Source organism: Foetidibacter luteolus (genome assembly GCF_009650435.1).
Lineage (GTDB): Bacteria > Bacteroidota > Bacteroidia > Chitinophagales > Chitinophagaceae > Foetidibacter > Foetidibacter luteolus.
Genome location: NZ_VVIP01000022.1, coordinates 115,343 through 173,013 on the forward strand (window position 1 = coordinate 115,343; position 57,671 = coordinate 173,013).

General features: G+C 43.2%; 50 protein-coding genes and 1 tRNA gene (2 of these 51 running past the window's edge). 27 read left to right on the forward strand and 24 right to left on the reverse strand.

The genetic code is table 11. The features are described from left to right. A protein-coding gene (locus F0364_RS06630) for a CHAT domain-containing protein (protein ID WP_153796984.1) crosses the window boundary here: on the forward strand, positions 1-150 show its 3' portion. 3,129 nt of this gene lie to the left of the window's left edge; the window shows 150 of its 3,279 coding nt (coding positions 3,130-3,279); the start codon falls outside the window, past its left edge; it ends in the stop codon at positions 148-150. On the opposite strand, the gene F0364_RS06635 is transcribed toward F0364_RS06630, so the two are convergent. Together F0364_RS06635 and F0364_RS06640 are read right to left on the reverse strand one after the other, a co-directional pair. Next, positions 139-801: a hypothetical protein gene (locus F0364_RS06635; protein WP_153796985.1), complete on the reverse strand. Its 663-nt coding sequence runs from the start codon at positions 799-801 to the stop codon at positions 139-141. The genes F0364_RS06630 and F0364_RS06635 overlap by 12 nt on opposite strands. Positions 802-808: 7 nt before the next feature. After that, complete coding sequence (locus tag F0364_RS06640) at positions 809-1,336, reverse strand: hypothetical protein (RefSeq protein ID WP_153796986.1); 528 nt, start codon at positions 1,334-1,336, stop codon at positions 809-811. A gap of 405 nt (positions 1,337-1,741) precedes the next feature. Here F0364_RS06640 and F0364_RS06645 point away from each other — a divergent pair, with 405 nt between their 5' ends. After that, the gene (locus F0364_RS06645) at positions 1,742-2,506 is read left to right on the forward strand and encodes an SDR family oxidoreductase (protein WP_153796987.1); all 765 of its coding nucleotides are present in this window, start codon (positions 1,742-1,744) and stop codon (positions 2,504-2,506) included. A gap of 78 nt (positions 2,507-2,584) precedes the next feature. Here the strand turns inward: F0364_RS06645 and F0364_RS06650 are convergent. Then, positions 2,585-2,658, reverse strand: a tRNA-Ile gene (locus tag F0364_RS06650). A 172-nt stretch (positions 2,659-2,830) separates the two neighbouring features. On the opposite strand from F0364_RS06650, the gene F0364_RS06655 reads away from it, so the two are divergent. Then, complete coding sequence (locus F0364_RS06655; protein WP_153796988.1) at positions 2,831-3,625, forward strand: glycerophosphodiester phosphodiesterase; 795 nt, start codon at positions 2,831-2,833, stop codon at positions 3,623-3,625. Positions 3,626-4,033: 408 nt separating this feature from the next. On the opposite strand, the gene F0364_RS06660 is transcribed toward F0364_RS06655, so the two are convergent. From F0364_RS06660 to F0364_RS06690, 7 genes are all read right to left on the reverse strand, one after another. Further along, positions 4,034-4,840: a sensor histidine kinase gene (locus F0364_RS06660; RefSeq protein WP_153796989.1), complete on the reverse strand. Its 807-nt coding sequence runs from the start codon at positions 4,838-4,840 to the stop codon at positions 4,034-4,036. A 224-nt stretch (positions 4,841-5,064) separates the two neighbouring features. Continuing rightward, positions 5,065-5,361, reverse strand: coding sequence for a hypothetical protein (locus tag F0364_RS06665; protein ID WP_153796990.1), 297 nt, complete (start codon positions 5,359-5,361; stop codon positions 5,065-5,067). 66 nt (positions 5,362-5,427) lie between these two features. Next, complete coding sequence (locus F0364_RS06670; RefSeq protein WP_153796991.1) at positions 5,428-6,129, reverse strand: hypothetical protein; 702 nt, start codon at positions 6,127-6,129, stop codon at positions 5,428-5,430. A 34-nt stretch (positions 6,130-6,163) separates the two neighbouring features. Beyond that, positions 6,164-6,898 (reverse strand): hypothetical protein, encoded by a 735-nt coding sequence (locus F0364_RS06675; protein WP_153796992.1) that lies wholly within the window; start codon positions 6,896-6,898, stop codon positions 6,164-6,166. A gap of 83 nt (positions 6,899-6,981) precedes the next feature. Next, positions 6,982-7,326, reverse strand: coding sequence for a translation initiation factor (locus F0364_RS06680; protein ID WP_153796993.1), 345 nt, complete (start codon positions 7,324-7,326; stop codon positions 6,982-6,984). A 99-nt stretch (positions 7,327-7,425) separates the two neighbouring features. Beyond that, positions 7,426-8,286 carry a carboxylating nicotinate-nucleotide diphosphorylase gene (gene nadC, locus F0364_RS06685; protein WP_153796994.1) on the reverse strand — a complete coding sequence of 287 codons (861 nt, stop codon included), beginning with the start codon at positions 8,284-8,286 and terminating at the stop codon, positions 7,426-7,428. 453 nt (positions 8,287-8,739) lie between these two features. After that, positions 8,740-11,151 (reverse strand): TonB-dependent receptor, encoded by a 2,412-nt coding sequence (locus F0364_RS06690; protein ID WP_153796995.1) that lies wholly within the window; start codon positions 11,149-11,151, stop codon positions 8,740-8,742. A gap of 149 nt (positions 11,152-11,300) precedes the next feature. Between F0364_RS06690 and F0364_RS06695 the strand changes: the two genes are divergently transcribed. From F0364_RS06695 to F0364_RS06720, 6 genes are all read left to right on the forward strand, one after another. Then, complete coding sequence (locus tag F0364_RS06695; RefSeq protein ID WP_153796996.1) at positions 11,301-11,882, forward strand: RNA polymerase sigma factor; 582 nt, start codon at positions 11,301-11,303, stop codon at positions 11,880-11,882. 16 nt (positions 11,883-11,898) lie between these two features. Further along, positions 11,899-13,299 carry an outer membrane beta-barrel protein gene (locus tag F0364_RS06700; protein WP_153796997.1) on the forward strand — a complete coding sequence of 467 codons (1,401 nt, stop codon included), beginning with the start codon at positions 11,899-11,901 and terminating at the stop codon, positions 13,297-13,299. Between the two features lie 686 nt (positions 13,300-13,985). After that, on the forward strand, positions 13,986-14,564 hold the full coding sequence (locus F0364_RS06705; protein ID WP_153796998.1) for a hypothetical protein: 579 nt from the start codon (positions 13,986-13,988) through the stop codon (positions 14,562-14,564). Between the two features lie 9 nt (positions 14,565-14,573). After that, on the forward strand, positions 14,574-16,406 hold the full coding sequence (uvrC, locus tag F0364_RS06710) for an excinuclease ABC subunit UvrC (RefSeq protein ID WP_153796999.1): 1,833 nt from the start codon (positions 14,574-14,576) through the stop codon (positions 16,404-16,406). A gap of 438 nt (positions 16,407-16,844) precedes the next feature. Continuing rightward, positions 16,845-19,262, forward strand: coding sequence for an ABC transporter permease (locus tag F0364_RS06715; RefSeq protein WP_153797000.1), 2,418 nt, complete (start codon positions 16,845-16,847; stop codon positions 19,260-19,262). Positions 19,263-19,963: 701 nt separating this feature from the next. Further along, entirely contained in the window at positions 19,964-22,324 is a 2,361-nt protein-coding gene (locus F0364_RS06720; protein ID WP_153797001.1) for an ABC transporter permease, read from the forward strand. Positions 22,325-23,387: 1,063 nt separating this feature from the next. On the opposite strand, the gene F0364_RS06725 is transcribed toward F0364_RS06720, so the two are convergent. Further along, complete coding sequence (locus F0364_RS06725) at positions 23,388-23,882, reverse strand: hypothetical protein (RefSeq protein ID WP_153797002.1); 495 nt, start codon at positions 23,880-23,882, stop codon at positions 23,388-23,390. A gap of 411 nt (positions 23,883-24,293) precedes the next feature. On the opposite strand from F0364_RS06725, the gene F0364_RS06730 reads away from it, so the two are divergent. From F0364_RS06730 to F0364_RS06790, 14 genes are all read left to right on the forward strand, one after another. Further along, positions 24,294-24,866, forward strand: a complete 573-nt coding sequence (locus tag F0364_RS06730; RefSeq protein WP_153797003.1) for a hypothetical protein — start codon at positions 24,294-24,296, stop codon at positions 24,864-24,866. Further along, a complete protein-coding gene (locus F0364_RS06735) occupies positions 24,866-25,615 on the forward strand; it encodes a hypothetical protein (protein WP_153797004.1) in 750 nt (249 codons plus the stop codon). The genes F0364_RS06730 and F0364_RS06735 overlap by 1 nt, the downstream gene beginning before the upstream one ends. A 234-nt stretch (positions 25,616-25,849) precedes the next feature. Next, positions 25,850-27,556, forward strand: a complete 1,707-nt coding sequence (locus F0364_RS06740; protein ID WP_153797005.1) for a DUF262 domain-containing protein — start codon at positions 25,850-25,852, stop codon at positions 27,554-27,556. 352 nt (positions 27,557-27,908) lie between these two features. Continuing rightward, complete coding sequence (locus F0364_RS06745) at positions 27,909-28,889, forward strand: phospholipase D-like domain-containing protein (protein ID WP_153797006.1); 981 nt, start codon at positions 27,909-27,911, stop codon at positions 28,887-28,889. 509 nt (positions 28,890-29,398) lie between these two features. Next, positions 29,399-29,623, forward strand: coding sequence for a hypothetical protein (locus F0364_RS28865; protein ID WP_207632551.1), 225 nt, complete (start codon positions 29,399-29,401; stop codon positions 29,621-29,623). Positions 29,624-29,711: 88 nt separating this feature from the next. Then, positions 29,712-30,584, forward strand: a complete 873-nt coding sequence (locus F0364_RS06750) for an amidohydrolase family protein (RefSeq protein ID WP_235921021.1) — start codon at positions 29,712-29,714, stop codon at positions 30,582-30,584. 354 nt (positions 30,585-30,938) lie between these two features. Beyond that, complete coding sequence (locus tag F0364_RS06755) at positions 30,939-31,721, forward strand: PIG-L deacetylase family protein (protein WP_207632546.1); 783 nt, start codon at positions 30,939-30,941, stop codon at positions 31,719-31,721. 113 nt (positions 31,722-31,834) lie between these two features. After that, positions 31,835-32,200, forward strand: a complete 366-nt coding sequence (locus F0364_RS06760) for a nuclear transport factor 2 family protein (protein ID WP_153797009.1) — start codon at positions 31,835-31,837, stop codon at positions 32,198-32,200. Between the two features lie 409 nt (positions 32,201-32,609). After that, positions 32,610-33,326 carry a hypothetical protein gene (locus F0364_RS06765; protein WP_153797010.1) on the forward strand — a complete coding sequence of 239 codons (717 nt, stop codon included), beginning with the start codon at positions 32,610-32,612 and terminating at the stop codon, positions 33,324-33,326. 742 nt (positions 33,327-34,068) lie between these two features. Further along, entirely contained in the window at positions 34,069-34,692 is a 624-nt protein-coding gene (locus F0364_RS06770; protein WP_153797011.1) for a mycothiol transferase, read from the forward strand. 228 nt (positions 34,693-34,920) lie between these two features. Further along, positions 34,921-35,379, forward strand: coding sequence for an SRPBCC domain-containing protein (locus F0364_RS06775; RefSeq protein WP_153797012.1), 459 nt, complete (start codon positions 34,921-34,923; stop codon positions 35,377-35,379). 111 nt (positions 35,380-35,490) lie between these two features. After that, positions 35,491-35,928, forward strand: a complete 438-nt coding sequence (locus tag F0364_RS06780; RefSeq protein WP_153797013.1) for a VOC family protein — start codon at positions 35,491-35,493, stop codon at positions 35,926-35,928. A gap of 173 nt (positions 35,929-36,101) precedes the next feature. Continuing rightward, positions 36,102-36,560: a hypothetical protein gene (locus tag F0364_RS06785; RefSeq protein ID WP_153797014.1), complete on the forward strand. Its 459-nt coding sequence runs from the start codon at positions 36,102-36,104 to the stop codon at positions 36,558-36,560. 119 nt (positions 36,561-36,679) lie between these two features. Then, positions 36,680-37,165, forward strand: a complete 486-nt coding sequence (locus F0364_RS06790; RefSeq protein WP_153797015.1) for a hypothetical protein — start codon at positions 36,680-36,682, stop codon at positions 37,163-37,165. 394 nt (positions 37,166-37,559) lie between these two features. Here F0364_RS06790 and F0364_RS06795 read toward each other — a convergent pair whose 3' ends face one another. After that, positions 37,560-38,543, reverse strand: a complete 984-nt coding sequence (locus F0364_RS06795) for a phytanoyl-CoA dioxygenase family protein (protein ID WP_235921022.1) — start codon at positions 38,541-38,543, stop codon at positions 37,560-37,562. A gap of 333 nt (positions 38,544-38,876) precedes the next feature. Between F0364_RS06795 and F0364_RS06800 the strand changes: the two genes are divergently transcribed. The 3 genes from F0364_RS06800 (at position 38,877) to F0364_RS06810 (ending at position 41,795) form a co-directional block, all read left to right on the forward strand. Continuing rightward, the gene (locus tag F0364_RS06800) at positions 38,877-39,734 is read left to right on the forward strand and encodes an AraC family transcriptional regulator (RefSeq protein WP_153797016.1); all 858 of its coding nucleotides are present in this window, start codon (positions 38,877-38,879) and stop codon (positions 39,732-39,734) included. 320 nt (positions 39,735-40,054) lie between these two features. Further along, positions 40,055-40,912 carry a helix-turn-helix domain-containing protein gene (locus F0364_RS06805; protein ID WP_153797017.1) on the forward strand — a complete coding sequence of 286 codons (858 nt, stop codon included), beginning with the start codon at positions 40,055-40,057 and terminating at the stop codon, positions 40,910-40,912. Positions 40,913-41,006: 94 nt separating this feature from the next. Further along, entirely contained in the window at positions 41,007-41,795 is a 789-nt protein-coding gene (locus tag F0364_RS06810) for an alpha/beta hydrolase (protein ID WP_153797018.1), read from the forward strand. 95 nt (positions 41,796-41,890) lie between these two features. Here F0364_RS06810 and F0364_RS06815 read toward each other — a convergent pair whose 3' ends face one another. The 3 genes from F0364_RS06815 to F0364_RS06825 are packed head-to-tail and all read right to left on the reverse strand — an operon-like array spanning position 41,891 to position 43,175. Further along, positions 41,891-42,310 (reverse strand): DUF2892 domain-containing protein, encoded by a 420-nt coding sequence (locus tag F0364_RS06815; protein ID WP_207632547.1) that lies wholly within the window; start codon positions 42,308-42,310, stop codon positions 41,891-41,893. A gap of 26 nt (positions 42,311-42,336) precedes the next feature. Continuing rightward, positions 42,337-42,957 (reverse strand): hypothetical protein, encoded by a 621-nt coding sequence (locus F0364_RS06820; RefSeq protein WP_153797019.1) that lies wholly within the window; start codon positions 42,955-42,957, stop codon positions 42,337-42,339. Positions 42,958-42,977: 20 nt separating this feature from the next. Further along, positions 42,978-43,175, reverse strand: coding sequence for a hypothetical protein (locus tag F0364_RS06825; protein WP_153797020.1), 198 nt, complete (start codon positions 43,173-43,175; stop codon positions 42,978-42,980). A gap of 438 nt (positions 43,176-43,613) precedes the next feature. Between F0364_RS06825 and F0364_RS06830 the strand changes: the two genes are divergently transcribed. After that, positions 43,614-44,297 (forward strand): hypothetical protein, encoded by a 684-nt coding sequence (locus F0364_RS06830; RefSeq protein WP_153797021.1) that lies wholly within the window; start codon positions 43,614-43,616, stop codon positions 44,295-44,297. 692 nt (positions 44,298-44,989) lie between these two features. Here F0364_RS06830 and ftsZ read toward each other — a convergent pair. The 9 genes from ftsZ to F0364_RS06875 all read right to left on the reverse strand — a co-directional run. Further along, positions 44,990-46,810, reverse strand: coding sequence for a cell division protein FtsZ (gene ftsZ / locus F0364_RS06835; protein ID WP_153797022.1), 1,821 nt, complete (start codon positions 46,808-46,810; stop codon positions 44,990-44,992). Positions 46,811-46,940: 130 nt separating this feature from the next. After that, complete coding sequence (gene ftsA, locus F0364_RS06840; RefSeq protein ID WP_153797023.1) at positions 46,941-48,320, reverse strand: cell division protein FtsA; 1,380 nt, start codon at positions 48,318-48,320, stop codon at positions 46,941-46,943. A 47-nt stretch (positions 48,321-48,367) separates the two neighbouring features. Further along, a complete protein-coding gene (locus tag F0364_RS06845) occupies positions 48,368-49,420 on the reverse strand; it encodes a cell division protein FtsQ/DivIB (RefSeq protein WP_153797024.1) in 1,053 nt (350 codons plus the stop codon). 131 nt (positions 49,421-49,551) lie between these two features. Then, positions 49,552-50,952, reverse strand: a complete 1,401-nt coding sequence (gene murC, locus F0364_RS06850; RefSeq protein ID WP_153797025.1) for a UDP-N-acetylmuramate--L-alanine ligase — start codon at positions 50,950-50,952, stop codon at positions 49,552-49,554. Positions 50,953-50,964: 12 nt separating this feature from the next. Beyond that, complete coding sequence (gene murG, locus F0364_RS06855; RefSeq protein WP_153797026.1) at positions 50,965-52,113, reverse strand: undecaprenyldiphospho-muramoylpentapeptide beta-N-acetylglucosaminyltransferase; 1,149 nt, start codon at positions 52,111-52,113, stop codon at positions 50,965-50,967. A 258-nt stretch (positions 52,114-52,371) separates the two neighbouring features. After that, a complete protein-coding gene (locus F0364_RS06860; RefSeq protein WP_153797027.1) occupies positions 52,372-53,652 on the reverse strand; it encodes an FtsW/RodA/SpoVE family cell cycle protein in 1,281 nt (426 codons plus the stop codon). A gap of 59 nt (positions 53,653-53,711) precedes the next feature. Then, a complete protein-coding gene (gene murD, locus F0364_RS06865) occupies positions 53,712-55,085 on the reverse strand; it encodes a UDP-N-acetylmuramoyl-L-alanine--D-glutamate ligase (protein WP_153797028.1) in 1,374 nt (457 codons plus the stop codon). Positions 55,086-55,243: 158 nt separating this feature from the next. After that, a complete protein-coding gene (gene mraY / locus F0364_RS06870; RefSeq protein ID WP_153797029.1) occupies positions 55,244-56,563 on the reverse strand; it encodes a phospho-N-acetylmuramoyl-pentapeptide-transferase in 1,320 nt (439 codons plus the stop codon). 136 nt (positions 56,564-56,699) lie between these two features. After that, positions 56,700-57,671, reverse strand: the 3' portion of a protein-coding gene (locus F0364_RS06875; protein ID WP_153797030.1) for a UDP-N-acetylmuramoyl-L-alanyl-D-glutamate--2,6-diaminopimelate ligase. Its footprint extends 546 nt past the window's final position; 972 of the gene's 1,518 nt are visible here — the last part of the coding sequence; its start codon lies beyond the right edge, outside the window; the stop codon is at positions 56,700-56,702.

The following is a 57,671-nucleotide window of genomic DNA, read 5'->3' on the forward strand; positions in this document are numbered from 1 at the left end:
TGGGCCGGCCTGGTTGTTATGGGCGATACATCGCCGGTTGCGCTGGCCAAAAAAACAAACTGGTGGCTGGTGGCTGGCTGTATAGCGGCAGCGGTGGTTTTGGTGGGGGTGGGAAGAAAAATTCTCATTAAGCGCAAATCATCTGGTTAATAATTTCATAATGGCAAGAATTCTTTCAACGTACTCCGGGCTGTTTTCTCCAAATGGCAAAGTACAAAAAACAGCTTCCCGCAATTCAGTTTTCCCTAACAGTATTGAAAACCTTTCACGGATAAATTCCTTTACCCCTGTATTACTTTGGGCCACTATGTCTTTCAGTTTTAGGTTATAGTTTAAAACAAATACTATATCCTCCAGGTCTTTGCTAAGCCTAAGGTCCCTTAAGCCTCTGTCAAACAATGCTTCAAGTTTGCAGGAAATAAAATATGGTGCTGATAAAATCCTGATAGCTTGTCCATTTCCAATTGAATACAAAATTGAATTCATTATTCCTTCGCTAAACCAACGGTTGGAGAAGCCAAGGATCTCTTCGTTTGTGGGCATAATATCCACCGTTATGCCATGAAAATCCCAACGGCATATCATAGCCTGGTTGTTCGCAAATTCTTTTGCACGAAGCTGCTCTTCCAGTTCAGCATAATGTTTTCTTGTCGCTATCACAACAATGCAATCCACGTCATCAGTCTGTCTTATTTCCGGTGCAGCCAAAGTATCTTCTGCATACAATTCAGTAACGGCGCCACCAACAAAAACAAACTCATCCAGGAGTTCTTCTAAACCTTTTGCAACAGCAGTTATCATAGACAGATTAGTATCTTTCCGCATATTCTTGCAATCTTTCCTTTAAAAGCGATGAAGCAATTGTTTTTTCCCTTGCAGTCCCTGCCCTAACAGCATCAACCAACGCAAGTAACTCATAAAATTCCGGGTCAGCAAGTGCCGCTTCCGGCGCCTGTGGGTATAATGGCTCAATTGTCTGGCCGCGTATATCACCGTGTATGTATGGCCATACATAATGATCATTTTCAGTAACAATACGGCTGTTTAGTGGTGGTGCTGAATGAGCCGTAGCAATGCCTCTCACTATTTTGCCAGGCGCAACAGCAAAAACATATGGAACCCCATACAAAAGAAAATCTGTTACGTTGCTAATGTTGATGTAATCAAAAGGAGCAATGCTTATCAGCCTTGCTTTTGCGCAACGGCCAAGAGACCTGTGTACAGCAGAAAGGCTCATACACAACCCTTCTGAAAGGCTGGCAAATTTCCATTCCCGCCTTCCCATCTTTAGTGCCTTTAACAATACTGCAATATCCTGGGGTTTCATATGTTCCATTTGCAAATATAGAATTTTCCATTTTCTGGAAAATGGAAAATTCTATATTTTGGGGTGTCCCTCGTACCTGCGGGCCAGGCTTTCCGCTCATACTCCGGCACAAAGGCCCTGCTGCAATGGCCTCACCGGGGTAACCGCTGCAATCCCTCACCCGCAGGTGTAAGCTGTCGCTATTTATGGGAACAGGTTTTTTATAAATAACAAAAACCGCAACACCTCGCAAGAGGAACCACCTGCCGCTGGATCTCCATAAATAACACAGCCCCCTACCCAATCCCACAGTTTCAAAAAGAATTATTGAATTTATCGCCCTGCCTGTCACGAAACGGTTCGTGCTATTGTTTTTACTGCACAGTGCTTTACTAAAAGGCACCTGCAAAATCAAATCATAAAAAAACAAATAGTATGAAAATTGTAGTTATTGGCGGCACCGGCCTTATTGGTTCAAAACTCGTTAGCAAGCTTAACCAGGCAGGGCACCAGGTAATAGCCGCATCGCCTTCATCGGGTGTAAACACGCTTACAGGCGAGGGCCTGAAAGAGGCGCTGGATGGCGCTGATATAGTTGTAGATGTAGCCAACTCCCCTTCTTTTGAAGACAAAGCAGTGCTTGAGTTTTTCGAAACTTCCGGCCATAATTTGCTTAGCGCGGCAAAAGAGGCCGGGGTAAAGCACCACATAGCCCTTTCGGTAGTAGGTACAGCCCTGCTGCAGCAAAGCGGTTATTTTCGTGCCAAGCAGGCGCAGGAAGATATCATCAAAAAATCAGGCCTGCCGTTTACCATTGTACAGGCAACCCAGTTTTTTGAATTCCTGGGCGCTATTGCCGCTTCGGGTGGCAGTGAAAAAACCATATACATGACACCCGCCTTTATACAGCCCATCGCCTCTGATGACGTGGTTGCGGCCCTGGCGGATGCAGTTGCCGGCCAGCCTGTAAATGGTACTATTGAAATAGCCGGACCGCAAAAATTCAGGATAGCGGATTTAATACAGCAATACCTGCTGAAAAACAACGACAACCGCAACGTAGTGGCTGATGACAGCGCCACCTATTTTGGTGCAGCGTTAAATGAAGACACGCTTGTTCCGGCAGGCAAAGCACATACCGGCAGCATCAATTTTGAAACCTGGTTGGCTGCCAGCAGCAAAAAGTATAATGCTTATTAAACGAACTGACTTGTTAAACCTTACCTGAAATATCCCAATAAAAAAGCACCTATATGTTATATAAGTGCTTTTTATTTGTGGGCCCACCAGGGCATGATCCTGGGACCCCCTGATTATGAGTCAGGTGCTCTAACCAACTGAGCTATAGGCCCTCTCTTTGCAGAGTAAAAATTTTCAAATTAACTGGTTATTAATTTGCTGTATAAAGAAAAAGCTTACCGCTTTTTCTGTTTCAGGGAGCGCAAAAATAGAAAAAATGAAACACAATCCAATACTTAATATTCAAATCATTTTACCCAGCTATTTTTAACGCAAATTATTGCCATGAAAAACACGGTTTTTATTCCCCTCTTTCTTATAGCTATTATGAAAAACGTTATGGCTCAACAACAAGTACACCAGTTTGCCCGCAACAAAGTAGTGGCCCACCGTGGCGCCTGGAAGCTGAACAACCTGCCCGAGAATTCCATCGCCTCCCTGCAGGAAGCTGTTAAGCTGGGTTGTACAGGCTCCGAATTTGATGTACACATTACTTCCGACGATTCCCTGGTGGTAAACCACGATGCGGAATATGCAGGCATGCCCATTGGCATAAGCACTTACAGCCAACTGGCCGCGGTAAAACTACCCAACGGAGAAACGATATCCACGCTGCAGCAATACCTGGCTGCCGGCCTTAAACAGGGCATTACCAAACTGGTACTGGAAATAAAACCTTCCAAGGTTAGCGGTGAACGTGCCCTTCTGTCTGCCGAAAAATCTGTGGCGCTGGTAAAAGCAATGAATGCTGATGCCTGGATGATTTACATAAGTTTTGATTATGAAGTACTAAAGAAAATACACCAGCTTCACCCGCAGGCTGAAACGCAATACCTTAACGGTGATAAAGCGCCTGAACTATTGAAAGCCGATGGCATCAGTGGCGCTGATTACCATTATTCCGTTTTTCAAAAGCACCCGGAATGGATTGACGAAGCCAAAAAACTGGGGCTGGTCTTAAATGCGTGGACAGTAAATGACGCACCTACCATGGCCTGGCTGCTGGATAAAAATTTTGATGCTATTACAACTAATGAACCAGAACTGTTGCTGCAACTGGTAAAAAAGCACGTAAAATAAACAAAAAATTTTGAGGGGGGGGTGCCCCCAAGCTATCGCAAGGGGTCGGGCTTTCCGCTCATACTCCGGCACAAAAGCTCTGCTGCTATGTCCTCACCGGGGTATCCGCTTCAATCCCTCACCCGAAAGGCAGTTGCTGGTTGCAGCATGCTGGCCTGTTATGGCAAAAAGATTGATGAGATTTTTGTGGAGGTGAACAGCTTTGCGGCTTGTTACGCAAACTTTAATGATGAAGATACCCGAACGCCGGTTGCCGGTTTGAAGTTGGATGATGCCATTTTGAATATTTATCTCCCCTATGAACAGGATTGTAAGCTTATGACTGCAATAAGTGGGGTACCAGGCAAGTTAACGTTAACATTGATTAGCACTCAACATTCCTTGTTCCTTGTTCATTATTCAAACTCCTTATTCAACATTCTTCACCGGTACCCTTATTTCGGTGGTATTTACTTCCGGATCGGCAGTAAACCTTATTTCCCCACCGGTAAGCAGTATGCGGTTGTGAATATTTTTAAGGCCAAGTCCGTTGGCGCTGTAGCGCAAAGCTTCAAACTGCTGTTGGGATAACCCTCTTCCGTTATACTGTAGTTGAAAATGCACCCGGGTACTTTCCAGCCATGACGAAAGGTTAATGTAGGTGGGCTTACTATGCTTAAGTATATTGTTACAAAGCTCCTGTATAACCCGGTAAACATGAATATCCGCATCATTACCCAGGCTGTCATAACTTTCTTCCAGTTCTACATTTGTGGCCAGTGTGGAGCCTTGTGAGATCTTCTTTATAAAACTGCGGATGGCCTCGTTAAGGCCAAGGTCGTGCAGCATGCCACCGTGCAGGTTATGGGAAATGGTACGCACTTTACTGATGGACTCTGTGAGCAGGTCAATACATTTTTCATGAGAAACCCGGCCGGCATCATCCAGCGGCTCTGTATTGATATTAAACATAAAGAGTTTGGTGGCAGATAATACGGCGCCTACATCGTCGTGCAGTTCTTCGGCCACACGTTTACGCTCGGCTTCCTCGCCGCGTATGGCAGCTTCAATCAACTGGTTCTGCTGCTGCTCCCGCAGTTGCATCATCTCCTGCCGGTAGCGGAATTTGCGCCGCTGGCTAAGGTTAAAGGAGAGCAGGAAACCTATCAGCAGAATCAACATCGCACCAATACCCACCACCACCAGGTAAATAATGTCCGGGTTTTGATCTTCCATAAAAGCTATATGCTGTTGATACAAACCGTGGAAATGCTTGTTTTCCCGGTTATGGCGAAGTTCTGCTGTTTGAGGATTGGAAGATTAAAAAGGTGAAGAAAAATTGTGGCTTGGGGGCTAACAAAACAGCAGGCTAGTCTACTCGGATAATTTAGCATTACTGAAAGCTTCCTGAAACAATTGTGGCGTTCATGTCGATTACTCAATAAAAAAGGGCTCAAGGATTATGACCATCCCATTCTTTTTTCGAACTCCTCAGAACTAACTGAATTGTCCGTAGTATTTTGTGTAATGATTAAAGCGTCGTAAAAATTAATAACATCTTCATTTACTGACATAAGCAAGTTCATTACTTTCTCCAATTCCTCTCTTGTCCAATTTCCCCGCTGTTTTTTTGCAGCAAAACTCTGGCAACTCATACCGATTTTATTTGCTATATATTCATCTTTATACCCACTCAATGATATCATTTCACTAATGTTAGCCTTAATCACCTTCAATTCGTCTAAAACAGTTAACATACTGTGCATTTTTATAAACCAACTAATGCAAAATATAACATTAAGCGCAGTTTTGATACACTGCTATCACGCATGGGTTATTTTACTGGCAACACTTTTCTGCTTGCCATAAAAGGCATAAGCGATAAAGAGGCAGAAGACTGAAAATGTCACATTATGAACATACCACATTAATATTGCAAAGCTTTTTGCCTTTACTATTAAAACATCGTAAAAAAGAAAGATAAAAAAATTGATCGCTTCATACACAGTAAGACCCGTAGTGATTACCAAACCCGCATCAAATTCTAAAGACAATTCTTCCTCTTTCAATTTTGCAAGAAAAAATGACACACAATATACAAGAAGAACAAGTCCTTCAAGAGCTAACAGCTTTGAACTAATGATAAAAAAACTATCATAAAACAGGAAAACAATTAGTACGGAGAAAAAAAATAGCATTAAAGGTATTCTTGTATTCACTCGCTTAAACTGAACTCCTATGCTATGAAAAAAAATGATAAAAAAAGCAGTTCGAACAATTGAGTGAATATTATAGATGAAATTATTCCTGGCAAAATAAATTGGTATATTATATCCAAGCAAAAAGTTTCTAAACTCCTGGTTATACTGCCATATAAACCCAGCTAAGGTATTAAGCAGTAAAGCTACCACCAGGTACCAACCAACAATCTTTAGATATCTTTCTGTGTAATTTCTGGTATAGTAAACTGTTAGAGGAACCAGTATTATTAGCGCTTCTGACCAACTGAGTATCTCTTTATACATGCAATCTTAGTTAAAAACGGTTCACCTATTTAACTTAATGCACATGTCGGACTTCGTCTACTGCCTGGCTCCTGGCGGATGGGGCTGGTGCTCTATGCGGGCAGTCCGGGGGACATGGTAGCACCTCCAAATACCTTTTCTGAGCCCCAGCCGGCGCAGCGGCTTTTTGTTGGGCCTGCCCTTCCCCGGGCGTTATTACCGGCAGGTTATCCGCATCTACTTGTTCACCTTTGCGTATGGGTACCAGGTACAAAGCCGCATAACGGTTCTTATCCCTGAAGGGTATAAATATAATCGAATCAAACTGGCTGATGGGAGAACCCAAACTGTCCAGCCTTTTAAAAAAGGCTTGTATGGTATCATTCCAGAGTTCCAGGTTGGCAAAGCGGTAAGGCGGTTCAAAATCATAGTCTTTACGGCCCGGCACCGGCTTAATAAACTCCGACTCAAAAAATTGGCCATCCCTGTCTATTGGTTTGCGCCAGGCATAACTGCTAAAGTCAAATTGAAAATTGCCTTCCTTATTCTTACCTGTATTTTGAAACTGGAAATTGAAGCTTTGAAAATCCGATGAATCCACCAACCCCAAAAATTCACGGGTGGTCATGCCCATGGTGTAAAACTGTGTTTTAGCGCCTTTGTCAGCATCCCCGTGGTCTTTGCAGGATTGCAGGCAGGCCACCAGCAAAACCAGCGCTATTAGAGTTGGTAAGGTACGGTATTGCGCAGCACGGGCCGCCTTCATTAGTTTATTTGGTTGTAGCATCATAACGGTGGTTTTAAGAAATGTAAAATACGGCAACCGTTTAAATATGCAAACCCCAACCCGGAATTTCCGGTTGATGACCGGTGTTATATTTTTTTTGATTGCTTATAGCCATTCTTCAGCAGCCATTGCAGCACTTTATCCCGCTGGTCTCCCTGTATTATTACCTGCCCGTCTTTCACCGAGCCACCTGTACCGCAAAAGTTCTTTATTTTTTTGCCGGTGCCTTCCAGGTCTTCTTCCGTGCCAACAAACCCTTCCACCAGGGTTACAGCCTTGCCCGCCCTGTGCCTGGTATCCAGGCGGACTTTTAGTTTCTGTTGTGCCGGTTGTAAGGTTTCCTTCGCGGCAGGCTCATCCTCCTCAAACCTAAAGTTGGGATTGGTACTGTACACAAACCCGTTACTATCTGGCTTATTTTTCTTACTCATGGGTTAAATATTTTTTTGTTCCATGTTCACTTGTTTCGTGTTCAATGTTCAGTTGTTCAAAGCTTGGTTGTCAACATGTAACATCCGAACATTAAACAATCAAACAACTACTGCTTTCAGGCTTAAATCAAGGCTGCGTGCCTGGTGTATCAACCCGCCAATGCTAACATAGTCCACACCGGTTTCCGCGTAAGCCACCAGGTTATCCTGGTTAATGCCGCCGCTGGCTTCGGTTTCAAATTCACCCTTTAATATCATTAGCGCCTCTTTAACCAGCGCAGGTGTAAAGTTATCCAGCATAATTCTTAAAACTTTGCCCTTGCCCATGCTGTATACCGTTTGCACATCCTGCAGGCTTCTTGTTTCCACTTCTATCTTAAGGCCCGGCTTTACGTTTTGTACATATTCATAAGCTTTATTAATAGCTTTCTCCAGCCCGCCACAGTAGTCAATATGATTGTCTTTCAGCATTATCATATCATACAGCCCAAAGCGGTGGTTAACGCCGCCGCCAATGCGTACCGCTTCTTTCTCCAACAGGCGAAAATTAGGCGTAGTTTTCCTGGTATCCAACACACGGGTATGATACCCTTTTAGCATATCGGTATATTGCCGCGTTAACGTAGCAATGCCGCTCATGCGCTGCATGCAGTTAAGCACCAGTCTTTCGCAGGTAAGTATCGTATGTATCCGGGCTTCTACTTCAAAGGCTTTTTCACCGTTCAGCATGTCATCGCCATCCTGCTTAAAAGCTGTAAACACAATGCCAGGTTCTGCCTGTTCAAAAATTTTTTGGGCCACCTCCATTCCTGCCAGCACGCCATCCTGCTTTATTTTCAAAACAGCTTTGCCGCGTTGCTCCGGCGGTATGCAGCTTAAGGTGGAGTGGTCGCCATCGCCCACATCTTCTTTCAGCGCTTCTTTTATCAAATGCTGCAGTTGTTCGTCAAAAGGTTTCATGCGCCAAATCTAAGGATACCTAAAACATAATGCATGGTTCATGAAGCAGATTGTTTTTATGATATGTCAGAAAAGATGAAGCAGGGCGCCTGCCGAAGGCACCGGGCTATCCGCTGCAAGTCCTCACCACCTCCGCTAAGGCTACGGTGGTTGCGGGCTTTCCGCTTCTATCCCTGGCGCGGGGGTGACACAGGCTGTTTCTTCGAGACAGTCTATATGATAAAACGGTACCAGAAGTAGCCTTCGACAGGCTCAGGCTGACATCCGTGTTCTATTGTTAAGAAGGGGCAAACCCTACGCTTAAATGTTGCCATGAAAAATCAACTGTACACGCTGTGCGACGCAACAGGCGATCCCATGAAATACCGTCTGCCGGGTCCATAAAAAATACCCGTATTAAAAAAGGATTTGCGTTTCGCAAATCCTTTTTTAATACGGGCTAAACAAATATGCTTAAGACTTAAAGTTAAGCGGCACGTTTATTTTAAAACTGAAATTGCGGCCCATGTTAAACACGCCCTGCCTGCCGGTGGCATTGTTTACTGCCGTATATTTTAAACGGCTCAGGTGGCTTTGGTAAGCAATATCGCCCAGGTTGTTGCCGGCAATAAATATGCTGAACAACGTTTTACCCTTACTGGCTATATCTGCGCCTATGCCGGCATTAACAAGCCAGTAACTGTCGGTGGGCGTTTCTGTGTTATAACCCGTAAACGCGTTGTTTTGCGTAAAGCTGTAATCGCTCTGCAGGCTTACATAAAAATTCTTTACAGACTTTCCTTTGGGTAAAAAGTTACCCCTCAACTCAGATATGAGCCTGGCGGCAGGTATCAGCGGAACATTTTTTGAACCATCCAGCGCCTGTTTAAATTGTGCACGGGTATAAGAGAACGTGTTTTCAAAGTGCAGCCAGTCCAGCGGGTGCGGGTGAATATCTATGTTCAGTTCGCCGCCATACAGATGGGCATCCCGCTGTACAAAACGAAAAACATTAAGCGGGTCGCCCGTTTCATCATCTATTAAAATAGAATCCTGCCCTGCATTGTTCAGCAGTTTCTCATAGAAAATAAAGTTGCTGATATTGTTATAGAACACGTTGGCCATTAGGGATACATGTTCGGTGTTCCATTCAATGCCTGCGTCGGCCTGTGTGCTAATTTCAGATTTCAGGCTGTTATCGCCAATTTCAAAACGGTTGGTGCCTTCGTGTGCCCCGTTACTGGCCAGCTCCGCAAAATTGGGCGCCCTGAAACCGCGGGCAATATTAAACTTTACCGTAAGGTTATTAGCTGCTTCGTAACTAAGGCCGGCGCTTCCTGAAATGTTGCCAAAGTTTTTGCTGAATGCGGCAAACTTAACATCTCCGCCGTCTTCCATTTGCTTGCCGCTGGCGTGGCGGTTATCAAAGCGCAGGCCACCGCTCAGTTGCAGCTTGTCTTTATGATACTGGGTATACAAAAAGCCACCAATATCAAACAGGCTGTAATCTGGTATCAGCGCTTCTTCAGCTTTGTTTTTGTTGGTTTGGCTCATGCCGGTTATACCCAGGCTTGTTTTCCAGTTGCCGGGCGAAGCCAGGTGATAACGCACAGCATAGTTTACTGCCTTTAAATCAAAATAAGCTTCAGGCTCATTAATATCATCCAGGTTGCCCAATTCGCGGCGTTGGTTATGCTGGTAGCCAACGGTAACATCCAGCTTGCTTTTGCCAACAAAAAAGCTGTTATCGGCTGTTAATTTAAAATGCTGGATATGTTGATACGGTACCATCGGCTGTATTTTTTTAAAATCGGCATCGGTGGCAATGGCTTCGTCGCCGCCGGGCACCGCTTTTACAAACTGGCCGGTTGTTTCATCCCTGTCGCCCTCTACAATACCCAGCTTTTGGTTAAAGCTACTGAGCAATAACCGGCTGTAGCCCCAGCTACCGCCATAGCCCAGCATGCCGCCAAAGTTTTTGTCAACAAATTTTGAGTTGAATACATAACCATCGTATTTGTTCTTATAGTCCTGTGCGCCCTTGTAAGTGCCGTAAGCGTTCCAGCTAAAGCCGTTGTGTGTACCGCCTATATTGCCGTAAAAGCCACGCAAAGCGCTGTTGGTTTGGTATTCGCTGATGATATTGCCGCGGATGGTTCCTTCAGGTGCAGGCACCTGGGATTGTATATTAATAACGCCAGCCAACGCATCACTGCCATACATTAAGGATGCCGGTCCCTTAAGCACTTCAATACGCTGTACGTTGTAATCGTCTATTTCAATACCATGTTCATCGCCCCATTGCTGGCCCTCCTGCCTGGTACCATCGTTAACCACTACTACCCTGTTATAGCCAAGGCCACGGATAAAAGGCTTTGCAACGGCAGGGCCTGTGGAAACCACGGCAACGCCCGGTACAGTATGCGACAGTGCATCCATCAGGTTGCCGGAGGTAACATGCTGCAGGTCGCTCTGCCTTACCACGGTTACCGGCTGTGGCGAAAGTTTAATGCGGGTGGCTGAAGCAACACCTGTTACGGTTACCGCTTCCTGTTCTACCGCCGATTCCTTTAGGGCGAAGTTTCTCTCGGTAGTGCCGGTAATAAGAATGTTTTCCAATACAGTGGCATAGCCCTGGTAAGCTATTTCAACCAGGTATTTGCCTGGTTTAACAGGCGTGGTGGTAAATACCCCATCGTTGTTGGCAATAGCGCCTGCAGCCGCGTCGTGAATAATAACAGAAGCCGCTGGTAGTGTTTTGCCGGTGGCGGCGTCTGTTACTTTACCGGTTAATACGGCTTTTAGTGAAGTGCTGGTGTTTTTCTGAGAAAACCCCGGTAAAACCAGGATGATGAGAACAATGAGCAGGTGAGCTTGCTTGATCATAATGTTTTTTGTTACAACGTTGCAAATATAGGGGCGTTTCTATAAATTTCAACAATGTTGCAAAATTTTCATTTTTAATAACTTTCACAGGGTGTGCAGCATTACTTTGGGATTATTGTCTATATTTAGGGGTACTTTAACATACCTTAATGACAGAAGAAGCGCTCATCTACGGCTGCCTGCATAATGACCCTTCCGCACAGCGGGAACTGTACAACCGGTACAGCCCCAAAATGCTATCGGTTTGTTACAGGTATGCACAAAGCCGTGAAGACGCGGAAGATATGTTACAGGAAGGTTTTATTAAAGTATTTACACAGATTAATACATTTCAGAACAAAGGGGCGTTCGAGGGTTGGATAAGAAAAATAATTGTTCATACCTGTATTAATTTTCTGAAGAAGTACAAAAAATTCAGCGACAACGTTAACCTGGACCATGCAGGCTACCTGCAGGTAAAAGAAGAAACCATCCCCTCCCTAATGCAGGCTAAACAGGTTGTTGAATGTATAAGACTGCTACCCGTTGGATATAAAACTGTTCTTAACCTATACGCTATTGAAGGCTACAGCCACAGAGAAATAGCTGACATGCTGGAAATTGAAGAAAGTACCAGCAGAAGCCAATACACAAGGGCCAAAGCCATGTTAGAAACTGTGCTGGTGAAGAAGAAAATACTTGAAAAACCAGAAGCAGACCTTACATGGAGTATGGCACTTAGAAGTAAATAACACCAAGACGCAACTGATGAGGAATCCGCTATATAACGATGATTTTGAACACTTCCTGCAAAAGCAGGTGAGCCAGCACCGGATGTATCCCTCTGACCAGATATGGAGAAACATCCAGCAGGAGATACATGGCTACCGCCGCTGGCCTGCCCTTACTTTTACAGCCATCACCGTTATTACACTTCTTGTTGCCGGAACCTTACTTACCAAGCCGGAAACCAAACTTAAAACCATTGAAGCTTATACCCTCGCTCATAAAAACAGCACTCCACAGGAAAAAATACAGGAGCATACAGAAACAATTGAAGAACGCGTTTCTACAACAAGGCTAACCGAAAAAACCATTGCCGCTGTAAAGAAAAAACTGAACATAGCGCCTGCCCCGCAACCTGAATATATCGCGGCAGCTTACCGTCCGGCAATAAATGAAGCCAACCTTAAAGTGGTAAAAGCGCAGGATAAGGATACCGATGACAAGGGTACAAATCTTGTAAAGGTTGACAACCTTAATGCAGCGCCACTGGCAGTTAAAGACAATTACAACGGTTCATCCAAAACATTGCATTTTGCAGACCTTAACCTGTTTACAGTAAAAGATGAAAGCAAAAACAAGATAAGCCTTCACCTGCCTGACGCGTCATCCATTAAGCAGGATTATTCCGCATCAGGAAAAGTAAAGCTGCCAAAACCCAAACGCAATACAGACCGCTGGAGCTTCCAGTTTTATCTAACTCCGTCATCCAGCTACCGTAAGCTTGTGGACGATAAAAAGGCACGTATCAACTCCAGCTACCTGCCACCCAACACCAGCATTAATTACGCGGATGCCAACCAGGTGGTACGCCACCGCCCTGCTATGGGTATGGAAGTTGGCTTTGCCGCGGGATACAGCCTTAACAAGCGCTTTACACTTAAAACGGGCCTGCAGTTTAACATACGGCAATACAACATAGAGGCTTATAACAGCAGCTACCAGGCTACCACAATCAGCGCCGGTGAAAACAGTTTCAGCACAGAAAGCTCTTACCGCAACCTTTCAGGCAACACCCCGGTAACATTGCGCAACAGGAACTTTGAAATATCCGTTCCGGTGGGTATTGATTACAGGGTACTAGGCTCCGGTAAGGTAAGCTGGAATATCGCGGCAGCCCTGCAGCCCACTTACATCTTTGACAAAGAGCCATTTTTGCTGAGCGCCGATTTAAAGAATTATGCGGATGGTTCTTCCATCATGCGCAAATGGAACCTTAACAGCAGTTTTGAAACCTACCTGAGCATACAGGCCGGCGAATACAGATGGCAGATTGGCCCTCAGTTCCGTTACCAGAACCTGCCTACCTACAACAGCAATTACCCCATTAAGGAACACCTGCTTGACTTTGGCCTTAAGGTTGGCCTTACCAGGAAACTTAATTAACCACTCAAATTAGCCACAACACTTTTTAGTAATGCATGCTGCATTACAAGGGGATTATTTTTATGAATCCGGCCACTGTTTTTCATGGTCCCGAAATTTCGGGATTGCGTCGCACAGCGAGTAGCTACCGCGTGTACACATATATTAAATGGAACACGGATGACACGGATAGAACGGATACGTAGGATTTTTAATGCTGCTTTGCAGCATTAGCCATGCAAATCCATACTGTTCCTGATCTGTAGGTTTGATTTTTTAATGGATGTTTTCGCAAATGCGAAAAAAAACAGTGAAAATCCATTTTATCCGTGTCATCCGTGTCCCTTTTGTTTCTTCAAAAAATGTGTACACACGGTAGCGGTGTGTACTGCATATTTTATGGCAGCATTTAAGCGTATGCTTACCCGGTATTAATACCGGTGGGTAATACCATTGTTAGGGGTTTAGCCTTTTTTAAAATTTACACCACAACCGGCCAGCAGTATTGTTTACTGCTGCACTTTAGCGCCAGGGATTGAAGCGGATACCCCGGTGAAGATTTGTGCCAGGGCTTTGTGCCGGAGTATGAGCGGAAAGCCCGGCCCGCCCTGTATTTTGGCGGGGGCGCCATAAAAACTTATTTCTTACGTTATATTGGTAAACGGGTTTCCATTTACCCTCACCAAACTTATCTATACTTTTACGCGATGAAACTTTTATTGCCGTTACTGGTTGTATTAGCAGTTGCCTCATGCAAAACGGGCACATCCGAAAAGCAGCCTGATACCAATGCCGCCGCGGATTCTGCCGTATTTTACCCGGTGCATGAATTTTTTACAGAACAGGTGAAAGATGTGGACAGTACCCCCTATTACCTGTACATTGTTACTCAGAAAAAAGACAGGCGTGACTCCACGCGGCTGGCAAAAGAAAAGTTTGACGAACTGGCTAAACAGTTTACTTGCTTAAATACCAACACCATTGATTTTAAAAGAAACTACCAGGAAAATATTTTTGATGACCAGAGCACCGGCAGCATTACTTTTACCTACACCGCCAAAGACAAAAACCGCCCTTTGCAAAACATTACCATACTGCTGAACAACGAAAACCAGCGGGTAAAAAGAATTTTTACAACAACCATGCGTAACAGTGGGGATACCGTTATAATTGAAAAGAACGGGTGGAAAACCGATGAAAGTTTTTACATAAACCGTATTATACAATTGCCGGGCCAGCCGGAGCAGACAGAAACAAACACCGTTGTGTGGAACAAGAAAGACTAAGGAAGCAGTATGACATCAAACGACTTTCAGCAAATTGCCCAAACCATACCTAACCAGCCGGGCATTTACAAATACTTTGACCAGGGCAATACATTGCTGTATGTAGGCAAGGCTAAAGACCTGCGCAAAAGGGTAAGCTCCTATTTCAGCAAAACATTTACCAGCTACAAAACACATGAGCTGGTGCAACGCATACACCATATAGAATTTACTATTGTTGACAGTGAGCAGGATGCGTTTTTACTGGAAAACTCGCTGATAAAACAGTTTCAGCCACGGTTTAACATTAACCTGAAAGATGATAAATCTTACCCCTTTATTGTTATTAGAAAAGAGCCCTTTCCCCGCATATTTTTAACCCGTAACAAGATAAACGATGGCTCTGAATACCTGGGGCCCTTTACATCTGCCGGTAAGGTGCGGGAACTGATAAGCTTTATTAAACAGTTTATACCGTTAAGAACCTGTAAGCTGAACCTTACGCAGGCCAACATTGAAAAGAAGAAATTTAAAGTTTGCCTGGAATACCATTTGGGCAACTGCAAAGGCCCCTGCGAAGGGTTGCAATCAGCGGAAGATTATGCCGAAGGTCTGCAGCAAGTGCGGCAGATTTTAAAAGGCAACCTCTCCCCTGTTATTGACAAGTTTAAGCGCCAGATGCGGGAATACTCAATGCAGCTTGAATTTGAAAAAGCAGAGCAGGTGAGAAAAAAAATTGATTACCTGGAAAATTATCAATCCAGGTCTGTTATTGTAAGCAGGCACTTGTCTAACCTGGATGTGTTTTCTATACTGAAAGAGAACGATACCGCTTATGTTAACTACCTGATGGTACAGAACGGTACCATTGTTCAAACCCATACGGTACAACTGGAAACGAAACTGGAAGAAACCGAGGCCGAAGTACTGGAATTTGCGGTAGGTAATTTACGTGAGACATTCAACAGCCTGGCCTCGGAAATTGTACTGCCTTTTGAAATAGAATTTGCCGGTGATGATGTTACCGTTACCATACCCAAAGGCGGCGATAAAAAGAAACTGCTGGAGCTTTCTCAAAAAAATGTAAACTATTTTAAAGAAGAACTGCGAAGAAAAAAACTATTGTTACTGGAAGGCAAAACTGACCAGGAAAAAAGAAATGTCCTTTACCAGTTGCAGGAGGCGTTGCAATTAAGAGACCTGCCAGTGCATATTGAATGTTTTGATAACTCTAACTTCCAGGGCAGCTTTCCCGTATCGGCCATGGTGTGCTTTAAAGATGGTGTGCCCAGCAAGAAAGACTACCGCCACTTTAATGTAAAAACCGTAGAGGGTATTAATGACTTTGCTACCATGAAAGAGGTTGTGTACCGCCGTTATAAGCGCCTGAAAGAAGAAGGGCAACCATTGCCGCAACTGGTAATTATTGACGGCGGCAAAGGCCAGCTTGGCGCCGCCCTGGAAAGCATACGGGAGCTTGAGCTTACCGGTAAAATGACCCTGGTAGGCCTGGCCAAAAATGAAGAAGAAATTTTCTTTGCCGGCGATAAACAATCCGTTAAACTGCCCTGGGATAGCGAAAGCCTTAAGCTGGTACGCCGCATACGGGATGAAGTGCACCGTTTCGGCATTACTTTTCACCGGCAAAAGCGCAGCAAAGGCACTTTTGTAAACGAACTTGAAAATATAAAGGGCATAGGCAAGCAAACAGCGGCGCAATTGCTGAAACATTTTAAATCTGTAAACAATATTAAAACCAAAACCGCTGATGAGATAGCAGTGGTTACAGGCAAGGCTAAAAGCGGGCTGGTGTATAATTATTTTCACCAGGCAAGCGTCAACAATACCGAAACAGTTTTATAACCAACCCTATGCCATTGATACAAAACACACCAGGGGCTGTTGCATGCTGCTCCAATAAGATTTTTTTGGGGGTGTCCCTCGTACCTCGGGCCGGGCTTTCCGCTCATACTCCGGCGCAAACCCCTTGCACAAGGCCTCACCGGGGTATCCGCTGCAATCCCTCACCCGAAAGTGTAACACGCGGCTGCATTCGCAGGCAGGCTTTACATAGAAAATGAGAATATGACAGCCTTTGGGCACAGCAGCACCTTTTATAACCTGCCTGCTTACATAACCCGTACGCACCCGCACAAATACTGTACGTTTTCGTACAGTATTGCAGGCAAACATTCCATAACCATCTTATAATCAATAACTAACTCCTTGGCACAGGGCTTGAAGAATTTGACCAGCCGCCTGCGAAAACGAAAATTTACTCAGCTAAACAACCGCTGCATTATGTGGAAAAACTACTTTATAACCGCTTTTCGCAACCTCTGGAGAAACAGGGTATTCACCACCATCAACACGGCGGGGCTTGCACTTGGCATAGCTGTGTTTTTGCTGATAGCGCAATATGTAGCTTTTGAATGGGGCGTTAACCGTTTTCACAAAAACTACCATAGCCTGTACCGGGCCTCTACCATTAACAGGCAGGGCACGCAGGAAACATTGTTACCCCCCGGCTTTGCCCCGCTGGTACAGCAGAAGTTTACAGGCATAGAAAATTATGTACGCCTGGCCGGCAGCCTTGGCGGCGGCGTAATAACTACCGCCGGCAACAAATCATTCAGGGAAGAACAGGTGGCTTATGTAGATGGCAACTTTTTTAACGTATTCAGCTTTGAATTATTAAGCGGCTCCCCATTGCTTACCGAGCCCAAAACAATGGCCATATCAGAAAGCCAGGCCAGGAAATATTTTGGCTCGGCAGATGTCACCGGTAAAATTCTGACTGTTAATAACCAGTTTGGCAAAACAGACTATAAAGTGGTGAATGTGTTTAAAGACATCCCGGAACAGTCTGACATACGCGGCGACATATTTCTTTCGCTGAATACACTTGAAACCGCTGCCAACCGCAATGAAAACGACTGGGCCGACCCCAACGGACTGGAATCCGGCTTCTGCAACATTTTTCTGCAGTTTAAAAAAGATGCCGATGTGCAGGCAATTACCGCCAACATAAGCAGGTACCTGCATACCCTGCAGCCGCAATACAAAGACCAGTCTTTTTATTGCCAGCCGTTTAGCCAGTTGCACCTGGCGCCAACTTTTAATTATCCTTACCAAACATTCGGCAGCCTGGCCCTGGTGGTAGCATTTTCCGCTGTCGCCTTGCTGATATTACTGATTGCCTGGGTTAACTATATTAACCTTAGCACAGCGCAGGCCCTTAACCGCGCCAGGGAAACAGGCGTACGCAAAGTGCTGGGCGCAAGCCGCGGCCAACTGATGTTACAATACCTTACTGAAACTTTTCTGCTAACAGCTTCGGCGTGTTTGGCCGCGGTATTGCTGGTGCAGCTTTTACAACCGTTGTACAATTCATTTACCGGCAAACAGCTTTCGCTGAGTACCCTTAACCAGGGTTGGTTTTGGGTGGCAGGCATAGCACTGCTTATTACCGGCTCTTTGCTTTCCGGCGGGTATGTGGCATTTGTGCTGAGCGGTTTTCAGCCTGTTAAAACCATACGGGGCAAAATAGAAAATACAGCCCGGGGATTTTCTTTGCGCAAGGGTTTGGTAGTGTTCCAGTTTTCTGTATCCATCCTGTTCATTATAGCCACTATTGTTTTGTACAGGCAGTTAAATTACATGCAGTCGCAAAACCTGGGCATGAACATTAAGCAGTTACTGGTATTAAAAGGGCCCACCAATTCCAGCGAAGAGCAGGCGGATAGAAACATCGCTTTTAAAAACCAGCTAACCATGCTGCCCTTTGTAAGCAAGTTCAGCGCATCTAATGGTGTGCCGGGCGGCGGCTACAATTTCCAGGCAAGCGGTATTACAAAACTTAACCCCGCAACAGGGGATGACCGCAAAAACTACCAGGTGCTTATTACAGACAACCGCTTTTTTGACACGTACAACATACAGTTTAAAGATGGCCAAAGCTACGATAACGAAGAAGCCAACCATGGCTGGATGAACAGCAAGAAACTGGTACTGAACGAAAAGGCCGCCGCCCAGCTTGGCTTTAAGCCCAATGAGCCCGTGGCCGGTAAAAAGCTGCGCTGGGCAGATGACACCTACGAAGTGGCAGGCGTTATTAAGGACTATCACCACCTGTCTTTAAGAAAAGCCATTGAGCCTGTTATCTACCTGCCGTCTGTTTCGTTTGTTTACTTTACCATTCAAACAGACGGGGCCAATATGCCATCCAAATTAGCCACGCTGGAAAACCTTTGCAGGCAATATTTTCCGGGCAACCCATTTGAGTATTTCTTCGCAGATGAATCTTACGACAAACAATACAATGAAGAAAAGAAGCTGGGCAATGTGTTTATCGCTTCAGCCTTAACAGCCATATTTATTGCCTGTATGGGTTTGTTTGGCCTGGCCTCTTTTTCCGCCCGCCAGCGTGTTAAGGAAATAGGCATACGCAAAGTGCTGGGCGCATCCGTTGCCAACATTGTACACCTTATATCTAAAGACTTTATTAAACTGGTGGCCATTGCAATAGTTATCGCCTCGCCGGTAGCCTGGTTTATTATGCATAAGTGGTTGCAGGATTTTGCTTACCGCATTAACATAAGCTGGTGGATGTTTGCGCTGGCCGGCGGCATTGCCGTATTCATCGCGCTGTTTACGGTAAGCTTCCAGGCCATTAAAGCCGCGTTGCTTAACCCGGTAAAGAGTTTAAGGAGTGAGTAGTCCCCTCACCCCCGGCCCCTCTCCACGGTGTGGAGAGGGGTGACGCGAAGCATGACCACATGCCCTTAAATAAGGTTATTTAATGTTGGTTGTGGGTGTCGAACATGCATGTATAGAATGACGTTATTTACTTTTTTGTCCCCGGAACAAGACCGGGACAGGCTTGACACAAAAAAGGCAACCATAATGGGAGGTTGCGTAAAAAAGTCAAGGAAGAAACGATATACAGCACGTTTCTTCCGTTCGCCCTGATTAAGCTTTTGTACTACTGTGATTTCAGCAGTAGAATGTGCTTGTACAAGGCATACTAAACTTGATGATGCAGTTAAAATAAATGATCATGTCTGATTTTTATTTGTATATAGCTGAATATCAGTATAAAAGATCCAAAACTCACGTTTTTTATTAACGTCATGACTACTGACAGGTGCATTCAAATTTTCGCTTCGGTAAAAGATGCCACAATGATATGCGGATGAACGTAATGCGACGCAACGAAGATGCCACAAGGCTCTTCTGCCGGGTCCCAAAAAATACAGGGGCTGAAAATTCCTCACCCCCGGCCCCTCTCCACGCTGTGGAGAGGGGTGACGCGAAGGTTGACCCATTGCCCTTAAATAAGGTGACTTGTTAGTGCAATGACTCATTGACTATTGACTTTATGACTCATTGACTATTGACCATTGACTTTTGACCAAATTATGATACACAATTTTTTGATTATTGCCTGGCGCAACATTCTGAGAAATAAGAGTTTTTCCATCATCAATATAGCGGGCCTTTCCATTGGCATGGCGGCCGCCATGCTGATACTTACCTGGATACAACACGAGTTAAGCTACGACGAGTTTCATGAAAAGAAAGACAGGCTGTACGAAGTATGGAACCGCTACAGCAACGATGGGCGTACCGGCTGCTGGAACAATACCCCAAAACCAATGGCCATGGCCCTGCAACAGGATTACCCGGAAGTGGCCCAGGTTACCAGGGATTATTTTATACCGCCGGTACTGTTTAGCTATAAAGACAAACGGATAAGCGGCCGGGGCAAAGCGGTAGATTCTTCTTTTATTAAAATGTTCAGTTTTCCGCTGGCAGCCGGTAACATACATACCGCGTTAAACGGCGCTTACAGTATTGTGCTAAGCCAAACCCTGGCAACAAAAGTGTTTGGCAACGAAAACCCCATTGGCAAAGTGGTAAAGGTGGATAACAGCGACAATTTTACCGTTACCGCTGTTATGCAGGATGCGCCCGCCAACAGCAAGTTTCAGTTTGATTTTCTGCTGCCCTGGGCCTATATGCGGCAAAGCGGCATGAGCAACGATGCGTGGGGCAATAACGACCTGCATACCTACGTGCTGCTAAAACCCGGCGTTTCAGTAAACGCCCTGCAGGCCAGGCTAAAAACACTGCGCAAAAAATATGATAAGGACGACCCGCGTATAGAAACCTTTTTATACCCGCTAACCCGCATGCATTTGCACGGCAATTTTGAGAATGGCGTTGAAACCGGCGGCCGCATTGAAATAGTGCGCCTGTTTGGCATTATAGCCGGTATTATATTGCTGATAGCCTGCATTAATTTTATGAACCTGAGCACCGCCCGCAGCGAAAAAAGGGCCCGGGAAGTGGGCATACGCAAGGTAGTGGGCGCCCGTAAAAGCTGGCTGATAGGCCAGTTTTTGGGAGAATCTATACTGCTGGCATTTATAGCCGGCCTGTTTGCATTGCTGATAGTGCAGGTTACCCTGCCGTTTTTCAGCAAGCTGATAGGCCAGCAGCTTATATTGCAGTACAACCAGCCGTTTATATGGCTGTCAGCCGCATGCTTTGTGCTTGTTACCGGCATTCTTGCAGGCAGTTACCCGGCCGTTTATCTCTCATCGTTTAAGCCCGTGCTGGTGTTAAAAGGCAAAATAAAAGCAGGCAGCGCCCTGCTTACGCCAAGGAAAATACTGGTGGTTATGCAGTTTGCACTGGCCATTATGCTTATCGTATCTACCATTGTAGTGCGGCAGCAAATACAGAAAGCGCAAAACAGGCAGGCAGGTTATTCAAAAGATAACCTGGTGTACCATTTTATGGAAGGAGATGTGCAAAAGAATTATACCCTTATAAAAAACGAGTTGCTGGCTTCAGGCGTTGCCGTTTCCGTTACCAAAACCAGCGCCCCCATAACAGAGGGGTGGAGCAATACCTGGTCATTGGGCTGGCAGGGTAAAAGCCCAAAGGACAAAACCACCATTGACCGTTTTTGTGCCGATGATGCCTTTGTAAAAACAGCCGGCCTGCAGCTTGCACAGGGCCGGGATTTTAACCTGGCCAAATACCCCACAGACTCACTGGGCGCTATTATTAACGAATCTGCCGCAAAAGTGATGGGCTTTAAACAACCCATTGGCCAGTTGATACAGGATATGGGCAAAGACTGGCATGTAATAGGCGTTATAAAAGACTTCATTCTGCAATCTCCCTACCACGCTACGGCACCCATGTTTATTGCCGGCGCCGGCGGCTATTTTAACGTGATACATATTAAGCTAAGCGCCGCCAGGCCCATGCAGCAGAACATAGATTTTTTGAAAAAACTTTTTAAGAAGTACAACCCCGAATACGAGTTTAACTACCGCTTTGCCGACGATGAATATGCCAGCAAATTTCATGACGAAGAAAGGACCGGCACACTGGCCACCCTGTTTGCCTCGCTGGCCATATTTATATCGTGCCTGGGGCTGTTTGGCCTAAGCAGTTATATGGCAGAAAACCGCATAAAAGAAATAGGCATACGCAAGGTATTGGGTGCATCTGCCCAAAACATTACGCTGCTGTTGTCAAAAGACTTTTTGCAGCTTGTGTTAGTAGCCATTGTAATTGCCTCCCCCGCCGCCTACTGGGCCATGAGCAAGTGGCTGCAGAACTTTGAGTACCGCACAGCCCTGCACTGGTGGGTATTTGTTATTGCTGGCATAGCTGCCCTGTTAATTGCGCTGCTTACCGTAAGCTTCCAGGCTGTTAAAGCCGCGGTTACCAACCCGGTAAAAAGTTTAAGGAATGAGTAGTTCCCCTCACCCCCGGCCCCTCTCCACGTTGTGGAGAGGGGTGACGCGAAGCATGACGTTATTCCCTAAATAACTGTTACTTATTTAACTTCTTGTCTTCTCCTTTTTGACTTTCTGCCTCCTTGACTTTCTGACTTTTTTATGTCCCCGGCAAAAGAACAAGCATGAGGCTTTACTTGCGTCGCACTCTTCTGCGGTTGGATTCGCTACGCAGCTTTTCCCACCGGGTAGGCTTTGTTTCTGCCGCCAGATGTCATTAAGGTAAGCCCCATCGGGGCTTGCTGTTTGTAGAAACAAAATCATTTATATGAACGGATGCCACGTAGTGGCTACCCAATCGTCGCTTAAGGGTAGCCGCTGTGCGGCATAATTCCCTTGCTGTATGCTATTTCTACAAACATGTAGCACCTACGGCGCAAAGAACAAAGTCTTTGTTCTTAACTTAATGACATTGTGCTCCCGCCTTTGGCAGCAACTGTAGGGGAATGCCACGGAAACACGGAAGGGCAACAGTCTGAACCACGATTTTTCCTGATTTTTCTGATGCTCCAGATTCCTGCAGGGTAATCAGGAAAACGGGGGTACCATTCCTTCTTTTCAGACCAATCGTCCCAACCAGGGGAAATCGTAAACCAGGTAACGCTTCTGCTAAAATCAGGGCAATCGTCCAAAATCAGTAAAAATCCTGGTTCAGACAGTTTTCCGTTCGGTTTTGAAGGTATCCGTTGGGCTTAAAACACGAACCAGTTCTGTTTTTAAGATATCCGTTGGGCTTCAAAGACGAACCAATTCTATTTTGAAGGTATTCGTTGGACTTCAAATAGGAACCAATTCTATTTTGAAGGTATTCGTTGGGCTTCAAAGACGAACCAGTTCTATTTTGAAGCTATTCTTTGTGCTTCAAAGACGAACCAGTTCTATTTTGAAGGTATTCGTTGGGCATCAAAGATGAACCAGTTCGGTTTTGGAGTTATCGGGTGCAGGTGCAAAAAAATCCCGCCCTTAACAGAGCGGGATTATTCCATGCCAAAACGTACCTATTCTATGACGGGATGAGAAAAGCCTAACCTTCAGATTTGTCTGGTGGTGGCGGCTTTCTGCCCCCGCGTTGCGGAAAACGTGTTTTTAAATCATTCAGTATGGCCTGGCTGCCCGGCACATTGCCCCTTGCTGCCCCCTGCACGCCCTTGTAAACAAGCAGGGCCACATTGTACGCCTCGCTGCCGCAGATCATCATGGCGTCTTCAATAGAAACACCAATTTTTTTAGAAATGTTGTGAATAGTCTTAAGGTCTTTGGCAAGCTTCAGGTCACGCTCTGCCTCAGCTATATCCAGGTAAGCAGGCACCACTTCGGGGTTGGATTTAGCGTAGTCCAACGCCTTTTGTACAAAGGCCACTGTTTTGTCGCCCATTTTGATCATGGTCTTTCTTTCGGCTGGTGTAAGGGAATGCACCAGGATGGCTGCAAGCTGGCTTTTAGCGTTTTCAAATGCGGCGATGGCCAGGTCTTTTTCCTGCTGAGTAAGCGACGCGGAGATGCGGTTTTGTTGACTCATAGTAATACGGGTTTAGTGGTTAAAAAAATTTATCAGCAGCAAATTAAAAAACCTGTCAATATCAGTAACCAGGTTTAAGGGAGATTTAAGAAATACTGCAGAACAGTTTTTTTCCGGTAAACCGTAACAACTATTGCAGTATTTAATTTTTTTTCGCATCTTGAAACATAGCTGTTTTTATCATTCAACCTTAAAGCCTGCTGTGATTGAGGTGGCAGCGCTTTGAAAGGAGAAATGCCAATTTCACTGACGCAATGTTGCTATACCAAAAACGCAATAGGATGGTGTTGAAAATGAAGGGATTGTATATTTTTTATTGTACGGCTAATACGGCAATACAAACGTTGCATGCCATTAATTGACAGCCCTCAAATTGGCAAACATTCTATACTTAAAAAATAAAATTAAACCATGGAGACAAAAGCCCTAATAAACTTAAAAGAAAGCACAGTAGAACTTGTCGGTTCAGAAGAATTTGTTTCTAAATACTTAGACATTTTTAAGGATAAACTTGATTCAAAAAAAGGACCTGCAAAAAAAGAAATGGTTAATGACGACGAAGATGGAGAAACCGAAGCGAAACAAGATGAAGGTAAAGGAAAAGAAAAAAAGGAAAAGAAAGCCAGCAAGCCAACGAAAGCAAAAAATATTGCTATCGAAAAATTTGATATACACAAAGACAAAGACAATCCATCTTTAGAAGATTTTTTGAAAGAAAAGAATCCAGGCAAAACCACAGCAAATGTTATTGCCGTAATCGGCTACTACGTCACAGTTCTTAAAGGTGCAGAATATTTTTCAGAAGGAAATATTGACTATGCTTATCGTACACTCTCTATTCCTAAACGACCAAACCACCTTAGACAAATTATTATCAATGCCAAAAATGATAAAGACTTTTTTGAGCCGGGTGAAGAAGGCAAATGGAAATTAGCAAGAACAGGAGAAATATTCGTAGATGAAAAATTACCACCGAAAAGCTAATGGTACTAAAAATATCTGAATTACTAGACAAAGTTGAAGGGTTTGAAAACTTGACTCAAAAAGAGCAAGTTAAACTAATGAGCTTTTTCTTTTGTGTAGAACATCAAGTAGACAGTTTTCTTCCTTCACAAATCAGAAGCTGCTTCGAAAATGAAAGTCTTAGAGTTCCTGCAAACGTAAATAATGAAGTAAAGAAACTTACTGATGAAAAGCCTCCAACCTTTGTTAAAAAAGGGAGTGGATATACTTTTGAAAGAAATGCGAGGAAGAGTTTAGAATCTGTTTATTTAGGAAGTACTCACAAACAAATAATTTCAACTACGTTAAGAGACCTTATTCCAAAATTAAAAAGTAAAGAGCAACAATCCTTTTTAGAAGAAGCTATTAGCTGTTTCGAAATAAAATCATTTCGAGCAGCCATAGTTATGACATGGCTCTTAACTATGGACACAATTTATGAATTTGTATTAGCTAACAAATTATCAGAATTTAATAATGCAATTCAGGCGCATGGCAAATACAAGAAAATTGTAGTTTCAACTAAGGACAACTTTTCCGATATTAAGGAATCTGACTTTATTGAATTACTTCGTGTCGCAAAAATTGTTTCAAACGATACAAGAAAAATATTAGACGAAAAACTTGACTTTAGAAACACATGTGCCCATCCAAATACAGTCGTAATAAAAGAAACAAAAGCAATTTCTTTTATTGAGGATATTATTGAAAACGTCGTGGTGAAATTTTAACGGCATGCAACATTGGTATTGCCAATAGTGGGGCTTGACATTGTAGCAATCAGCAGCGGTAATTCTGTTCTAATGCGGTTCGGGGCACGACGAATAAAACCCAGCTTTAGTTCTTAATATTTAACTTTATCAAAAAGCTAGGCTGTTGTTCCGGCGGACGGAATTCTAATTCCCCACCATCGGCAATACCTGCTCGTTATGCACAATTTTTAGTAGAGCGACATCACGTTTATTATGAAAATAACTTCATTAGACAAAGAGATAAGAAAAATTTTTGAGACAGGCTACTACCACATACCCCGTTTCCAAAGGCCTTATTCATGGGAAAAAGAACAAGTTTCAGAATTCTGGCATGACACAGTTCTAGAAAGTGAAACAGACTATTTTATTGGTTCTATCGTGGTTTACAAAAAAAGTGATGAGCTTTTTGGTATTGTTGATGGACAACAACGTCTGACGACTATTACAATGCTTTTATGTGCAATAAGAGATTATTATTCTGCTGAAGGGTTTGAAAATCTTGCAAAGGGAGTACATATTCTAATTGAAAAAAAGGACTTAAATAATGACCAACAATTTGTTCTACAAACTGAGACCTCCTATCCTTACTTTCAGGAGCATATTCAAAAATTTGATAAACCAGATACAGAAACAAAATATGGTGTGGAAGAAGAGAATCTAAAAAAAGCCTACGACCTTATTAACAAGTTTATAAAACAAGAATTGGATTTAATTAAAGGTAATAAGCAGCTAACAAAAGAAAACAAAAATCAATCTGTTCAAAAAAAACTTAATGAAATTAGGGACAAAATTCTAAAATTAAAGGTGATTTATGTAGAACTTGATAACGAAGATGACGCCTACGTAATCTTTGAAACTCTAAACACAAGAGGCAAAGATTTAAGCGTTGGCGACTTAATAAAAAATCATTTAACAAAAAACATTAAAGCAGACAATAAGAACGTTGATATTCCGAAAGACAAATGGAAAACAATCAGAGACAACATTGACAGTACATCAAAGGACTTAGAAATTGACACATTTCTTTTGCATGTTTGGTTATCAAAATATGAATTCACAACAACAAAAACACTATTTAAAAAATTTAAAAAGAATATATCAAAAGCAGAAGCCAAAAAATTTTTAGATGGACTTGTTGCAGACAGTGTTACGTACAAAAATATTTTTGACACCGAAACTAAGAAATGGAATAGAAACGAACTGTCATTAAAAAACTCTCTTTCTATTCTTTACGGTTTTAACGTGACTCAGCAAACACCTATGGTATTGTCCATAATGAGGGAGTATAATGCAAAACGGTTAAAGTTTAAATTAGCTAAAGAAGCCCTTGAGGCTATTGAGCATTTTCACTACATTTTCACTGCTATTACTTCACAACGTTCTTCTGGCGGTGTAGCCTCAATGTATTCACAATATGCAAGGAAATTGTCAGAAGCAAAAGATGATGCTGGCAGACTTGCCATAATTAGAGAATTAAGGCAAAAAATGAAAGAGAGAATTCCAACTTATGATGAATTCTTGGCTGCTTTCAAAACGCTTGAGTTTACAAATGGCTACACAAAACAAAAAAGAATAATTCAATATACTATTTCAAAAATTGACAAATATTATAACAAAAGTGGTGTGGAGATAAATTATGATTCCATGACACTTGAACACTTACTTCCACAAAATCCGCCACATAAATTACCAGAGCACGATGATTTTTATGGAACTATTGGTAATTTACTTATGATTGATGAAAAAACAAATAACGCATTAGGCAATAAGACTTGGGCAGCCAAAAAAAATATTCTTGAAAAAACAAGTGTACATATTGACGACATAATAAAAAAGGCTACAGACTGGACACCTAAAGAAATTGAAAAAAGAACAATTAGCTTGGCAAAAGTAGCCTACAACATCGTTTTCAAAATTTAGAAACATTAAAAGGCTACCTCTAACATTGCATTGGCGTATCCGGCGGGGGCGCCGAATATATTCTCAGCTTTTTGTTCGCTATTCCACTTTGGTTTCGGCAGACGAATAATGCTGAGCAACAAAATAAACAATGAGCTTTCGTATCTTTAATCAGCAGCGGCACCAGGCAGAGGGAACACAGAATATCGCCACATCGCCAATGCTTCAACGTCAGACTGTGAGAAAACTAAAACAAACACGCTTAAAATCGTTTATATGAAATATGTTTCCTTCACGTATCCGAATATTTCAGAAGTAAAAGATAGTTTTTTCACAAACTGACGTAACAGGCAATTTGCAGACAACTTATACTATGCAAAAATTTAGAAATATTCAGCAGGAACTTATTGACAGAATTAAATTAGCCAAATCGTCCATAAAGATTGCAGTTACATGGTTTACAAATCACGACCTGTTTGATGAACTTTTAGCAAAGTTGGTTAACGACAAGATTTCTGTTTATTTAATTGTACTGAATGACAGAATAAACAATAAAAGAGAGGGGTGCGATTTTCAATCATTTATTAATAACAGCGGACAATTTTATTATTGCGATGTCAATTCAATGGTTCACCACAAATTTTGTATAATAGACGATAGTTTGGTAATTACAGGCTCGTACAATTGGACATATTATGCTGAGAATAGAAACTGGGAGAACATTGTGGTAATTGAAGACAGTTCGATGGTGGCGGGCTACGTTGAGGAATTCGATAAAATTAAAAGTGCACATAAAATTGTTAAGACAATATCAAACGCTGCCAATAAATCTATCAGAATTGATGAAAACGATTATTTGAAATCTGATTACTTGTATCAAGCGGCTGGTGAAAGAAAAAAAGGAAATGACTTAGAAGCAGCTAAAATTTATACTGAACTGCTGAGAATTGACGACAAACAAGGAAATGTAATAAAGGAAAGAACTGAAATACTTAATAAAATAAATAATCAAAAATTTGAAGTTAGTCCTTTTGAAATTGGAATACTCTTTCAAAACGGTTATTCTACTGTTATACCTGCATTTGTTCCATTACCATTTTCGACAACAAAGGGCGGACGTACAACTATTGAAGAGCAAAAATCAATTTCAATTACTATTCAAAAATTTGACATAACTTATAAGACAATACTTGAGCTTTCACTGCAGAATATCGCACCAAGTCCAATGGGGACAAATAAAGTTGACCACCAATTGACCTTGGAGCAGAATGGATTATTGACAGTTGAGTGTAAAGAAATAGGTGGGTTTAATCGAATAGACAAAAAATGGATTAACATCAAAAACTGCCTGTAACATATAGGGCTTAAACGAAGCGGAGCGCAGCGGAGGTTCGATTTAAGCCTATGTTGACTGAAGCTAGGGCAGCCGTGCAAATTAGCTATGGATTTTGAATGAAGCGAATGCCTGCATTGTAAAGATGCTGACGGGTTTACCGGGTTTTTAATTTCAGCATTATCTTCTTCCCCGCGAAATGTCCCCCCGAAGCCCTTCTCCACAACAGTCCCCGGTACGGGACTTTGCGGCAGGGATGAGTAGAATAGCCAATTAATACCACTCACCTACCTGGGCTAAAAAGCCGCCCAAAGAACAAAGTGCAGAAGAGTGCGATCCCGAATCGTTCCTCTCGGGACAGACTACACGAAAGCCCCACTATTGTTCCTACTGCCGGGCCCATAAAAATCTCTCCCACAAATTGCCAACGGGCAATATTTTCTTCCCACAAGCATCCCCCCAAAACCCGCCGCTGCGCCGGCTTAGGATAATAGTGCGGCCAGCCGCCTATCATTCTCAGCAAAGACAAAATGAACAAGGCCCATCAACAAGAGATAATATCAACTGCATTAACTTTATCCGGCAGCGGTTTGGCTTACCCATTACAGAACATCAGTGCGGCAGGAACGCTGGTTGTTGGCTGCAATTTGTTTAGGCCAGTAAGAAAAACATTTCATACAAAAGGTGTATATATAAATTATGAGTTTGTACCGTACAAACATGTTGGCGGCTTTGCTTGTGCTTCTATTGAATAGTGGCTTAAAGGCGCAGGTGAGGCAGGGAAGTTATACCGACTACCATGTACATTTACAGGATTCTGCTACCGTGCAATTAGGTTTTAGTATGTTAAAAGCCTTTGGGCAAGCCCCAACCAAAACAGATTCGCTTATACTTAACGCGGATACGCTTATTGAGCGATTGAACCGTGCAAAATTTAATAAGGCCTGGATATTATCCAACGCCTATTGGTATGGCTCTCCCTTTACACCGGTTGAAAATGAATATGAAGAGGTAAAAAAGCAGAATGACTGGACCGCCGCACAAGCGGCACGCTATGCTGACAGGTTGGCCGCTTTTATGAGCGTTAACCCTTTGAAACCCTATGCCCTAAAAGAAATTGAACGCTGCGCTGACAGCAAACATTTTACCGGGCTTAAACTTCATTTTGCCAACAGTAAGGTTAATCTTTTTGATAAGGCCCATGTTTCACAGCTTCAAAAAGTTTTTGCCCTGGCAAACGAAAATCGTTTGGTATTATTTATTCATTTCAGGAATGCGCAAGACTGGAATGGAAAGACCAATGCCGAAATATTTGTGAAGCATTTGGCTGCGTTTGCGAAAGAAACAAAAATAGTAATTGCCCACTTGGGCGGGTGGGGAAACTATGATAAGCCCACGGATGAAGCACTTAAAGTGATGGTGACTTATATGCATAAAAATGGTGCCGGCGGTAACAATCTATATTTTGATTTGAGCGCTGTGTTACCTGCTAATGCAAATGAGGGGCGCCAACCCGCTGAAGGCAAAGGAAGCTGGAATGCGGCAGCAGCTTTACCTAAACGAATCGGGCAAATTGGCTTAGACCATATTCTTTTTGGCACAGATTGGCCCCTGATTGACATTGATCCATATACCAGGTTATTGGAATCAGCACTGGGAACCCCAATTGTTCGGGAAATATTAAGAAATACAGTACCCGTAGATGCGGGTAAGTAACCACCAGCTTGTATTGCTTGATTACTTTAATCATTGGCGTTACCAGTTTTTCCTTATCAGCAAAGTATTTATCCGAAGCCCTTGTTAACAACAGCCTCCGGTATCTGCCCGGGCTAAAAAGCCGCCCAAAGAACAAAGCGCAGAAGAGTGCGACGCAAGTAAAGCCTCATAGTAGTTCCTCCTGCCGGGCCCATAAAATCTCTCTCACATATTGCCAGTGGCTATAGAATATTACATCATCTTCATAACTTTATTCAGCAACGGTTTGGGCTAAGAATGGCAGCGTACCAGCACGGAAGAAAGCCTGGCCGTTATGTACAACAAACCTTGACAGTTGAACCTAATTTGAGTTTTATGGCCTGTAAAAACAGGACAATATTGTTGCTGCTGATGGTTTTTGCCTTCTTGTTCTGTAACGCACAGGTGGCCAAGAACAAAAAGACCATCCTTTTTATAGGGGCACATCCGGATGATGAGACAGCCATCAGCGAAGTGCTGTATAAGTACACGAGGATGGGCAATAAGGTGTTTGTTATAATAGCGACAGATGGGAAGGATGGTACAAGAGTTACAAAAATTCCTGCCGGAGATTCACTGGGTGCATTAAGGAGGAAAGAGTCAATTTGTGGCTGCCAGGTGCTTGGTGCGGAGCCCCCTATATTTTTGGGTATAGAAAGGTTGGACACAAAAATTGGAACGGGAAAATATTTTAAGGAGCATCAAAGGTTCATGGATTCATTGCGGACAAGAATACCGTTAATCAAACCTGATTTAATTATTACGGCCGGTCCCGATGGTGATACGCACCATTCAGAGCATATTGTTACCGGTGCCACTGTAACTGAATTGCTTCTTGCCGAAGACTGGGTAGATAAGTATCCGTTGTATCATTTTGCATGGACAAAAGAGGTAGCCTCTGTGGACCCCGGGAGTTTAATGGACGCGAAATACTGTAACGTAATTGTAAACTTTACCCTGGAAGACAAAAAGAAGGCGATAGAAGCAATAAATTGCTATGTAACACAATACACTGCGGAAGAATTAAAATCGGAGGCTGAGAACAAGTTGAAAGACCCTGCCCACAGCATTTGTTTCAGGCAATTTGTTGTGAAGACGGGATTGAAAGACGATTTGTGACGGTTGGTGAGTTAGCCATTACTTTGATATTAGTGGTAATAAAGTAACTCCTAATGCGTAAGCAGACAGGAACTATATATTGACAATTAAAATTTTAATGCACTATTTAATTTATGGCAACAACAGCGAAACTATTGGAAGACAGTTTACTTGTAATTTGGAATGACAGAAACGCAGACAATCGTTTGGAAGCAATGCAGAGAATTTATTCACCGGACATTCATTTTTTTGAAGGTAATTCAACCGAAGCAATTGTTGGGTACAAAGCGATAAACGAACTTATATCAAAGCTGCAGACGGAATGGCCTGTTGAATTTGAATTTGAATTGAACAAACCTTCCCAGGTAAACCACACGACACAGATTATTTCGTGGAATCTTGGACCAAAAGGGGTTGAACCAGTCGCGACAGGAATGGACGTTGCCATCATTGAGAATGACTTGATAAAATCACTCTATCTATTTTTGGACGGTAAATAAAAGGCAGTAAAAGCAGGTTAAAAAACGCAGTACCCCAAACAGATAAACGAAGCGCAGGGGAGGTTTGGTTTAAGCCTGTGCTGACTGAGGTTTTCTTTGTCGTAAAGTGTTAACCCAAAGCCCTTCGCCGTAACAGGAGTAACTGGTACAAACAGCAAAGGCGCAAGTGCTTTGCTACTTATATTTGCGGCAGACTGGGCACTGAATACCGCAACATCACTAAGCCCCCCCCAGTGGCCGGGAATTTACAAGTACTTTAAACGAATTGCAATTAATGATAAAATATCTTATTCATTTTGTTCCTTTTTTCCTTGCTATATGCTCGTTTGGACAAAATAAGTATATACGATCTAAGGAAGGACGTGAAATCTTGCAAAGGAGCCAATACATTATCAAGTGCGTTAAATCAATGAACAAAGACAGGACGGATCAAACAGCAGTTTCAATTTGTGAATGCAGGGCAAACAAGCTCGATAGACACTTTTCGAACAAACAGGTTAAAAAATATACAACTAATGATTTCATTGATTTAGCTGGCCTGATAACTGAGGATGATTCTTTAAAACAGGCAATGGATTCATGTTATATAAATTCAGGACAAACAATTTTATTGCAAGCTGAAGGGTTCGGAGAAGAGTTTATTTCAAATTGTACAAAAAGTATTCGATCCAATTCCGAAAAAACATTAGACATCAAAAGAGTGGAAAGCTTTTGTAATTGCCAACTTAACATGGTTAAATCAAAGAAACTAAGCGATTCAGAAATGGAAACGCTTAATAATCCCAATTCTCTGCTGTTTTATGAAATGATCAGTAATTGTGGTGATCCTTTTTCCACAAGAAAATCTATGGAAAATAACTGGACCAGTGATATGGAAAAAGATATACAAGGGCCAACCTCTGATACCATAAAGGTGCTGACTATTAATGGTATGACATATTTAAAAGTAAAAATTGGAAGCCAGGTTCAAATCTGGCTTTTTGATACAGGCGCATCTGATTTATTAATAAATAAAGACATCGAAACCATATTGAAGAATGAAAATGTTATTCAAGATAAAAATTATTTAGGTATTGGCGAATATGAAATGGCTAATGGTATGATAGATACATGCCGAAGGTATTAAATTGACAACCTTAAAATAGGAAAGTTCTCAATTAATAACATAACTGTTGCGATAACAGAAAAAGGGAGGCGAATAATTGTTGGGAAAACATTGCTAAACAAATTCAGCAACTGGATATTAAATAATCAAAACAATACTTTAATTCTATCAAGATAGAAAATGTTTATTTCTTGTCCGCAAAGTGCCCACCTTGTAAGCCTTTCCCAGAAGGTCTTGGATGGGCGGGATTATATAATCATTGCCCTACCCGGGCTAAAAGCCGCCCAAAGAACAAAGCGCAAACGAGTGCGATCCCGAATCGTTCCTCTCGGGACTTTCCCGAATCGTTCCTCTCGGGACAGGCTACACTAAAGCCCCATTGTTGTTCCTCCTGCCGGGCCCATAAATATCTCTCCTACAGATTGCCGGCGGGCAATATTTTCTTCTTACGAAGCATCCACCTACAACCCGCTGGTTCGTGCTATGAATCACAGAATATCAGCATAGCAGAAATTGTTTAAAAACATCCAGGCTTGATAGTGTAGAAAACAGGAATTGTAAACTGATTTGATACAGCAATTTTAAAAAAACTGAATTAGGAAACGACTGCCGTTAACAACAGTTTTGCTAAAGTTGGGCTGAAACAATAAATTTAAACTGTAAATCGCTAATCGGGTTTTGTAAATAGGTTAAACAAACGAGCAATGAAGCCCAACCTTTGCAAAGCCGGAAGACATTAGGCGTAAATCTTGAATCTTCTGGTATGAAAAAATATTTATTGTTCGTAGTTGTCTTGGGAATAACTCAAATGAATTTCGGACAGCCTTTACGGGAATGGACTGAGTCTGACCGTGACACAATAACTACACTCGTTACAAACAGCAAACTGGAACTCATTAGAGCTATAAAGGGGCTTTCTGAAAAACAGTTAAATTTTAAGCCGGCAGATACAAGCTGGTCAATCAAAGGTGTAGTTGAACATCTTGCAAGCTACGCAGAGTATTACTATTGGGAACTTATAACAGTTACGAGAATGCCGCTTCCCCAGTATTTGGACTCTATCAGGTGTCCTGACCAACATTTTATGTCTTTGGCAGACAGCCCTGAAAAACATGTAGCGTCTCAATTATTCATACCAAGGGATAAATATGGAGATTTTGAGAATACTCTAAAGCAGTACACTATTTTCAATGACATTTTGATTGCATTCATTAAAAATAACAAGCAAAACCTTAGGGAATATTTCTCTGTCAGGCCAGCCAAGGGCGTGTTTGATTGCAGGTGGAGAGATGCTCACCAGGTCATAATTGTGGAGGCGGCGCATGTTTACAGACATTTGAAACAAATTGAACGAATTAAAAGCCATCAAAATTTTCCAACAGAATAACTACGGCTGACATATAGGGCTTGAAGTATCCACCCGAAGCTCGTCGCTACGCCGGCTAATTAAGAGATCCGTGCTATCATCTTCAGTAAACACTGAACGAATAAAGCCAGGCTATAGAATAGAGAACATCAGTACTGCAGAAAGTCTGGCCGTCGGCAGTCGGCTTACAGCAACAACCTACCGGCAAAAAACAAGTGCAGATTTTAACTGTAAACCAATACAATAGATATGAAAAAGCTACAATTTAAAAAAGAGATAAACGCTACATCTCAAAAAGTTTATGAAACGATGTTGGGCTTGAAAGACAAAAGCACCTATGAGCATTGGACATCGGCATTTAACCCTACTTCCACTTACGAAGGAAGTTGGGAAAAAGGAAACAAAATTCATTTTGTTGGCGTAGATGAAAACGGGAAAAAGGCCGGGATGGCTTCTGAAATTGAAGAAAACCAACCTGCCCAATTTGTATCCATACGGCATTACGGCTTTTTGGATGGGGATACTGAAATAACAACGGGCGAACAGGTTGAAAAATGGGCAGGCGGGCACGAAAATTATTCCTACCAGGAAAGCAATGGCATAACAACTGTAACGGTAGATATTGACACGATAGACGAATACATAGATTATTTCAACAACACTTACCCGGCAGCATTGGACAAACTAAAAGAGATTTCTGAGCAGTAAAATAGGCATGCGCCTCGTGAAACTTCCTGACGCAAACTACCTTTTTTTTGACGCATTTATACCTTCCCCCTATTGTAGCGTGTTGGTACATTTGGATTAAAATTCAAAATCATGGCACTCATCAATCCACACATTAACTTCAACGGAAATGCCGAAGAAGCTTTCAATTTTTATAAATCAGTATTTGGCGGAGAGTTCGCAAAAATTATACGTTTTAAAGACATAGCAAGCCCTGAATTACCATTAGCGGAAAATGAGGCAAACAAAATAATGCACATTGCTTTGCCAATCGGTAAGAACGTTTTAATGGCCAATGATGTTCCTGAATTCATGGGAAAAGTAAACGAGCTTGAGAACAGGAGTAAAATTTCAATAAGCGCAGAAAGCAAAGAGGAAGCTGATAAATTGTTCAATGGGCTGTCGGCAGGCGGCCAGGTTGAAATGCCTATTTCTGACAGTCCCTGGGGTTCATACTTTGGTATGTTTAGAGACAAATACGGCATTGAATGGATGGTAGACTTTGACCCTAATTATAAGGGACAAATTTAGACAGGGGAAACAACGGACGCCTGGCAAAAAATGCTGGCAGACGGAAAAACTATCAGCAACAAATCATCAATCAAATCCGGGCACTTTGCCAATGCTATGGCGTTGTGCATCACCTTATCCAGACACTTTATGTTAACAGAATCAAAAGCATGTCCCGCCGGCCGTTACCTACTATGCAATTATTTTTTTCTGAGGCAATGATAAAAAAAGTAAAAGCGGATGTTAAGACGTTTATGAATGACAAAGAAAAGGATGAATTGTACTATAAATTTATCGATTGGGAAAAGCAGGCTAACGAGATGATGGTGTTGACGATGCATGCCTACGCTGATATTTCATTACCAAAAAAGTTTGACACTGCTTTTCAAATCAATAAACCCCATAATTATGTTGAAGCAACCATAACAATAAATCAAGCAATCATTAACGGCTGGACATCGGTAAATCAAATAGCCCATGGACATAAGCATATAATCATAATTGATTTCCAAAGCTCAGTTCCGAACATTTTTAATCTGCTTCCAGCCTTCGGAGACAACGGAACTACTAGCAATGAGACTAAGTTGGGTATTTGCAGTAACATTGATTTTGAAGCTATAAAGACAAATTTGAAACGACAAGAATCGCAATGATAAAAGCGAAGGTACAACGTGTTTTTGCTAATCTTGATGATGAATCGCGGAATACCAGTAGAAAGCTGTGGCTGTTAATTGCGATTTGCTGAAATATCCCATATTACCTATTTTGACAAATGAAATTCAAAGACTTTGAACTCAAAAGCGACAATCATTTTGTGGCAATGCAATACTATGGACTTATACTTAACAGGACCTTTTTGGTACTTCTGACAACAGACCTGATTATTGGAATTAAGGTCAACGGACTTGTTAGTGTTGAAAGTGGCGGCAGTCTATTAGCCAAAGAAGCTACAAAAACGATGGCAATAAAAGGTGACTTACAAAATCCTTACTCCTACATTAAGTCAAAATATATCGACAAAGTTCAGGACATAGAGTTATTGAACGGCAATATATTGATGCTGGATAAATCAAATTTTGTCATTCGGCGAGCAGACATAAAAAATGCTTATTATGACCCCAGGAAAAAATGGGGAATGGGGTATTATCCGCATGACGGCAAAGTATATATCTTAACAAATGATGGCAAGAAAAAAGAATTTATAATCTTAGGGAACCAATCTGGACAGCACATTGCGAACCTGGTCCTGGCAAAATGAACTGCAGCTTACACAAGTCTGGAAAAAACTGCTGGCTTAATGCAGTAGCAACTACCGGTTATCTATTGAGCGGCAGTCCTCCGTTTGCCCTGATTGAACTTGTGATTTCAGCAGTCTTATATAAGGCATAACGTTGCTCACCCGAAATCATCTTCCTCAATAGTCTCCCGTACGAGACTTTGCGGCAGGGATGGATAGGATGACCAATCCATACCCACTCACCTACCCGGGCTAAAAAGCCGCCCAAAGAACAAAGCGCAGACGAGTGCGACGCAAGTAAAGCCCCATTATTGTTCCTGCTGCCGGGCCCATAAATATCTTCTCTATCAATTACAAATAGCAATAATTTGCCCCCCTGCAAAGTATACAACCAGTAGAAGCGCTATCTTGTTAACTACCACTTTTCCAGGCCTAATAATTTTTTGCCCAGGCTGTTTAATTCTGCCCTGCCATATTTTGTTTGCTCCCATTTACGTGGGTCGCCGGGAAAAGCGTAGCCTTCGGGTGCAATACTGTTTTTCCAGGAATTAATCCTCCATTGGCGCAATGCTTCATTGTTTTCTTCCGCCGGCATCATGGAAATATACTGGGCAATACGAACCTTATCAACACTCCTGTTAGGGCGTATGCCATGCGGTTGCAGGCTGTTAAAAATCAGTAAGTCGCCAGCTTCCATTTTTACTTTTACTAACTTAAAACCTGTTGTGTCAGGTTTAAAATGGTCACGGTCATCGGGCTGTGTCAGTTTCCATGTATCATAGGTGCGGAACAATTCAGGGATGCATTGAAAGCCACCCATGTTCTCATCGGTTTGGTCAGCCAATGCAAGTACGCCCTGTACGTTCACAGGCTTCGTTTCAGGATCGTAATCCCAATGAATAAACCCCTTGTATTCAAAACCCGGCCTTATCGGAAAATTAAGGTTTGCCCTGTCTATCGTTACCCACAATTTGTCTGTTCCCCATATATCTCTAAAGGCATCATATACTTTTTGGGTCATCCTGTTATTCCACAAATATTGATTGTTGTAAACTTCCACCATCCCGGTATTGGTTAGTTCCTTCATCTTCATTTCTGCCCGTGGCGGCGCATACCAGGTTTCGGGGTTAGCAGGATCTTTTTCTTCAAACTCCCATAAAAAATTGGCAGTAGCCAACGCCTGCTCTCTCGGTACGGCATTTTTTATTACAATATAACCGTTGGTAATCCAAAAATCCCAATCAGCTTCGCTCAGCACACGCAACGGCTCATCGTTACTGCGGTCGTTTAATTTAACAGCGCTGCTTTTTGCCGTTGAGGGGTTGCCCGGAATATCTTTATGCGCATTTTCAGGCTGCATGGCAGGCGCCATTGTTGGTACCATAGTTTCTTGTTTCATATAGCAATATTTAATGTTTAAAAAATAAGCCTGTTAATAACAAACATTGTCCCTGGCTTTTACTGCACCATCCATTTTCGCTTCTGTGTTTGCAAGCCTTTTCTATGTTGTTTCTTTTTGATTCTAAATTGTTTTTAACCGCCGGTAAAGCCCCTGTATTTTCTTCGGGCGCCCGGTTTAAAATGAAGTGTTGCTGTGGCATGGCAATCTGGTTTTTGATAACACGAAAATAGTCTTGCAGCGGCGGGTTAATCAACATCTGCAATGGCAGGTATTTGTACTGTATTGATATATTTTGGTATTTTTAGAAACAATAGTGCAAAGCAAGGGCAAATGAAAGCCAAATTAGAAACCATAACAAGCGACACTAACAGCTCCTTTAGAATACTGTTGACACCCAACCTGAATGAATTATTTTATTGGCACTTTCATCCTGAATACGAAATTGTTTACGTTGAAACAGAAAGCGGTTTCCGCCACATTGGAGACCATATCTCAAAATATGAAGGCAGCGATATTGCTTTAATCGGGCCTAACATACCGCACCTGAATTTTGATTATGGCGTAAAGACAACTGTAGATACTGTTGTGGTGCAAATGAAAGATAACTTTTTAGGCCAACACTTTTTTTCATTACCGGAAATAGCTGCTATAAAAAACCTTTTTGAAAAAGCAAGAAGCGGTGTGGCATTTTACGGCGAAACAAAAAAGTTAGCGGGTGAAAAACTAAAACAGTTAACAGCTTTATCGCACTTTGACCAACTCATTACGCTATTGCAGGTTTTTAATTTGCTGGCTAACAGTAATGAAATTGAAATGCTGAAGGCAAGGCCCATTGCCGGTACATCCCTGTTAAAGGAACAGCAACGCTTACAACAAGTATATCATTTTATTGAAGCGAATTACCAAAATGAAATTGATGTAAACGCTGTTGCAAAACTGTGTAACCTTACAACGGCGGCATTTTGCAGGTACTTCAAAAAATCAACGCATTACACGTTTACAGACTTTTTAAACCAGTTCAGGATCAATCAAGCCAAAAAAATATTGTTACAAGACAAAACTGTTACCCAGGCTTGCTACGAAACCGGCTTTTCAAATATTTCTTACTTTAATAAAACCTTTAAGAAGGTTACAGGAGAAAATCCATCTACGTTTAAAAGGCAACATTTTATTGGCAGCAACTTTTAACCGGATGCGGTAAGGCGAACGGGAAATAAAAAACTTCCCTGTTTGCCTGAGAATCTTTTAAGCCCGGTTCATTTGGATACCAGCAGCGGTATTTCATGGCGACTTCGTTGCGTCGCAATCACTTCGTCTTTCAGTTATAATGGCGGCTGCAGGTTTATACAAAATCATCAAAACTAAATTTAAACCGCTTCCTACAATGTCACGCAGGAATACACCCCCTGGGTGAGGGGCGGTTTTGTGCCCCAAATTAAATGGTAGCTGCCGCCTAAGCTTTACCCAACCATTGCAACAAGCAGTAAACACATTTATCTTTACCGGTAATGAAACTGCTGCTTAAAGACGACAATACCGGTGGCAACCTGCTACTGATTAAAGATGAACAGGATTTTGACCGCCTGTTCTACGGGCGTGACCGTAACAATAAATACTTTACCATTGCCTGGAACCCGGGCCCGCAACAAACAGTAACGATAGACGGGGCTGCACATGAATTCAGACAGGATACATTGCTTACGCTGTTGTTCAACCAGTCTTTTTCGTTCGAAAAACCGGAAGACATTATTGCATGGCAGTTTAACCGGGAATTTTACTGCATTTTGGATCACGACAGGGAAGTAAGCTGTGTAGGTTTTCTCTTTGGATCAACCGAACATTTATTCATTAACCTTGACAATGATGCAAGCAGGAAACTTCAATTGCTGCTGGACATGTTTGTTGCGGAGTTTAAAACCCCGGACCATATCCAGAATGAGATGTTGCTCGTTCTGCTTAAGCGCCTGATTATTGACATTACCAAAGCAGCCAGGGCGGAATATATTCCTGCAAAGAAAATGCGTGACGATAAGTTTGACCTTATGCGCAAATTTAACCTGCTGGTAGAAGGTAATTTCCGTTCAGAACATTCTGTAGGCTTTTACGCGGCGCAACTAAGCAAATCTCCCAAAACGCTGTCTAACCTTTTTGCATTGTATAACCACAAAACGCCCCAGCAGGTAATACAGGAGAGGATTATTATTGAAGCCAAACGATTGCTTTTCTACACAGACAAATCAGTAAAACAGGTTACTTACGAACTGGGGTTTGAAGATCCTGCCTATTTTTCCAATTTCTTTAAAAGGCATACTTCTGTTTCGCCACAGGAGTTTAAATTGAATGGTCCTGTTGCCGCAGGGAAATAATTACAAGTTTTCGGGAAGCATACACAAATACCACCACCTGTTACTGAAGCAATTTTGCAGTGTTGATCGGTTAAAAAAAGTCAACACAACTACAATGGAAAATACATCAGTAAAAAACAGGTTAAAAAAAGTTGCGGTAGCCGCAGCTATTAGTTTATCAGTTGGCGCAGGTGCGCTTAATACAGCCGAAGCCCAACCGGTTAAGAATGTGGTATTGGTGCATGGCGCTTTTGCAGACGGCTCAGGTTTTAAAGCGCTCTTTTCAGAACTTACCAAAAAAGGGTTCAATGTAACCGTGGTTCAAAACCCGCTTACTTCCCTGGAAGATGATGTGGCTGCTACAAAAGTTGCGCTTGACAAACAGGATGGCCCTGCCATACTCGCCGGGCATTCATGGGGTGGCGCTGTTATTACAGAGGCAGGCAATCACCCCAAGGTAGCGGCTCTTGTGTACATCGCCGCTTTACAGCCTGATAAAGGAGAATCGGTTCTTCAATTATTACAAACAGCACCTCCAGCTCCTGAAAACGGCGTATTACCTCCGGATGAAAAAGGCATAGTGTATTACGCTAAAGATAAATTTCATGCAGGCTTTTGTGCAGACATCAGCAAGGAAGAAGCTGATTTCATGTACGCTTCTCAAGGCGCATTTTATGCCAAAGGATTTGTTACCCCAATTACAAACCCGGCGTGGAAGAACAAACCAGCTTATGGTATTGTAGCTACGGAAGATAAAAGCATTGTTCCCGAAATACAACGCAGCATGTACAAACGTTCCGGCGCAAAAATTACCGAAGTAAAAGGTAGCCACGTAATCTTTATGTCGCAGCCTGAAAAAGTAGCAGCCGTAATTATTGAAGCTGCAAACAGTGCAAAATTGTAAGAACTTTCCAGAGTGAATAAAACAAAAACTGCCCCGAAAGCAATGCTTTTGGGGCAGGCTTGTTTTTACCTGCCAATTAGATGATTTGGATATGGCTAATAAATCTTCAGTTCCCCTTTGCGCTCCAGCAATTCCAGTAACGCATACTTTTCAGCGTCTATTTCATGGGCGGTCCTAACTCCGAATTTCCTGAAAAGCGGAAGCGGCGGGCACCAACCCTGGATGGCGTGCTGGGCAAGAAAACTGGTAACAATAGCGGGTAAGGCAAACCATTTTTTATTTTTTTTAGCAGCAAGCAAGGTGCCTGTTAAGGCAAGCACCGATGCATTTAACATCAACACTCTCTCTATATCCCATTCTTTATCAAGTTTTTTCAACCGCTTGCGTATTTCACCGGCGGTTTTACCCCTGTAATTATCTATTGCCTGGTAAATGGCTTTGTCAATACGCAGGTTACTCTCATCAGATGTGTTTTTCCTGATGCGGTCTTCTTCTGTTATTAACGCTGAAACCATGATAAAATAATTAAGTGATGAAGTTTCTAAGCCCCGGCAAGCAGGCCCTTTGCCAGTCCCTGCCATTGAATTTTTGAGAACGCTGAAATAGCTGTTAACCCCACAATTTTGTCCCGAATTTTCCCGGCTATGCTTTCCGCATCATCGTTGGGCTTAATGTTTTTGTCAGTAATAATTGCCGACACCCTGTTGTGCATCCTGCTAATAATAAAGTTACTTGTAGCTGAGTCGCCATAAAAGTGGGCGATGTGATCATTATGATCATTGGGGTTGGCTGCCGGCCGCACCCTTAAAGAAATCTGCTCCTCATCATCGTTATTAACTTCTTTCAGTTCTTCAATAAAAACCCAGTCGTAACCCTGGCCTTCGTCACTTCCCGGGCCGGGTATGTCAATCCGCAGGTAATTACCTTTCTTGGCCGGCCCCTCAATAGCATCTCCTGTATCATTTGTAAGTTGGAAAGAAGCGCTAAGACCCTGCGCAATATTGTTCCAGCTTCCGGGATTTAACAGCCGCTCCCGTGCAAACTGGAATACCTGCACGGCTTCTTCCGGGCTGGAAAGTTCAACCGTTTCTTCTGCTCTCAATTCTGTTCCGGTGTATTGAGCGGGAACGGTGCCTGTTAAATCTTGTGTTATATGCTGCATACTTTTAATTATTGCCGTGCTTACTTTTGTTGTTGCTCTAAAGGCTTGCCTTCCGCAGTGGAAGGATCTTCGTCTACCTGTTTGCCTTTCAGGTCTGTAGTGGTAAGCTTACTTTGCTCATGCTGTTCCTGTTGAGGCATTTTGTGGATTCCTTGTTTGTTTTGCTGACCGCCAACTATGTTGGGTTTTTCTTTGGTTTGCTGTTGTTTGTTTTTCATCTGGCAAATTTTTGTTTATGAATAAAAGGTTGTTTAAAAAACAACCCTTATTTACCGGTTTTAAAGAACTGTGCCGCCCGGGGGCAACACAGTTCTTTGGAAAAAAAACGCCGCTTCCTTTAACATAGTTTGGATGAAATTTTGTCGCAGGATTTGGCGTAAAATCCAACACCCAAACCGTTGAAAACTCCGTGCCATTATTTGTCTTGCTTTTTAAACGCTACATTGTACGCGATGATATATTTCCTATAGATTATTCGGTATATTTTTCCCTGAATTGGGTATTTAAGCAACAAAAAACAGCGTGGCTAAACTGCTTAACCCCGCAAAATTTATTCCGCGTATGTGTCTTACACCGGGCCCAGGTACAGCTTATATCCCAACAAAATATGTGTACCTTGTAAAATTGTTTGCCAACAGCTTTTAAAACAAGTGCTTATGAATTTCCCTTATCTTAAAATATGCCTGCCGATGGTTGTATTGTGCCTGGCTGCCGCCAATGCCAATGCGCAAAGAACCCGGGTTTCAGAGCCGGATTTTGCTAAACTTAGCAATGACAAAAAGGTGAAACCTGTTAACAGGGAAATGTCTCTTTCAACTGAAGCGGATTACAAAAATGGTATTCACCTGAATGAACAACCGGGTGTTGGTGTAACATGGCTGCCCAAACCTACGTTTAGCAACGGCACCATAGAGTTTGATGTAAAGGGAAAAGATGTGCCGCAACAGAGCTTTGTGGGTATAGCTTTCCATGGCAAAAACGACAGCACTTACGATGCGGTTTATTTCCGTCCCTTTAATTTTAAATCTTCAGATACAGCCAGGAAAAACCACTCTGTTCAATACATTGCCATGCCGCTGTACGACTGGCCAACCTTACGCTCCAGGCACCCCGGTGTTTATGAAGACTCTCTTTATGATGCGCCAGACCCTAACGGCTGGTTTCATGTAAGCATTTTAATACAGTCGCCCACCATCAGCGTTTTTGTAAACAGGAACAAAAAAGCTTCTCTTGTTGTGAAAAAACTAAATGAGCGTAACGACGGCAAGATTGGCTTTTGGGTTGGCAATGGTTCTGGTGGCGATTTTGCCAATTTAAAACTGACAGAGATGATGGAGTAACGCTTGTATTTAAAATACTGTGCCGGTTTAGCAACGAATGTTACACTCTTCTGCGGTTGTATTTGGGGGTGTCCCTCGTACCTCGGGCCGGGCTTTCCGCTATTACTCCGGCACAAGGCCCTGCTGCGATGGCCTCACCGGGGTAGCCGCTTCAATCCCTCACCCGAAAACAGTTACCGGTTACCAGTTGCAGGTTACCAGTCTGTTAATTGAATAAATGGTTGGTGAGGTCCAAAAAAATACTTCTATAAAAGCCTGAAAGGCTTTACTAAGAATAGCCCCGGTTGCAAACCGGGGTTACCGCATGGGGACAGCCCAACCCCGCAGGGGGTTGAACCTTTTGCGCATTCAACCCTTGCAGGGTTGCCGGACGACTCATTCTTTTACCCCGGGTTTCACCCAGGGCTATTATTATTTATGCCCTTCGGGCAATGATGAAAATTGCTGGTTTTCTTGCTCAGTAAAGATGTAGTGTACAAGTGAGTGACACAACGATGCTTAATAGTAGCAATCCTGCCTGGACAATAATTGTTATTGCTTATTCTATACGATGTTTCTGGCACCAAAGGTGGCAGAAACGGAGGCACCAAGGTGGCAGAAACCGAGGTAACAGAGGTGGCGGGAACAAAAAATCCCCCCGGTTTACACCGGAGGGACAACAACTAAAAACACAATTGAGAAGCCAGGAATCATTAGTCGGGTTTCTTGCCGTCTAAGAAAGTATTGATAGTAGATATCTGCGTTTTATCGTTTTCATCTTTCTTTACCGCATACTTGCTGTAGTAGTTTTCTACCGAGGTAAGTGTATTACCGAACAACTCCATGTTGCGGCGTACATAAGCCGGCACATTATCAAACTCGGTATTCATATCCGAACTGCCCATGTTGAAAGACAGGTTGCGCAGCTTTTGAATACGCTCTGCCGCACGGCGCTTTTGATCTTCTTCTTCGTCCATTTCGTTAACAATGCTGCCAACAGGTGCGCTGTTTACTGCATTGTCTTCCTTTATTACAAACCCAAACTGCACTTCGTCTTCCGCAGGCTCCTGTTTTGCTACAGGCGCCGGCTGCGTAAACCTTGGCTCTGGCTTTACTTCCTCCTTAGGCTGCTCTGCAGGCGGCTGGGGAACAGAAGCGTAAATGTTGGAAGGCCGGTTAAGGTAGCTGTTAACCGCACTGCCGTTATCCGTTGGCTTTTCTGTGTACTGCATCTGCACCAACGGGTTCTCAGCCACCGGTGCAGGCTCTTCTTTCTTCACTTCGGTAATCTCAGGTGAAAGCTCCAGCCTGATGGTTTGCGGCTCATCATTTTGCTGTGGTACGGAAAGAGGTTCTTCATACAATTTGGCAGGCACAATTACCTTTTCGCCCGTTGTTTCCATCAACTTTGGAGCGAATGGGTCTTTATCTTCAAATGACAATGTTTGCTGCTGCGGCGCCTGGTACATTTTCTTCTCGTCGCCTTCAACACCCAGTGTCATCATAATTTTTTCGGGCTTTGGCTCAGCCTTTTTTTCGGCAACCTGCTCTCTTTTAGCAAAGGGGTCTTTATGTTCAAAACCTGTTGCTATAAGCGTAATGCCAATCTTTTTATCCAGGGAGTTGTCGTACCCCATACCTACAATCACATCGGTATGCTCGCCCGCCTGCTGGCGCATGTAATCGTTAATAATCTCCAGTTCATCCATCGTGCATTCAAACTCGCCTTCGGCACTGTTGATGTTAATAAGTATCCATTTAGCGCCGCGGATATCGTTGTCGTTCAGTAGCGGAGAGTTTAATGCTTCTTCAATAGCCTGCTGCGCCCTGTCTTCACCTTCTACAGCGGCGCTGCCCAATATGGCCACACCGCCGTTTTTCATAACGGTGCATACGTCTGCAAAGTCAACAATAATATGGCCGCGGCTGTTGATGATATCGGTAATACATTTGGCGGCTGTAGCTAATACATCATCGGCTTTGCCGAAGGCTTCCTTCATTTTAAGGTTACCGTACTGCATGCGCAGCTTATCGTTGCTGATAACAAGCAGTGTATCCACATAGGGCTCCAGTTGCTTGATACCAAGCTCTGCCTGCTGCCTGCGGCGCGGGCCTTCAAAACCAAATGGCGTAGTTACAATACCCACGGTAAGTATGCCGAGGTCTCTGCAGATCTTCGCAATGATAGGAGCGCCGCCGGTGCCGGTACCGCCCCCCATGCCTGCGCAGATAAAAGCCATCTTGGTGTTTACCTCCAGTATGCGCTTTATTTCTTCCAGCGATTCTTCTGTGGCCTGCTTGCCAACTTCCGGGTTAGCGCCTGCGCCAAGACCTTGTGTAAGATGCGGCCCAAGCTGTATTTTATTGTGCACGGTGCTCTGTTCAAGCGCCTTGGCATCTGTGTTACAAATAATAAAATCTACACCTTCAATATTTTCCGCGAACATGTAGTTTACCGCATTGCTTCCGCCACCTCCTACACCAAGAACCTTAATGATGGATGACTTTTGTTTCGGCAGATCAAAGTGTATCATAACTGTTATTTTTTAAATTTAGATGGGTTAGTTAGTATGTAAGTTGCCGGTGGCAGGTTTCAGGTAGCTGGTGTAAAAAACCGGAATTTGTAATTTATCCAACCAGTTACCAGCATCCTGCAACCTGTATTTATTTAATCTCCATATCTCCTTCTTCCTTAAACAAATCAATGATGCTGTCTTTAAATTTGTCCCAGAAGCTGTTAAGGCCTTTGCGTTTTTTTATATCAACCCCGTTTTCCTTTTCTTTAGTTATTTCGGGTTGCACCGCATCGCCTTTTTTAAGGTTATCCGGTACAGCCACTACTTTGGTAAAGCGGTTGTTAAACTCTTTATTGTGGTGTTCATAATCACTATAGCCTTTTAATATTAAACCAATACAGGTGGCATACATGGGTTTCTTCAGCTCATCTATATGGTTGGCGGCCAGGTGCTCGTTGGGGTAACCTATTCTTGCATTTAAACCTGTTGTATACTCGGTTAGCTGAATTAAATGCTTTAGCTGCGAGCCGCCCCCGGTTAAAATGATACCACCATTTAAAACACGTGGATCAAGGCCTACCTGCTTCAGGTGATAGGTAACAAAGTCCAGTATCTCATTCATCCGGGCCTGTATAATGCCTGCCAGGTTTTTAACGCTTATTTCTTTAGCCGGCATACCCTTTATACCTGGTATGGTAATGTAGGCATTGGCTTTTGCGGCATCGGCCAGCGCACCGCCAAACTGTACTTTCATAGCCTCCGCCTGCTGCTTTAAAACGCCAAGGCCCATGCGTATATCGTTGGTAATATTTTCGCCACCAAAGGGTATTACAGCGGTATGCTTAAGGATACCATCATAAAACACAGCTAGGTCGCTGGTGCCGCCGCCGATATCCAGTATGGCTACGCCGGCCTCCATATCAATATCGCTCATAACTGCCGATGCTGAAGCCAGTGGCTGCAACACAAGGTCTTTTGTTTTAAGGCCGCTGCGTTCAACAGAACGGTTGATATTGCGTATGGCATTTCTGTCGCCGGTAATAATGTGGAAGTTTGCACCAACTTTCACGCCATTATAGCCAATTGCATCCTTAATGTTCTGATAGTTATCCACATGAAAATCCTGTGGTATCACATCTATGATCTGGTCGCCGGCGGGAATAAAAGTCTTGCGCTGGTTTTCTATCAGTTGTTCCACTTCCCAGCGTTCAATTTCTATTTCCGGGTTTTGGCGCACTATGTCGCCACGTGTTTGCAGGCTTTTAATGTGGTGGCCCGCCACGCCTACATACACTTCAGAAATTTCGAGGTCGGGGTTACTTTCAGCACAGTTTACCAGCGCCTGCTGAATGGCTTTGATGGTCTGGTCAATATTGAGTACCTGTCCATGCTGCACGCCATTGCTGTTGGCACGGCCAAAGCCAAGAATCTCCAGCTTTCCGTACTCATTTTTTCGCCCTGCAATGGCGGCGATTTTCGTTGTACCAATATCAAGACCCACAATGATGGGCGCTTCAATCGGGTTCATAGATGTGTATTTTAGTTGTTGATGTTGTTTCTGTTTAGTGCATTGTATTAATAGTGCCGCTGCAACACAGCCTTAGGCTTCCTGCTCTTACTGTTGTTCACCGTTTTTTTTACTGTCTTCTTTTTTACAACAGGCGCTTTTGCTTTTAGTACAGGTTTCGGTTTTACCTGGGGCCTGTTCATTATTTTCGCCGGCAATACTTTTTTTACCGACGTATCTTTTACCACATTCAGCAGTTTTGCATCCATACCTACGCTGGTATCACGCATCATGGTATTCATTTGCCGCAGGCTGCTGCTTAACTGCTGCATGGCTTTGGCAGAATCCAGGTAAGGCTTTGCCGCCCCCCTTCTTGATGCCACTACCTGGCCATCGTACTGCACATCAATGCGTTCATATTTTTCAAACCCTGCCTTTGCCCAAACCTGCCTGTAAAAGCTGTACAGCCGGTTAAACTTATCTGCCAGGTTGCTGGTATCGCCCAATGTAATAACCTGGTTACCCAGCACAGGAACTATTTCATAAGTATGCTGCGGTGTAAGGTCAACCTGTGCCACCTGCTGCAGCCAAAAGCTATCCCGTTGTATGTGTTGCGCTATGTACTTTATTTCAGCTAACACCACGCTATCCGGGGCCGATAGTTTTTTGTTATCCGAGGGATAAGAAGTAAATACCGGCACCCTTGCACTAAGGTTATCACTCAACGGTAAACGTTTACCGCTGCTATCTATGTAAAAAGAGTTACCGCTGATGGTGAAAATCCTCGCCATCGGTTCACGTTCCTGTATATCTACATGCAGTATGCTGTTGTTATCAAAGAACAAATCCGCATCCCGTATCCAGCCATTCATTTTTAATCCATCTTCTAAGTGGCGTGTATCAATCCTGAACAACTCTGTTCCCTTTTTTACCCCCATCTTGTTGAGAAAATCAATAATGTCTTTCTCATCCACAAACACATGTTGCTCCGCACCTTCTATTTCTACCTTTATATCGCTTACCGTTTTTATCTCCTTCTTATGCATGGCAGAAACCAGCAGCACAATTGTTGCTGACCCTAACAATACCCAAAGGGTTAATATGATTCGTTTCTTCCACATTTTAGTTACAGGTTGCCGGTTGCTGGTAGCCGGTTGGATGAATGTTATTCTTGTGACGCCGCCTTCGACAAGCTCAGGCTGACAACATTAAGCAAACAGCATTGATTTTATTACTCCCTACTCGCCACTCACTATTCACCACTCACTACCTCTTTCACCCTTCCCACCAATGCATCTATATCCCCTGCCCCGCACATTACCAACAGCTTAGGCTTATTTAATTTTACCCAATTTATCATTGCCTCTTTAGAAAGCACCTGCCTTTGCGGCAGTTGCATGTTATTGAGGATAAGGTCGCTGGTTACACCTTCCACGGGTAATTCCCTTGCCGGGTATATGGGCAGCAGTATCACTTCATCCGCCATATCCAGGCTTTCGGCAAATTCCTTATGCAGGTCGTTAGTGCGGCTAAACAAATGCGGCTGGAACACCACCGTACATTTTTCCTCAGCGAACAAACTACGTACACCACTTATCAACGCCTTCAGTTCTTCAGGATGGTGTGCATAATCATCAATCAACACTTTTCCATCACTGGTCTTTAATACGTATTCAAACCTTCTCCTTACGCCCTTAAACGAGGCGACAGCGGCTTTTATCTTTTTATCTTCAATGCCCAGGTATTTAGCTACCGTTATGGCGGCAAGGCTGTTCTCAATATTGTGCAACCCACCCATGTGCAGCAATACATCTTTCAACTGCCAATCTTTACCCACTACATTAAACCTGTAAGAACCATTTTCCACTTTCACATCAGCCGTATGCACGTCCGCATTGGTATCGTACAAGCTGTAGGTGAAATGGTTAGCGGCCTTTAATTCCGCACTTCTTTTTAAACCATACTTAGTGACCAGGCAACCACCCGGTTTTACTTTTTGGGAGAATTGCACAAAAGCATTTTCCACTTCCTCAGCCGTGCCATAAATATCCAGGTGGTCGGGATCCATGGCCGTTACTACAGCTACATCAGGCACCAGTTTCAAAAAGCTCCTGTCGTATTCATCCGCTTCAACCACTACCACATTTCTTTCGCTGCTCCAGAAGTTAGTACTATAGTTAGCGGATATACCTCCAAGAAAGGCATTGCAACCATAACCGGTATCACGCAGTAAGTGTGCTACCATAGTGGTTATGGTTGTTTTGCCATGTGTTCCCCCCACACATATGTTAAAAGAACTTTCAGTAAGCCATTGCAATACATCGCTGCGCTTTACAACTTCATAACCGTTTTCACGATAATAAACCAGCTCTTTCTGCTCTTTGGGAATAGCCGGTGTGTACACTATCACATCCACCTCTTTCGGAATCAACTCCACATCTTCATGATAGTGAATGGTAATACCACTTTTTTCAAGCTCCCCTGTAAGCGGTGTTGGTGTTCTGTCATAGCCGCTTACCTGCGCTCCCTTAGCATGAAAGTATCTTGCAAGCGCACTCATACCTATGCCCCCTATACCTATAAAATAAATTACAACCCCACCCCCTGAAGGGGAGTTTTGTAACAGCTTTATTTTTTTTGCAGCATCACTCATTCATAGTATTCTTTATTGAACAGAAACAAGTATCTCCCTTGCTATTTTTATATCGGCATCGGTTATTGCCAATTGTGCAATGTTCTTTTTTAGTTTTTCCTGCAGGCTGGCACTCTTTGCCAGCGTAATTATTTCAGGAAATAATTTTGCATGCGCTTCACTATCCTTAACCATTACTGCCGCATCTTTTTCAACCAAATGCCGGGCATTCACTGTTTGATGGTCTTCAGCGGCATGCGGATAAGGAACGAATACCACCGGCTTTTTTACCACACATAATTCCGTTACAGCCATTGCCCCCGCCCTTGATATCACTACATCAGCCGCGGCATAGGCTTTGTCCATTTCAACAATAAACTCACCCACCCAAACATTCTCCAGTGGTTTACCTCTTTCCTTATAAACATCCGCATGGGTTTTGCCCGTTTGCCAGATAAGCTGCAAATCCAGCGGCGCCAAGTCCAGTATGTGGGCCAGTATAACTTCATTAATACTTTTTGCGCCCAGGCTGCCGCCTACTACCAGGATGGTTACTTTATCTTCTTTTAAATCAAAGAACCGGAGTGCCTCTTCCCTGGATACCGTTGAAGCGGCAATATTTTTTCTAACAGGGTTGCCGGTAACTACTATTTTGTCTGCCGGAAAAAACTTTTCCATGCCATCACCAGCTACAAATACCCTGGTAGCTTTCTTGCCAAGCATTATATTAGCTTTGCCGGCAAATGAATTGCTTTCATGTATAAAAGTTGGTATCCCCCGGCTTTGTGCATACTTGAGCACGGGAAAGCTTGAATAGCCACCTACTCCTATTACCGCGACTGGCTTAAACTCGTTCACAATCTGCCTTACCTGGTAAAAGCTTTTGATGAGCTTAAAAGGCAGCGAAATATTCTTTATCAAAGAACTGCGGTTGAAGCCTGCTATATCCAATCCTTTTATGTTATACCCGGCCTGCGGCACTTTTTCCATTTCCATTTTGCCCTTTGCGCCAACAAACAATATTTCTGCCTGCGGTTGTAATTGTTTTAATGCGTTGGCTATGGCAATGGCAGGGAATATGTGCCCGCCGGTACCGCCACCGGCTATGATGAATTTACCGCCCACCCCCCTGAAGGGGGAGTTAGCAACATCTTCGTTATTCGCATCATCCGTTATGTTCATTGCCTGTTGTTAAACCTGCTTTTGTTAATAGCGATACAATTTTCCCCTTCTGCTAATATGCCGCTTTAAGAATCTCCTCAACGACAGGATGCTGTATCAATGTTTCTGGCGCCGGAGGCGGAAGAAACAAAAGCTATCCTGCGGGAAAAGCCGCGTAGCGAACAAACCGTACAAGAGTGCGACGCAACGGGGCCTCATAGTAGTTCGCTCTGCCGGGCCCATAATTTTCTTCTTTATCCTGCTTACACAACTTTCTGACTACGTGGCCGATTGACTATTGACTGCTTCTTCTTTCTTCCCTTCCATTTGCTCCAGGTTTCTTGCCACACTTAATATGATACCGATGGACGCACAGGTAAACAAGAAAGAACTGCCACCCATACTTACCAACGGAAGTGTTACACCGGTTACCGGCACCAGGTTTACATTTACCGCCATATTTGCAACGGCCTGTATTACCAGCGTGAAACTTAATGCCAGTGCGAGAAAAGCGCCAAAGGCATAAGGGCAACGCCGGAATATACGGATGCACCTGAACAGAAAAATCATATAAATGAATATGATGAATGCACCGCCCAGCAAACCATACTCTTCAATGATGATGGCATAGATAAAGTCGTTATACGCCTGCGGCAAATAGTTACGCTGCAAACTGTTGCCGGGCCCTTTGCCGTATAAAATGCCGCCGTTGGCTATGGCTATTTTTGCCTGTTGCACCTGGTAAGGCACTTCTGCCTCGGATGCATATATATAATCCTGCACACGTTTTACCCATGTACCAAAGCGGCCGAATGAATGCAACCCTTCTACCACCGCGGATTTTTTATTAGTTGTTTTTTTACTGCTGTGTGTTGCTACCGCTACGCTGATGATGATTAACACCGGTATTAACGCCACACCAATTACCAGTGATATATGTTTAAAACTCACACGGCCTATAAACAGCAACAGCAATGATGTAGCGCCTGTTAACAATGCGTTGGACAGGTTGGCCGGCATAATTAATGCGCAGGTTAAACCAACGGGTATAATGATGGGCAGAAAGCCCTGTTTAAAATCTTTTATCACATCCTGCTTGCGGCTTAGCTGGCGGGATATATACATAAACAGGGCCAGCTTTGCAAAGTCGCTGGTTTGTATGGTTAAGTTGATAACCGGCAGTTTTATCCAGCGGCTGCCCTCGTTTATTTCCGCGCCAAAAAACAATGTATAAAACAACAACGGCACTGAGATTAGATACAATACCAGCGACACCCTGGAATACAACGTATAATTAACGCGGTGCAAAAAGTAAATGCCTGTTAAGCCGATTGCAATGAATGATAACTGCTTGAAGAGATATACTTCTGTATTGCCCCTGTATAATTTGTATGCCAAAGAACCTGTTGCGCTGTACACAACGAGCAGCGATGTAAGCGCCAGCAATATCGCGGTGCCCCAGATGTATTTATCGCCATTTGTTTTAGGCAATAGCTTGGCACCTGCGCCTTCTGCCGGCGCAAACTGTGAGAATAATTTATCTGCGGCTTCATTAAACATTTATCCAAATACGAGGTAAGAAGTACGAAGTACTTTATACAACACTTTTTAATTTACAATCAGAGTTCTTTTACTGCATTCTTAAACTGCGTGCCCCTGTCTTCATAATTCTTAAACAGGTCAAAGCTTGAACATGCCGGGCTAAGCAATACCACATCGCCTTTTTCTGCAAGCCTGTAACTGGCATTAACAGCTTCCTGTGCACTTTTGGTATCTACCATTACCGGTACAAACGGTTCAAGTGCATGATGTATTTTCTCGTTGTCCAAACCCATGCAAACAATGGCTTTTACTTTTTCTGTTACCAGCTCTTCCAGTATGGTATAGTCGTTGCCTTTGTCAACGCCCCCAAGTATCAGCACTACCGGTTGCTTCATACTTTCCAGCGCATACCAGGTACTGTTTACATTGGTTGCCTTGCTGTCGTTAATATATTCAACACCCTTTACCGTTGCTACATGTTCCATACGGTGCTCCAGGCTTTCAAAAGTTGTCATGGAGTCTCTTATCTTTTCCTTCCTTATGTCAAGCACGGAGCCTGCTATTCCTGCTGCCATGGTGTTGTATTGATTGTGTTTGCCCTTCAGCACAAAATCGTTAACATTCATTGTAACACGTTCATCCTGGTCTTTAGCTCTTAATACCATCCTGTCTCCTTTAATGTAAGCGCCTGTTTGTACTTCGTGTGTCATAGAAAATGGCAATGGGTTAGTTGTAAGTGATATGGTTTTTATATGGTTCGTGATTACCTCATCATCATCGTTGTAGATGAAATAATCTCCCGGCTGTTGGTTCTCTATTATCCTGAATTTGCTGTTGATGTAGTTCTGAAACTTATAATCGTACCTGTCTAAATGGTCTTCTGTAATGTTCAGCAGCAAAGCAATATCAGGCCTGAATTCTTTAATGTCATCTAACTGAAAAGAACTTATTTCCGCTACATACAAAGGCTTCGGATTTTCAGCCACCTGCTTAGCGAATGAATATCCTATGTTACCCACCAGCGCACAATCCAAACCCGCCTGTTTACACATATGATAAATGAGAGACGTTGTAGTACTCTTGCCATTACTGCCCGTTATTGCAACAATCCTGCTATCGCCCTTAAAACGGTAAGCCAGTTCTATTTCACTAATCACCGGTATCCCCTTTGCCCTTATCTTCTTTACCAGTTCATTCTTATCAGGTATTCCGGGGCTTTTTACCACTTCATCCGCTGCAAGTATTTTTTGTTCAGTATGGCCGTTTTCTTCAAACGCAATTCCATTATCAATGAGCTCTTTTTTGTAATTGTTTTTTATAGGGCCACCATCACTCACAAACACTTCATATCCTTTTTGCTTTCCCAGTAATGCTGCACCAACCCCACTCTCGCCACTGCCCAGTATTACCAGGTTATGCCCGTTTTTACTATCAGATGTATGTTCATTCATTTTTTCTTTTTTATGGGCCCAGCAGGACGAACTACTATAAGGCTTCTCTTGCGTCGCACTCTTGTACGTTCTGTTGTTTGTTCAGCATTGTGCAACAGGTTTATTATTCCTTTTCATCCTTCCCGCTATAACACTTTTCAGCATCCTGCAACCAGCCACTACCTTATCTTCAGTGTTATTATAGAGAATAAAACACATAGTATCGTAATTATCCAGAAGCGCACTGCTATCTTACTTTCATGAAATCCTTTTTTCTGGTAATGGTGGTGCAGCGGGCTCATCAAAAACACCCTTCGGCCTTCACCATACTTTTTCTTTGTGTATTTGAAATAGCTTACCTGTATAATCACACTTAAGTTTTCTACCAGGAACACCAGGCAAAAAATAGGTATCAGCAATTCTTTCCTGATAATTATAGCCAGCGAAGCAATAATACCGCCTAATGCAAGGCTGCCCGTATCGCCCATAAACACCTGGGCCGGAAAAGCATTGTACCATAGAAAGCCCACACACCCACCAACGAATGCCGCGATAAAAATGGATAGCTCGCCAAGATTGGGTATGTACATTACGTTCAGGTAATCCGCGAAACGATAGTTGCCACTTACATAAGCAAATACAAGTATGCCGGCTCCTATGAATGCACTAACACCGGCCGCCAACCCATCTAACCCATCCGTAAGGTTTGCCCCATTTGATACCGCGGTTATGATGAACGTTACAATGATGATGTAAATAATCCAGGTGTATTGCTCGGCTCCGGTACCAATCCAGCTTATCAGCTTACTGTAATTAAACTCGTGGTTCTTAACAAAAGGAATTGTTGTAATGGGCGTTCTTACCTTAACGAACCTTCTCTCTACACCATCTATTTTTCTCACCACAATATTGCTGTCCCGTCCCAGCCTTTCACCTGGCTGCATTACCTGTTCAATTGTTTCGCCCGGGTTCACCAGTTCTCTCTCAACCAACACGTTGTTGTTAAAATAGAGTGTAGCGCCTATGATGATACCCAACCCTATCTGCCCTATTATCTTGGTAACACCTGCCAAACCATCGCTGTCTTTTTTCTGGTATTTCTCCCCCTTTTCCTGAGCCTTCTTTCTTGCCTTCAGTTTAAAATAATCATCCAGGAAGCCAATTACACCTAGCCAAACCGTACACAATAACATCAGTCTTATGTATACTTTGCTTAAATCAGCAAACAATAGTGTAGGTATCAGTATTGCCAGCAGGATGATGATACCGCCCATGGTGGGTGTTCCTTTTTTTGATTGCTCGCCTGCAAGCCCAAGGTCACGCACGGTTTCGCCTATCTGCCTTTTCTTTAACAGGTTTATCACACGCCTTCCATATACAGTAGCAATAAGCAGAGACAACAGGATGGCCAAAACAATTCTGAACGTGATAAACTGGAATAATCCAGCCCCGCTCAAATTGAATTCCTGTTTTAGATAATTAAATAAACTGTATAGCATAGTTGGTTTGTGAGTGGTGAGTGGGCAGTAGTGAGTGGGGACAAATCCATTCAATTACCTTCATCACTTACCACGGCTCTATAAGATCTTATTAACTTTCATTAACGTTTCTAACTCAGTTTTCACTTTTTTCTGCTCACTTTCCTAACAACTCAAACATTTCCTTCAGCACTGCCTTATCATCGAAGGGATGCTTAACCCCTTTTATCTCCTGGTATTTTTCATGGCCTTTGCCTGCCACCAGTATGATGTCTTCTTCATTGGCCAGGCTTACCGCTGTTTTAATCGCCTCCCGCCTGTCAACAATTGAGATGGCTTTTCTTTTACCAGCGCTATTTAGGCCAGCTTCCATTTCTGTAATAATGGCCTGCGGGTCTTCGCTCCTGGGGTTATCACTGGTTAGTATCACCCTGTCGCTAAGATCTGCGGCGGCTTGCGCCATAATGGGACGTTTGGTCTTATCCCTGTCGCCACCGCAACCCACTACGGTTATTACCTTCTCATAGCCCTTACGCAGTTTTTTAATGGTGGCCAGTACGTTATCCAGCGCATCTGGTGTGTGGGCATAGTCTATAATACCAATGATCTTGTTATAACTGATGATATAATCAAACCTTCCCTCGGCGCCCCTTGAAAGGCTTAATATCCGCAGTACTTCTTCCGCATTTTCGCCCAGGCAAACCGCGGCTCCGTAAACAGCCAGCAGGTTATACGCATTAAACTCTCCAATCAACCTGAAATGCACTTCACGGTCGTTTATCGTCATCAGCAAGCCGGTAAGCGCATTCTCCAATATTTTACCTTTAAACTCTGCTACATTCTTCAGGCTGTAGAAATACTTTTTTGCAACAGTATTCTGCAGCATTACGGCGCCGCGCTTGTCATCCGCATTGGAAATGGCGAATGCATCGCTGCTCAAATTGTCAAAGAAGCTTTTCTTAACCCGTATATATTCATCAAATGTTTTGTGATAATCCAGGTGGTCGTGTGTTATGTTGCTGAACAGCGCACCGGCAAAATGCAGCCCCGTTATGCGGTGCTGGTGTATGGCATGGCTGCTGCATTCCATAAACACGTGTGTACAACCGCCATCCAGCATGCGCTTTAG

Bases quoted from the DNA above. Each gene is read 5' to 3' on its own strand.
- F0364_RS06670 (WP_153796991.1), bottom strand. From the start codon at position 6,129: ATGTATAAAGAGATACTCAGTTGGTCAGAAGCGCTAATAATACTGGTT.
- F0364_RS06730 (WP_153797003.1), top strand. From the start codon at position 24,294: ATGGAGACAAAAGCCCTAATAAACTTAAAAGAAAGCACAGTAGAACTT.
- F0364_RS06790 (WP_153797015.1), top strand. From the start codon at position 36,680: ATGAAATTCAAAGACTTTGAACTCAAAAGCGACAATCATTTTGTGGCA.
- F0364_RS06675 (WP_153796992.1), bottom strand. From the start codon at position 6,898: ATGATGCTACAACCAAATAAACTAATGAAGGCGGCCCGTGCTGCGCAA.
- F0364_RS06635 (WP_153796985.1), bottom strand. From the start codon at position 801: ATGATAACTGCTGTTGCAAAAGGTTTAGAAGAACTCCTGGATGAGTTT.
- F0364_RS06725 (WP_153797002.1), bottom strand. From the start codon at position 23,882: ATGAGTCAACAAAACCGCATCTCCGCGTCGCTTACTCAGCAGGAAAAA.
- F0364_RS06785 (WP_153797014.1), top strand. From the start codon at position 36,102: ATGCAATTATTTTTTTCTGAGGCAATGATAAAAAAAGTAAAAGCGGAT.
- F0364_RS06780 (WP_153797013.1), top strand. From the start codon at position 35,491: ATGGCACTCATCAATCCACACATTAACTTCAACGGAAATGCCGAAGAA.
- F0364_RS06760 (WP_153797009.1), top strand. From the start codon at position 31,835: ATGGCAACAACAGCGAAACTATTGGAAGACAGTTTACTTGTAATTTGG.
- F0364_RS06830 (WP_153797021.1), top strand. From the start codon at position 43,614: ATGAATTTCCCTTATCTTAAAATATGCCTGCCGATGGTTGTATTGTGC.
- F0364_RS06695 (WP_153796996.1), top strand. From the start codon at position 11,301: ATGACAGAAGAAGCGCTCATCTACGGCTGCCTGCATAATGACCCTTCC.
- F0364_RS06700 (WP_153796997.1), top strand. From the start codon at position 11,899: ATGAGGAATCCGCTATATAACGATGATTTTGAACACTTCCTGCAAAAG.
- F0364_RS06755 (WP_207632546.1), top strand. From the start codon at position 30,939: ATGGCCTGTAAAAACAGGACAATATTGTTGCTGCTGATGGTTTTTGCC.
- F0364_RS28865 (WP_207632551.1), top strand. From the start codon at position 29,399: ATGAACAAGGCCCATCAACAAGAGATAATATCAACTGCATTAACTTTA.
- F0364_RS06805 (WP_153797017.1), top strand. From the start codon at position 40,055: ATGAAACTGCTGCTTAAAGACGACAATACCGGTGGCAACCTGCTACTG.
- F0364_RS06765 (WP_153797010.1), top strand. From the start codon at position 32,610: ATGAACAAAGACAGGACGGATCAAACAGCAGTTTCAATTTGTGAATGC.
- nadC (WP_153796994.1), bottom strand. From the start codon at position 8,286: ATGAAACCTTTTGACGAACAACTGCAGCATTTGATAAAAGAAGCGCTG.
- F0364_RS06750 (WP_235921021.1), top strand. From the start codon at position 29,712: ATGTTAAAAGCCTTTGGGCAAGCCCCAACCAAAACAGATTCGCTTATA.
- F0364_RS06640 (WP_153796986.1), bottom strand. From the start codon at position 1,336: ATGGAACATATGAAACCCCAGGATATTGCAGTATTGTTAAAGGCACTA.
- ftsZ (WP_153797022.1), bottom strand. From the start codon at position 46,810: ATGATACACTTTGATCTGCCGAAACAAAAGTCATCCATCATTAAGGTT.
- ftsA (WP_153797023.1), bottom strand. From the start codon at position 48,320: ATGAACCCGATTGAAGCGCCCATCATTGTGGGTCTTGATATTGGTACA.
- F0364_RS06645 (WP_153796987.1), top strand. From the start codon at position 1,742: ATGAAAATTGTAGTTATTGGCGGCACCGGCCTTATTGGTTCAAAACTC.
- F0364_RS06655 (WP_153796988.1), top strand. From the start codon at position 2,831: ATGAAAAACACGGTTTTTATTCCCCTCTTTCTTATAGCTATTATGAAA.
- F0364_RS06705 (WP_153796998.1), top strand. From the start codon at position 13,986: ATGAAACTTTTATTGCCGTTACTGGTTGTATTAGCAGTTGCCTCATGC.
- F0364_RS06680 (WP_153796993.1), bottom strand. From the start codon at position 7,326: ATGAGTAAGAAAAATAAGCCAGATAGTAACGGGTTTGTGTACAGTACC.
- F0364_RS06810 (WP_153797018.1), top strand. From the start codon at position 41,007: ATGGAAAATACATCAGTAAAAAACAGGTTAAAAAAAGTTGCGGTAGCC.
- uvrC (WP_153796999.1), top strand. From the start codon at position 14,574: ATGACATCAAACGACTTTCAGCAAATTGCCCAAACCATACCTAACCAG.
- F0364_RS06845 (WP_153797024.1), bottom strand. From the start codon at position 49,420: ATGTGGAAGAAACGAATCATATTAACCCTTTGGGTATTGTTAGGGTCA.
- murG (WP_153797026.1), bottom strand. From the start codon at position 52,113: ATGAACATAACGGATGATGCGAATAACGAAGATGTTGCTAACTCCCCC.
- F0364_RS06715 (WP_153797000.1), top strand. From the start codon at position 16,845: ATGTGGAAAAACTACTTTATAACCGCTTTTCGCAACCTCTGGAGAAAC.
- F0364_RS06825 (WP_153797020.1), bottom strand. From the start codon at position 43,175: ATGAAAAACAAACAACAGCAAACCAAAGAAAAACCCAACATAGTTGGC.
- F0364_RS06770 (WP_153797011.1), top strand. From the start codon at position 34,069: ATGAAAAAATATTTATTGTTCGTAGTTGTCTTGGGAATAACTCAAATG.
- F0364_RS06820 (WP_153797019.1), bottom strand. From the start codon at position 42,957: ATGCAGCATATAACACAAGATTTAACAGGCACCGTTCCCGCTCAATAC.
- F0364_RS06860 (WP_153797027.1), bottom strand. From the start codon at position 53,652: ATGTTTAATGAAGCCGCAGATAAATTATTCTCACAGTTTGCGCCGGCA.
- F0364_RS06660 (WP_153796989.1), bottom strand. From the start codon at position 4,840: ATGGAAGATCAAAACCCGGACATTATTTACCTGGTGGTGGTGGGTATT.
- F0364_RS06720 (WP_153797001.1), top strand. From the start codon at position 19,964: ATGATACACAATTTTTTGATTATTGCCTGGCGCAACATTCTGAGAAAT.
- F0364_RS06740 (WP_153797005.1), top strand. From the start codon at position 25,850: ATGAAAATAACTTCATTAGACAAAGAGATAAGAAAAATTTTTGAGACA.
- murD (WP_153797028.1), bottom strand. From the start codon at position 55,085: ATGAATGAACATACATCTGATAGTAAAAACGGGCATAACCTGGTAATA.
- mraY (WP_153797029.1), bottom strand. From the start codon at position 56,563: ATGCTATACAGTTTATTTAATTATCTAAAACAGGAATTCAATTTGAGC.
- F0364_RS06745 (WP_153797006.1), top strand. From the start codon at position 27,909: ATGCAAAAATTTAGAAATATTCAGCAGGAACTTATTGACAGAATTAAA.
- murC (WP_153797025.1), bottom strand. From the start codon at position 50,952: ATGAGTGATGCTGCAAAAAAAATAAAGCTGTTACAAAACTCCCCTTCA.
- F0364_RS06815 (WP_207632547.1), bottom strand. From the start codon at position 42,310: ATGGTTTCAGCGTTAATAACAGAAGAAGACCGCATCAGGAAAAACACA.
- F0364_RS06665 (WP_153796990.1), bottom strand. From the start codon at position 5,361: ATGTTAACTGTTTTAGACGAATTGAAGGTGATTAAGGCTAACATTAGT.
- F0364_RS06775 (WP_153797012.1), top strand. From the start codon at position 34,921: ATGAAAAAGCTACAATTTAAAAAAGAGATAAACGCTACATCTCAAAAA.
- F0364_RS06690 (WP_153796995.1), bottom strand. From the start codon at position 11,151: ATGATCAAGCAAGCTCACCTGCTCATTGTTCTCATCATCCTGGTTTTA.
- F0364_RS06800 (WP_153797016.1), top strand. From the start codon at position 38,877: ATGAAAGCCAAATTAGAAACCATAACAAGCGACACTAACAGCTCCTTT.
- F0364_RS06735 (WP_153797004.1), top strand. From the start codon at position 24,866: ATGGTACTAAAAATATCTGAATTACTAGACAAAGTTGAAGGGTTTGAA.
- F0364_RS06795 (WP_235921022.1), bottom strand. From the start codon at position 38,543: ATGAAACAAGAAACTATGGTACCAACAATGGCGCCTGCCATGCAGCCT.